The sequence below is a fragment of the Pseudomonas sp. HR96 genome, from assembly GCF_034059295.1.
Lineage (GTDB): Bacteria > Pseudomonadota > Gammaproteobacteria > Pseudomonadales > Pseudomonadaceae > Aquipseudomonas.
The window spans coordinates 3,799,989-3,854,853 of record NZ_CP139141.1; the positions used below are offsets into that span (position 1 = coordinate 3,799,989).

Consider the following 54,865-nt stretch of genomic DNA (forward strand, 5'->3'; position numbering starts at 1 on the left):
GCTACACCCAGGCGGCCGATGTCGAGCGCGCGCTGGAGGTCATAGGCGCCGCGCTCAGCGCGCCGCCGCCGCTCTGGTAACCGGTGCGCGCCCCTTGAGGGCCCGCTCAGTCATTGCAATAGCGCGCGTTTTCCGCGCTGTTGCACGCCTTGTAGGCAGGCCTCGGACGGTTTTCCAGCTTGGGCGGGGGTGGCGGCTCGGTGGTGACGATCCGCTCGACCTTGTAGTTGTATTTGACGTTATAACCGGACTGCAGAATCTTGATCGCCTTCTCGTTGACCTTCTGCGGCGTGTCGTCTTCGGGGGTCAGGCTGTACAGCCGGGTTCGCGCCGTACTTGCGGCCCAACTGGCCTGCCCCTTTTCAGGGGGGCAAGGGACCTGGGCGAAGGTGATATGCCCTTGCGGGTCGACGCATTTGAACGCGTCGGCACTGGCCATGACGCTGGGGCCCAATACCAGGGCCAGTGAAGCGAGAATCTTGAACATCTGGCACATCCCTGTTGTTTAACGCCTGGCCATTATATCGACACCACCCAGTACCGACCAAGTCCCCGAAAGCCGCTGAATGTCCCACCGGGCGCACTGACTGACGAACGGGCCGCAAAGCCGTTACTCAAGCGGTCAGTGGGGGCTATAGTGGTTTTGCTACGGCGCAAGGAGTGTGCCGAATCAAGCCGTTCACTGAAATCTCAGCTGCATACATGGCGATATGCCATACCCCAGAACAAGTAACGAGTTGGTACTGCTGTACTAACCGGGGCACTCGCCAAATCCGGGTAAAATTGCTTATGCGCGAAATAAATCCATGTGTTTCAATGAGTTACAGGATATGGCGTGATGGACTTGGCAAACTGCCAAGATGCCGTGCCAATAACTTTACAAAGAATCCTTTGAAAAGTATTCTCCATGACTCAGGTTTTGTAGCAAATGTTCCGTAGCGAAGGTCGGACAGGTTTCAACGCAGCATGACCGAGTTGCGATGCGTTTTGTACCCAACCTAGGATGTTCCTCGCCGCTGGTTTCCTGTATGTCGTCTGGAAGGCACTGGATCCGCACCTTCCGTACCGGACCCGAATAAGGATTTCGCCCATGCGACAGAATTTTCTTGACCCGAAGAAAAAAGATCTAGGGATAGATACGATACGTGGCCTGGCCTTGTTTCTCATGGTCGCCGGTCACGTGATTGGCGACTCGATGAACACGGGTATGCGGGTCGCCGACGATTCCACGTTGCGTTACCTCTATGAGTCGCTGATTTATGTGCGGATGCCGCTGTTCACGGCGATTTCCGGCTTTGTCTACGCAATGCGCCCGGTGGGCACGACAAGTTCCTTGTCGGTGTTCTTCCAGGGCAAGTTCCGCCGCATTGCCGTACCGATGCTGGTGGTCTCGACGCTGTTCTTCATCTCCCAAGCCTTGGTGCCCAACACCAATAACCCGCCGCGCTGGGCCGATATGTACCATATCTACCTGTTCGGCTACGCCCACTTCTGGTTCCTGCAGTCGATTCTCTGCATCTTTGCATTGATTGCCGTACTGGAAAAAGCCGGGCTTTTGCGCTCATTGGGCCAATTCCTGGTGGTGAGCGCAGTGGCACTCGTGGCCTCATACAACTACGACGAGTTCCCCGAGTTGTTCAGCCTGGATCGCGCAGCGCATCTGTTGCCCTTCTTCCTGCTCGGGCTGGGCGTGTTCCGCTTTCGTGAAGTGTTCGTCACCACGGTGGGGCAATGGCTGGTGGGCGGTGTGCTGCTGGCCATGGTCACCCTCGACCAGGGCTACCTGCTTGGCCGCCTGAGCTTCAGCGACCCGGAGTTGCAGGTAATGGGCCTGATCATGGGCCTGACGGCCATCTACACGCTGATCACCCAGCGGCGCTACTTCGCCCCCCTTGCCTGGCTGGGCGGACACTCCTTCGAGATCTACCTGTTCCACGTGTTCGGCACGGCCGGTGGGCGCATGCTGCTCAACAAGCTGAACATCCACTCGACCGGGCTGACCTTCCTGGTCAGTATGACCTTCGGCCTGGTGCTGCCGGTGCTGCTGAAGAAAGCGGTCGGGCGCATGAGCCTGCTCAACCTTGCCCTGTTCGGCACCGAGGTGCAGAAATCGCGCCCGCTCAAGGTTGCCGTGACCTGAGTGCCTCGTTGCCTTCGAGCCAGACCAGGGTCTGCTCGAAGGCGACCGGCCTGGAAAACAGGAAGCCCTGCACCCAGGTGCAGCCCAGGCTGCGCAACGCCTCCATCTCCGCCGCGGTTTCGACCCCTTCCACCACACAGTCCAGGGCCATGTCCTGGCTCAGTGCTACCAGCGATTTGACGATCTTGTAGCTGGCCGGCTTGCAGTGAATGTCGGTGACGAAGCTGCGGTCGATCTTCAACTTGGTCAGGGCGAGCGCGTGCAGCTGGCTCAGGCTCGAGTAGCCGGTGCCGAAATCGTCCAGGGAGATCCCGCACCCCAGGTCGCGAAACCGGGCGATGGCGCGCTGCACTTGCACAATGTCGTGCATGATCGCCGTCTCGGTGATTTCCAGGTCCAGGCGCGACGGATCGAACCCGCTGCCATCGATCACTTCGATGATCGACTGCACGCTGGCGCTGGAGGCGCAATCGTGGGCCGAAAGGTTGAACGCCAGGCGCACCTGCCCAGGCCACTGCCGCGCCGCCTGCAGCGCCTTGGTGAGCAAGGGCAAGGTCAGCTGGGTGATCATGCCGATGTGTTCGGCCACTGGAATGAAGCGCGCCGGCGACACCGGCCCCAGGTCCGGGCTGGTCCAGCGCGCCAGCGCTTCGAACGCCACGGTCTGGCCAGTCACGCAGTTGAGGATCGGCTGGAACAGCACATGGAACTCGGCATACAGATCGGCCTTGCGCAGGGCCTGCTCGGTCATCGCATCCCGGTGCAGCTGGGCGTGCTGCTCGGTGGAAAACAGGCACATGCCACCTTTGCTGTGGCGCTTGCTCTGGTACAAGGCGTAGTCGGCGAACTCATAGACCTCGGCGGCGCCCTTGGCCATGTCCGGGTAGGTGGCGATACCCAGGGAGGCGCCGATGCGAATCGGCACCTCCACCAGCATGAAGGCCTCCTGCAGCGCCAGGCAGACCGCCTCGCCGGTGCGGCGCAGGGCGTCATCGGGGCGGCCGTCGGTGATGATCAGGGCGAACTCGTCACCCCCCAGGCGGGCAATGTGGGTGTGCTCGTCGGCCAGGCGCAGCAGGCGCTGGCCCACCTGCACCAGCAGGCGGTCGCCGACGCTGTGGCCGTAGACATCGTTGACCGGCTTGAACCCGTCCAGGTCGAGAATCCCTACCGCCAGGCGTTGCTCCTGCCCCCGCGCACGTAGCAGGCAGGCGTCCAGGGTGCCGAAGAACTGTCGCCGATTGGGTAGCCCGGTGAGGCTGTCCTCGTTGGCCAGGCGCATGTTTTCATTGCTCAACCGCTCGGTGCGAGCCTGCATGTTGACCAAGGCGGTGAAGTCGCGGTAGTGGATCTGCAACACCACCAGCATGGCCCCCGAGACCAGCACGATATTGATCGCGGTGGCGATGAACACCGGATTGTGGGTCGAAGCGAAAAAGAGCACGAACGCGGTGTTGACCACCGCCGTGGTGATCAGCGCGGCGGTGCGCATGTGCATCAGGCAGAAGATGCAGACAATCACCGTGATGGCCATGAAAAACGCCACATGTCCCTGAGCGTAGCTGTTGCCATAGGGATACAGCGCCAGCGACCAGCCGGCGAAGCCTGCGGCGAACAACGGCGACAAGCGATTGGTGCGGGTCAAGGTGTGCAGAATCTGCGGCACCTCGGGCAGCACATGGCGGGTCCGCCACCACAGGTGCGCACGAGGCAGGCAGACCAGCGTGAGCAGCGCCGGAATGCCCACCGCCAGCCAGCCCGGCGCGGTGTCCAGGTGGGTCACCGCCAGCACCCAGGTGTTCACCAGCAGGATCAGGTACATCATCGGCAGCTGCCCGGCCAGGGCCCGGTACTGCGCCCTGAGCAACTCAGGGTTGTCGCCGGAAGGCGCCGTGAGCCGGCGAAATAGCTTGATCGGTCCTGCCATCATCTCGAGCGCCCCAGGCCGGCGAATCGTCCGCCGGTAGTCGCCGCCCGCAGCTGGCGTGCACGAGTGCGTACGCCGGCCACGAGCGAGCTTTGAATTCAATACGCTGTCTGTCGGCCATGCCCGGTATTTCTGAAGCCCGGGCAGGCGGATGGGCGACCTGCGGCGTTGCAGCTATAGCAAATAGCCATCACCTAAGTTAACCTCGCGTCGAGGCCACGGCACTTTTGTGAAAAAACGCTGTCGTGCGGGCGATTTGATTAAAGTTTGCACTGCCCGGGTCGATCAGATGGGAGCCGTACAAATCGCCATCATCCCCCGCCGGGCCATCCAGGGACCGCCACCATGCACGTGACCGTCAAAGAGTTAATGGCCAGCCCGCGGGCGTGGTTGAAGTTGTGCAGTCGCCGCACCGACCGCTACCCCTGGCTGTTCAGCATCCTGCGCGGCGGCGTGCTGCTGTGCGTGGCGGCCCTGCTGCAAGCCTGGTATTTCCAGCTGAGCATGCCGAGCCTGGACAGCATGGAGTCGACTCGCGCCCACACCCGCCTGGTGCGCACCTTGAACCCGCGCATCTACACCCTGGAGGTCATGGTCGGCGCGCACCGGGTGCCGCTCGGTGGCGCCTGCAGCGGCTTTCAACGCAGCGAATCGAACTTCACCGGCGACGAAGACGTACGGATGTGGCAGCACAATGGCAAAGTCTGGCAACTGACCAACCTGGCCGGCGAGGTCTACCGCCCCGCCACCGACGCCATGCCCTGCTCATTGACCAACACCCTGGAATGGGCCGATCGGCGCCCGGAGCTGGCCGGCTGGCTGGCGTTGCTGGGCGTGCTGGTGGCCCTCGGCGCCTGGTGGCGGATCAGCGCGCTGTATGGCCGCGAGCTCGCGGGCGCCAGCGGCGCCGGCAGCCAAGCCTGAGCGATGCTTACAGGCAGGTGGCGACGGCCGCCAGGCGGGTGTCGGTGACCGGGCTCGGCTGCGCCGGGCCGTAGAAGTCCAACGCTGCGCCAGTCCCCTGGGCACGTACATCGACGAAGTAGGCCGCTTCACGGGTATAGACGGTGAACACGCCGTCCTTGCCAGCGTGCAGATAGGCGTTGGCATCGATGCCGAACATCGGCTCACTCTGCCAGGAATATTCCACACACTCGGCCACCCGCTGCGCCGGTTTCTGGCTGGCCAGCACCTTGCTCGGGCCGGCGCTGCGCGCCGAGGTCATTGCCGAGCCGACACAACCGCCCAGCCCCAGGGAGCAGAACAGCAATGCCAGCGTGAGTTTGCAGGCGCAACGTGTAGACATGAGGGAAGTACCGTCGGGCAAAGCGCGAACTCTACCATTACTCACGGCCCGCTGCTGGACCGCCTGCCATCGCGGTTGGCGCGCATTTCGATACGCAGTTCGGCGATCAGATTGGACACCGCGCGGACATTGACCAGCGGTGCGGTGTTGATCCCGGTGGCCAGCAGATAGACCCGTTCGGTCTGTGCCCCAGCCACCTTGACGGTCATGAAGCCGTCCGCGCCGATCGTGCATTGGCATTGCAGTGGCACGAACGCGGATTCGATGATCTGACGCAATTGCAGATGTGAAATCATGTTGGCCCGGGACTGTTATCGTTATTCGCGAGTGTCGTCCGACGACTGCTCCACGCCGGTCCCAATAAATGAATGACCGACCTGGTGACTGGCGGTTCAAAAAACTGGCCGACGCTGCTGGGGCACATGAAGATTAGTGGCCATTGGGCGAGCACGCCTGTTCGAACCCGTACTTTTCCCCTATATTCGCGCCGCCACCGCCCCGGCATACGTAGAGGTCACGCGCTTTCATGTCCGAGCAGTTCGAAGTCCCCAGCCCCCATGAACATCATGTAGAACATGCACATGCCAGCGGCGACGGCTTCGCCAGCAAGATCGCCGTGATGACCGCGATCATGGCGACCCTGGGCGCCATGCTCAGCTACCAGGCCGGCTCCACGGAAAACGAAGCGGCCATGGACAAGAACAACGCGGCCATCGTCAAGACCGAAGCGTCGAACCAATGGAACTACTATCAGGCCAAGTCGAGTCGGCAGAACCTGGCCGAACTGGCGGTGCATATTCCAGGCGTCGATGCCGCGCACTATCAGGCCGAAGTCGAGCGCTACCGCAACGACAAGGAAGCGGCCCGCAAGAAAGCCGAGGACCTGGAGGCGCAGGCCCACGAATGGGACGAGAAGTCCGAACACATCCTGCATTCGCATCACCGCTGGGCCCAGGCAATGATGGCGATCCAGGTGGCCATCTCGCTGGCCGCCATTACCCTGCTGACCCGCAAGCAATGGCTGGAAAAAGTCGCCTACGGCGCGGCCGGCCTGAGCCTGGTGCTGGGTGCCATGGCCTGGCTCCAGGCGTGAGGCACGTCTGATGGCGGCAGCCTCGCGCATCGCCGCGTTTGCCGCCCAGAGCCGGCGTGCCCTGGGCCTGGTGTGGAGCACTTCGCGCAGCCTGTCCATCGGCCTGGTGCTGGCCACGCTGCTGGCCGGCGTGCTGCCCGCCCTCGCTGCCTGGCTCGGCCAGCGCATTGTCGACGCCGTGCTCGCCGCCATGCAGCTGCACGCCGCCCAGGGCAGTGCGCCGCTGTGGCCGGTGCTGCGCTGGGTGCTGGCAGAGGCCGTGGTGCTGGCGTTACTGGCTGGCTGCCAGCGAGCGCTGTCGGTGCAGCAGGCGCTGCTGCGCGTGCAACTGGGGCAGAAGGTCAACCTGCTGATCCTGGAAAAGGCCCAGCAACTGTCCTTGCTGCAATTCGAGAACTCGGAGTTCTACGACCGCCTGGTGCGCGTGCGCCGCGAGGCCTCGACCCGACCCCTGGGCCTGGTGACCAAGAGCCTGGGGCTGGTGCAAAACCTGATTTCGCTGGTCAGCTTCGGCGTGCTGCTGGTGCACTTCTCGCCGTGGGCGCTGGCCATCCTGGTGGCCGGTGCGCTGCCGGTGTTCTTCGCCGAGGCGCATTTCTCCGGCGACGCCTTTCGCCTGTTCTCCCGGCGCGCCCCGGAGACTCGCCGGCAGACGTACATCGAGACCTTGCTATCCCATGAGGCCAACATCAAGGAGGTCAAGTTGTTCGGCTTCGCCGACCTGCTGCTGCGCCGTTACCGCGAGACCTTCGCACGGCTGTACGTCGAGGACCGCCGGCTGACCTTGCGCCGCGACAGCTGGGGGTTCGTCCTCGGCCTGCTGGGCACCTCGGCCTTCTACCTGGCCTACGCCTGGGTGGTACTGGATACCGTCAACGGACGCACCAGCCTGGGCCAGATGACCATGTACCTGGTGCTGTTCAAACAGGGCCAGGCCGCCATCAGCGCGAGCCTGTCGGCCATCGGCGGGCTGTACGAAGATGGCCTGTACCTGTCCGACCTGTACGAGTACCTGGGGCAACCGGTGGAGGCCAGCCAGGGCCACCTGACCGAGGGCCGTGTGCCCGGCGACGGCCTGCGCTGCGAAGGGGTCGGCTTCAGCTACCCGGGTGTCGGCCGCGCGGCGCTGGCCGACATCGACTTGCACCTGCGCCCCGGTGCCAGCCTGGCGCTGGTTGGCGAAAACGGTTCCGGCAAGACCACCCTGATCAAGCTCCTGACCCGCCTGTACCGGCCGGACCAGGGGCGCATCCTGCTCGATGGCAGCGACCTGCAGGAGTGGCGCGAGGATGCCCTGCGCGAACGGATCGGGGTGATTTTCCAGGACTTCCTGCGCTATCAATTCGCCGTCGGCGAAAACCTCGGCGTCGGCGACGTGCGCGCCTTCGACGACCAGGCCCGCTGGCGGGAAGCGGCGCGCCTGGGCACCGCCGCCGAGTTCATCGATGACCTCGAACAGGGCTACGCCACTCAGCTGGGTCGCTGGTTCGCCGGTGGCCAGGAGCTGTCGGGCGGGCAATGGCAGAAGATCGCCTTGTCGCGGGCCTACATGCGCCGCGACGCCGACCTGCTGATTCTCGACGAACCCACGGCCGCTCTCGATGCCAGTGCCGAAGCGGCGGTGTTCGAACACTTCCGCGCCCACGCCCAAGGGCGCATGACGCTGCTGATCTCTCATCGTTTCTCCAGCGTCCGCAGCGCCGAGCACATCATCGTGCTCGACCACGGACGCATACTCGAGCGCGGCGACCATGCCAGCCTGATGGCCGATGGCGGGCGCTATGCGCAGCTGTTCGACCTGCAGGCGCGGGGATATCGGTAGCGCGGGAAATGGATTGAGCGACCTGCCCGCTCTCGAATAAACCGCCGAAGCGGCTGGCAGGTCAGTGAAAATTGCCTATCGTTGGGGTATCCCGCCGAAGTCAAGGATTCACCATGGATATCGAAAAGCTCTTTGCCGATCTGCACAGCCTGCCCAGCATACCCAAGGTCGCCCAGGATCTGATCCAGCAATTCGACAACCCTTCATCCAGCCTGGAAAGCGTGGCGCGCAACATCGAGAAAGACCCGGTGATCGCCGCGAAGATTCTTCGGCTGGCCAACTCGGCTCGCTTTCGTGGCTCGCGCGAGTCGCTGAGCATCGAAGACGCGGCCATGCGCCTGGGTTTCAATACCTTGCGCACCCTGGTGCTGGCCTCCGCCGTCACCGGCGCATTCAAGACCGACCCCTCCTTCGACCTCAAGGGTTTCTGGTTGAAAAGTTTCCAGGTCGCCGGCATCGCCCGAGCCATCGCCAGGCAGACCGGGCTGGACGCGGAAATCGCGTTCACCTGCGGGGTGATGCACAACATTGGCGAACTGTTGATCCAGACCGCCGCGCCGCATCTGGCCGGGCAGCTCAATTCGGCGAGCGGGAGTCAGTCGGCCGGTGGCCACGCCGCCCATGAAACCCTGCAGCTGGGCTTTGGCTATCCCGAAGTAGGCGCCGAACTGGCGCGCCGCTGGAACCTGCCAGCGCTGATCCAGCATGCCATCGCCTTTCAGAACAACCCCATGCAGGCGCCCAATGCGGCACCGTTGCCGCGGGTCCTGGCGCAGTCGATCACCGTCTCCGAAGCACTGCAGGCCCATGGCGGTGCCACGCCCGAGGCGCGCCAGGCGATCAGCGGGCCGCTGTACGACGGGGTGGACCTGGACCTGCTGTTCCAGGCGCTGCCCGCCATACTGGAGGCAGACAAGGCGTTCGCCGAGCAACTGACCTGATGCCAACCTGAACACGCGCAGGGGGCCTGCGGGCCCCCTCCCCGACTCCGCTAGCCTTGCGTCCAGTCTTGCACCTGCACCCCCGGCACCCTGCCGAACGCCTGGTCGTTGCTGACCAGCACCTTGTCGGTGGCCGCCGCGTGCGCAGCGATCATCAGGTCCAGGTTACCCAGGCATTGGCCGGAGCGCTCCAGCGTGGCGCGCATGGCGCCATAGTGGCTGGCGGCGCGGCGATCCCAGGGATCGACGTCGACCCGGAGCAGGAACTGCTTGACCAGGTGATGCAGCTTCACCGCCTCCGGGCGCTTGGCCAGGCCGAACAGTAGCTCACCCTCGGTGACCGCCGAAATACTCAGCTGCGCCATGGGCACCGCCAGCAGGCGTTGTCGCACGGCTGCTGAAGTGCCTTTGAGAATATGGCTGACGGTGTTGGTGTCGAGCATGTAACGCATGGCTGATTCCTTTCATGGGCGCTGACGCTTCAGAGCGGGTCGCGCTCCTGGGGCAGCACGTCGCCCCGGTCACGGAGGAAATCGTCCGGGACTTCCACGTCCTTGAGTAAAGCAAAGAAATCGTCCCAGCCCGCCGGCTTGCGCGACAGGATGACGTCGCCGTTCTCGGGATCCTGGCGCACGAACACCTCGTCGCCGTCGAAACGCAGCGACGCCGGCAGGCGCACCGCTTGACTGCGACCATTGGAAAACAGCTTGGCAACCATCGGCACAGGCGTAGGCATGGGAGGCTCCGGCGATGAAGAGAAATTTAAAACCGCGAATCGATGCTCTGACGATACCCGTTTGGGGCGGTATATATCAAGGTCTATTACAGTCATACCTGGATGCAAAAGAGGCTGCGGAATATCGTTAGCCTGCTTACGAAAGCCCCGTACTACAAGGGTTGTGGCGATCTCATATCATTCCGGGTGATAGTTATCTTCGGGTTGTTCGATTCGTTGTTGGAAGGTCGCGCGCAGAGAATCCGTCCATTCTCGATAACTGGTGGACGAGCCCATGGAACAGTCAATTAAATCTTTTCGTTTTCCGCTGGCGGTGCTCGCTGTGGTGGTGATGAGTGCGTGCGGCAAGGCCGCACCGGTCGCCAGCGCCCCGCCAGCACCCAAGGTCAGCGTGGCCAAGGTGCTGGAGCAGCCCGTTACCGAATGGGATGAGGTCACCGGCCGCCTCGAGGCGCCGGAAACGGTGCAGGTGCGCCCGCGGGTGTCGGGGCAGATCGACCGGGTGGCCTTCCTCGATGGCGCCATGGTGAAGAAAGGCGACCTGCTGTTCCAGATCGACCCCCGCCCGTTCGAAGCCGAAGTGCATCGCCTCGAAGCGCAGCTGCAGCAGGTCAAGGCCACGGTGATCCGCGCCGAAAGCGAAGCCCAGCGCGGCGAACGCCTGCGCAGCGCCAATGCGATCTCCGCCGAGCTTGCCGAAACTCGCACCACCACCGCCCAGGAAGCCCGCGCCGGGGTCGCCGCGATCCAGGCCCAGCTGGACCTGGCGCGCTTGAACCTGAGCTTCACCCACGTCACCGCGCCGATCTCCGGCCGCGTCAGCCGTGCCGAGATCACCGCTGGCAACCTGGTCACGGCCGATACCACGACGCTGACCTCGGTGGTCTCCACCGACAAGGTCTACGCCTACTTCGACGCCGACGAGCGCGTGTTCCTCAAGTACAACCAGCTCGCCCGCGACGGCCAGCGCAGCCAGAACACCCCGGTGTACATGGGCCTGTCCAACGAGGACGACAACAAGCACCTGGGCCAGATGAACTTCGTCGACAACCAGGTCAACCCCAATACCGGCACCATCCGCGGCCGCGCGGTGTTCGACAACAGCGACGGGCGCTACACGCCCGGCCTGTACGCGCGCCTCAAGCTGGTCGGCAGCGGCACCTACCAGGCCATGCTGATCAAGGACGAAGCGGTGGGTACCGACCTGGGCAAGAAGTTCGTGCTGGTGATGGACAAGGACAACAAGGCCGTTTACCGCAACGTCGAGCTGGGCCCCAAGCTGGAGGGGCTGCGCATCGTGCGCAGCGGCCTGAGCAAGGACGACACCATCGTCGTCAATGGCCTGCAGCGCGTGCGTCCAGGCTCGCAGGTCGACCCGCAGAGCACCGACATGGCCAGCCCTGCGACCCTCGCCGCCCTGGCCGAACAACGCCAGGCGCTGCAAGCCAGCAACCTGATTCCCGCCAAGCCAGCCCCGGCCGCCAAACTGGCCAGCGTTGCGACCGCACACGATTAAGGTACTCAAGCGATGAACTTCTCTCAATTCTTCATCAAGCGGCCGATCTTCGCCGCCGTGCTGTCGCTGCTGATCCTGATCGCCGGCGCCATTTCGCTGTTCCAGCTGCCGATCAGCGAATACCCCGAAGTGGTACCGCCGACCGTGGTGGTGCGCGCCAACTTCCCCGGCGCCAACCCCAAGGTCATCGGCGAGACCGTGGCCGCGCCGCTGGAGCAGGCCATCACCGGGGTCGAGAACATGCTGTACATGTCCTCCCAGTCCACTGCCGACGGCAAGCTGACCCTGACCATTACCTTCGCCCTGGGCACCGACCTGGACAACGCCCAGGTCCAGGTGCAGAACCGCGTGACGCGCACCGAGCCCAAGCTGCCTGAAGAGGTGACGCGCATCGGCATCACCGTGGACAAGGCTTCGCCCGACCTGACCATGGTGGTCCACCTGACCTCGCCGGACAAACGCTACGACATGCTCTACCTGTCCAACTACGCCATCCTCAACATCAAGGATGAACTGGCGCGCCTGGGCGGCGTCGGCGACGTGCAGCTGTTCGGCATGGGCGACTATTCGCTGCGGGTCTGGCTGGACCCCAACAAGACCGCTTCGCGCAACCTGACCGCCACCGACGTGGTCACCGCCATTCGCGAGCAGAACCGCCAGGTCGCTGCCGGCCAGCTCGGCGCGCCACCCGCGCCCAATGCCACCAGCTTCCAGATGTCGATCAACACCCAGGGCCGCCTGGTCAGTGAAGAAGAGTTCCAGAACATCATTGTGCGCAGCGGTCCGGACGGCGAAATCACGCGTCTTAAAGACATCGCCCGCATCGAACTGGGCTCCAACCAATACGCCCTGCGTTCGCTGCTCAACAACCAGCCGGCGGTGGCCATCCCGATCTTCCAGCGCCCTGGCTCGAACGCCATCGAAATCTCCAACGAAGTGCGGGCGAAGATGGCCGAGCTCAAGCAGAGCTTCCCCGAAGGCATGGACTACAGTGTGGTCTACGACCCGACCATCTTCGTGCGTGGCTCCATCGAGGCCGTGGTGCACACCCTGTTCGAAGCCCTGGTGCTGGTGGTGCTGGTGGTGATCCTGTTCCTGCAGACCTGGCGCGCTTCGATCATTCCGCTGGTGGCGGTGCCGGTATCGCTGATCGGCACCTTCGCCGTGATGCACCTGTTCGGCTTCTCGCTCAACGCGCTGTCGCTGTTCGGCCTGGTGCTGGCCATCGGCATCGTGGTCGACGACGCCATCGTCGTGGTGGAGAACGTCGAACGCAACATCGAGCTGGGCCTGGCGCCGGTGCCCGCCACCGAGCGGGCCATGCGCGAAGTGACCGGGCCGATCATCGCCACGGCCCTGGTGCTGTGCGCAGTGTTCGTGCCGGCGGCCTTCATCTCCGGCCTGACCGGGCAGTTCTACAAGCAGTTTGCCCTGACCATCGCCATCTCCACGGTCATCTCGGCGTTCAATTCGCTGACCCTGTCGCCCGCCCTGGCTGCGGTGTTGCTGCTGCCCCACGGCGCGCCCAAGGACCGCTTCTCGCGCGTGCTCGACAAGCTGCTCGGCGGCTGGCTGTTCCGCCCCTTCAACCGCTTCTTCGTGCGGGCCAGCAATGGCTACGTGCGCACCGTGGCGCGGGTCATCCGCGGCAGCGGGATTGCCCTGGTACTGTACGCAGGCTTCATGGTGCTGACCTACTTCGGCTTCGCCACCACGCCGACCGGTTTCGTGCCGGCGCAAGACAAGCAGTACCTGGTGGCGTTCGCCCAGTTGCCCGACGCTTCGAGCCTGGACCGCACCGAGGATGTGATCAAACGCATGTCCGACTATGCGCTCAAGCAGCCTGGCGTGGAAAGCGCCGTGGCCTTCCCGGGCCTGTCGATCAACGGCTTTACCAACAGCCCGAACAACGGCGTGGTGTTCGTCACCTTGAAGCCATTCGACGAGCGTCGCGACCCAAGCCTGTCGGCGGGCGCCATCGCCGGTGCCCTGAACGGCCAGTTCGCCAATATTCAGGACGCCTACATGGCGATCTTCCCGCCGCCGCCGGTACAGGGGCTGGGGACCATCGGCGGCTTCCGCCTGCAGGTCGAGGACCGTGGCAACCTGGGTTATGACGAGCTGTACAAGCAGACCCAGAACATCATCGCCAAGAGCCGCAGCGTGCCTGAGCTGGCCGGGCTGTTCACCAGCTACACGGTCAACGTGCCGCAGGTCGATGCCAGCATCGACCGGGAAAAGGCCAAGACCCTGGGCGTGCCGATCAGCGACATCTTCGACACCCTGCAGGTCTACCTCGGTTCGCTGTACGCCAACGACTTCAACCGCTTTGGCCGTACCTACCAGGTCAACGTGCAGGCCGAGCAGCAGTTCCGCCTGGAGCCGGACCAGATCGGCCAGCTGAAGGTGCGCAACAATCAGGGCGAGATGATTCCGCTGGCTACCTTGATCAAGGTCACGCCCACGGCGGGCCCTGACCGCGTGATGCACTACAACGGCTTCGTCACCGCCGAGATCAACGGCGCCGCCGCGCCCGGCTACAGCTCCGGCCAGGCTCAGGCCGCCGTGGAAAAACTGCTCAAGGACGAACTGCCCAACGGCATGACCTACGAATGGACCGAGATCACCTACCAGCAGATTCTCTCGGGCAACACCGCGCTGCTGGTGTTCCCGCTCTGCGTGCTGCTCGCCTTCCTCGTGCTCGCTGCCCAGTACGAGAGCTGGAGCCTGCCGCTGGCGGTGATCCTGATCGTGCCGATGACTCTGCTTTCGGCGATCAGCGGGGTGATCCTGTCGGGCAGCGACAATAACATCTTCACCCAGATCGGCCTGATCGTGCTGGTGGGCCTGGCGTGCAAGAACGCGATCCTGATCGTCGAGTTCGCCAAGGACAAGCAGATGGAAGGCCTCGACCCGCTGGCTGCCGTACTCGAAGCCTGCCGCCTGCGCCTGCGGCCGATCCTGATGACCTCGTTCGCCTTCATCATGGGGGTCATCCCGCTGGTGACTTCCACCGGCGCCGGCGCAGAAATGCGCCACGCCATGGGCGTCGCGGTGTTCTCCGGGATGCTCGGGGTGACCTTCTTCGGCCTGCTGCTGACGCCGGTGTTCTTTGTCCTGATCCGCCGTTACGTCGAGCGCAGCGAGGCGCGCAAGGCCGCCCGAGCGCTGCACCACACCACTGTCGCCGGGGAGGCACACTGATGAACCGCGTCAAACTTTTCCTGCCCAGCCTGCTGGTCCTGGCCCTCGCCGCCTGCGCGGTTGGGCCCGACTACAAGACCCCGCAGACCGCTGCGGCCACCCTCGACGCGGTCAACGACAGCCAGTCGCCGGGGCACTACGACCGCACGCAGTTCGACGCGGTCTGGTGGCAGCAATTCGACGACCCGACGCTCAACCAGCTGGTGACCAGCGCATTGCAGGGCAACCGTGACCTGCGCGTGGCCTTCGCCCGCCTCAAGGCGGCGCGAGCGATCGTCGACGACGTGGCCAACGACAACCTGCCCGTGGTCACCAGCCGCGCCAGCAGCCAGAACGGCCGCTCGCAGCAACCGGGCGAGACCGACAGCCGGGTGCGCGTGGAGCGCTACGACCTGGGCCTGGACATGGCCTGGGAGATCGACCTGTTCGGCCGCATCCAGCGTGAACTGGAGGCGAGCAAGGCGCAGCAGGACGCGACCCTGGAAGACCTGCGCCAGTTGCAGGTGAGCATGATCGCCGAGCTGGTGGACGCCTATGGCCAGTTGCGCGGGGCGCAGCTGCGTGAGCGGATCGCCCGCGACAACCTGAAGAACCAGCAGGATTCGCGCGGCATTACCGTGAGCCTGCGCGACAACGGCGTAGGCAACGAGCTCGACGTGGTGCGCGCCGACGCCCGCCTGGCCGCCGTGGAAGCCACCGTGCCGCAGCTGCAGGCCGAACAGGTGCGCGAGCGCAACCGCATCGCCACCCTGCTCGGCCAGCGACCGGAGCAGTTGACGGTGGACCTGAGCCCGAAACAGTTGCCGGCGATTTCCAAGGCCTTGCCAATCGGCGATCCCGGCGAGCTGCTGCGCCGCCGTCCGGACGTGCGCAGCGCCGAACGGCAACTGGCAGCGGCCACGGCCAACGTCGGCGTGGCCACGGCCGACCTGTTCCCGCGGGTCAGCCTTAGCGGCTTTCTTGGTTTTACCGCCGCACGCGGTTCGCAGATCGGCTCGGGCGCAGCCGCCGCCTGGGGCCTGGGCCCGAGCATCACCTGGCCCGCGTTCGATCTGGGCAGCGTGCGTGCGCGCCTGCGCGGCGCCAACGCCCAGGCCGAAGGCGCCCTGGCCACCTACGAGCAGCAGGTGCTGCTGGCGCTGGAAGAGTCGGAGAATGCGTTCAGCGACTACGGCAAGCGCCAGCAACGCCTGGTGTCGCTGATCAAGCAGAGCGAGTCCAGCCGAGCGGCGGCCAACCTGGCGTCGATCCAGTACCGCGAGGGCACCACCGACTACCTGGTGCTGCTGGACGCCGAACGCGAACGCCTGAGCGCCGAAGACGCCCAGGCCCAAGGCGAAACAGACCTGTACCGCGGCATCGTGGCGATCTACAAGGCGCTCGGCGGTGGCTGGCAGGTGGGCGGCCCGGTGAATCCGCCGGTGGTGGCGATGAAGTAACGGCCGGTCGCGCAGGAGCCGGCGAAGCTGGCGAGCAAAGCAACCCCGAACGCCAGGTTTGATGGGCCATGGGGCGGGCGAAGACCGCGAGGTGTGGGTCCCGATCCCACACCCACATCCAGCAATGCCGTTTGACTCCACCCCCCCACCTGTCCCAAGCTGAGCGGCCCGGCAAACCCTCGCGCTATGGATGATGCATGCCCAGACGCTTTCGCTATGCCGCCATCGCCCTGCTGGTGTCGTTGCTTGCAGGGTTGGCCTGGCACCTTGGCAGACCCTTGCCAGTACCGGCCTCGGTCACCGTGCAACACAGCTACAGCATCGCCCTTGAAGCGGCCCACGACGGCAAGCCGGGGGCGGCGCGGCTGCTCTATCAGCAAATGGCCCGCACCGACCTCAGCGACATCCGCCGCGCCGGGCTGCTCGCCGAGCTGCCCAACTACCCCAGCCCCCAGGCCCTGAAGCTGGCCAAGGCAGACCTCGCTGGCGATCAGCCGCTGGTACGCCACGCCGCGATCGACTGCCTGGTGCAGCTGGTGTCCCGTGCCCAACGCAGCCTGCTGCTGGGCCCGCTGTTGAGCGACCCTGACCTGGAGATTCGCTTCCACGCCGCCCGCGCCCTGCTGGACCTGTCGCCTGACGACCTGGGCCTGTACTTCGGCGAGCTGGAGAAGGTGCTCGATCAATACATCGGCGCACTGCAACAGCAGCCCGACGATGCCGCCGCGCAGTTGCAACTGGCCCGGGTGCAGCTGCACAACGACGCCTATGCCCAAGCCGACGCGGCCTTGCAACGGGCGCGCACGCTGCAACCGGAAAACCTCGATACGGTGCCGGTCGCAGTCAGCGTGCTGGAGGGCCAGCACCAGCCGGACAAGGCCCGCGAGGTCCTCGCCGACCAGCTGCAGCGCCACCCGCAATCGGCGTTCCTGCAGTATCAGCTGGGCCAATGGCTGCTGCGCAACGGCGCCCCGGAATTCGCCCTGCTGGCGCTGACCCGGGCGGTGGAACTGGAACCGGACAACCAGGACTACCGCTACGATCTGGCGCTGGCATTGCACGGCCTGGAGCAGGTCGAAGCCGCCCAGCGCCAGCTCGACGAAATGCTGCGCAGGCAACCCGCCAACCGCAAGGCGCGAGTACTGTTGATCGGGTATTGGAAGGAAACCGGGCAATTGCAGAACGTGCAGATACTGCTCGCCGAACTGGAGCAGCAGAACCCCGACGACCCGGCCTTGCAACTGGCGCAGTGAGCAGCCGCGCCTGCAAGCTCCGGTGCCGGAGCGGTCGGTTCAGGACAGCAGTTTTTCGACGATTTCCTGCAGATCCTGCAGCGGGAACGGCTTGGCCAGAATCGGCGCCTTCAGCGCGATCGGGCTGTTTGACTCGAGAATCTCCGCCGGGTAGCCACTGATGAAGATCACCTTGAGCTCCGGGCGCAGCTTGACCGCCGGCTCGGCGATCGCCACTCCGGACACGCCGTTGGGCAGACGAAAATCGGTGATCATCAGGTCCAGATGCGGCTTGGTCGCCAGGATCTCGAACGCCTCGACACTGTCTTTGGCCTGCAATACGCGGTAGCCCTCACCCGAGAGATAGTCGGCAAGTACCATCAGGATCGCGGGCTCGTCCTCGACGATCAGGACTACGTCTTGTGCATCTTCGCTCATGAAAAACCTATGCTCATGAAAAACCTGTGTTGGGGAACTGTCGATCGCTGCCAATACGACCGTGGCGCACTGCAGAGGTTGCGCCGCCGGTCGCTAAATAGTCGGTACGTTTACAAGGGCAGGCTGACACGGAACAACGAGCCTTCGCCCAACGCACTTTCCACCGTGATGCTGCCGCCGTGGGCGGCGACGATCTGCTCGGAAATGAACAGCCCCAGGCCCAGTCCGGCGACCACGTGCTTGGCCGACACGCGTTCGAACTGCTGGAAGATGCGCCCCTGGTTTTCCTTGCTGATGCCGATACCGTGATCGCGCACCTCCAGCCGGGCAAAGCCTTGATGGGCGTACACGGTGACCTCGATCGGCCCCTTGCCGCCATAGCGCAGGGCGTTGGAAACCAGGTTGGAGGCCACCTGTTCGATGCGGAACTCATCCCAGGTGCCGAACACCGGTTCGTCCGCCTGCAGGGCGACCGTGCAATCGGCAGCAGCCACCTGGGGGGCGAAGTTGTCCAGCAGGTTGGCGGTCAGCTGCACGAGGTCGAAACGGCTGGGGCGAATCGACAACTTGCCGGTGCGGATGCGCGAAACGTCGAGCATGTCCTCGATCAGGCGAATCAGGCTCTGGATCTGCCGCTCGTCGCGCTCGACCATGCCGCGCATCTTCTCCAGGGAAAAAGCGTCGGCGTTGTCCCGGGCCAGGTGCAGCTTGCGCAGCTGGGTTTCCAGGATAAGGCCGTTGAGCGGCGTACGCACTTCGTGGGAAACGATGGACATGAAGTCGTCGCGCATGCGCACCGCATGCTCCAGCTCGTTCTGCGTGACCTGCAGCTCCTTGAGCAGAATTTCCTGCTCCTGGCGGCTGCGCTCCAACTCGTCGAGCTGCTCCTTGAGGGTCTTGCGCTGGCGGTACAGGTCGACGAAGACGTTGACCTTGCTCTTGACCGCATGGATATCCAGCGGCTTGTGCAGAAAGTCCACCGCGCCGCTTTCGTAACCCTTGAAGGCGTAGTTCATCTCGCGCCCGGCGGCGCTGACGAAAATGATCGGAATGTTCTTGGTCTTCTCGGTGCTGCGCATCAGTTCGGCCAGCTCGAAGCCGTTCATGCCCGGCATCTGCACGTCGAGAATGGCCATGGCGAATTCATGTTGCAGCAGCAGCGACAGCGCTTCGTCGGCCGAAAGCGCCTTGTGCACCTCCCGGTCGGGCTGCTTGATCAGCGCATCGAGCGCCAGCAGGTTCTCTGGCAGATCATCGACGATCAGCAGTTTGGCAGTTATTGGAGTTGTCATTGGGCCTGTTCCAGCCCGGCAAGCAGAGTGCCGATGCCGTGCAAAGGGAGAATATGATCAGGGATCAGCAGCTTCAGAGCAGCCAGCGGCATGACCGCCACCCGCGCTTCGGCGGGGTCCTGGACGACAGTCAGACCACCTTGTGCGCCAACAGTTGCCAGGCCCCGTGCGCCGTCTTCGTTGGCGCCCGTGAGCAGCACGGCCGCCAAGGCCGGGCCATAGGCATCGGCTGCCGACTGGAACAGCAGGTCGATGGCCGGACGGGAATAATGCACTCGCTCCTCCTGACTCAGGGAAAAACTCAAATCACGCTCCACCGACAGGTGATAGCTGGGGCCGGCGAAATAGATGACCCCGGGCTCGATCGGAGCCTTGTCCACGGCCTGACGTACGGGGCGCATCAGGCGGCGCTCGAAGACCTCGGCCAATTGGCTGTGACGGTCGTCGGGCAGGTGCAGCACGGTGATCACCGGCAGGGCGAAGTCGCGCGGCAACGCGGCATAGACCGTCAGCAGGGCCTCGACGCCGCCGGCCGAAGCCCCCACCACTACTGCCTGGATTCTGCCCATGAACTGCTGTCCGTCAATGCTGCCGGTCGAAAAGAGGCACCGGGCGCCATCAAAGCTTGCGATAGATGCGTTCCGGTCGCGCCAGGGTCTCGAAGCGCGAACTGTACGCGGAAAAATCCAGGGTTTCCTTGCTGCCGAGCACCAGGAAGCCACGGTGACAAAGGGAATCGTGAAACAGCCCGAAGGCGCGATCCTGCAACTTTTTATTGAAATAAATCAATACGTTACGGCATGAAATCAGCTGAGTCTCGGAAAATACGCTGTCGGTGGCCAGACTGTGGTCGGCGAAGGTCACGTTTTCGCGCAGGCTGCTGTCGAAGATCGCATTGCCGTAGGCGGCGGTGTAATAGTTGGAGAACGCGTTCTGCCCACCGGCCTTCTGGTAATTCTCGGTGTAGGCGCGCACGTTTTCCATGGAATAGATGCCGACCTTGGCCTTCTCCAGCGACGTCGGGTTGATGTCGGTGGCGTAGATGATGGTGCGGTCGAGCAGGCCTTCCTCGCGCAGCAAAATCGCCATCGAGTACACCTCCTCACCGGTGCTGCAGCCGGCGATCCAGATCTTCAGCGAGGGGTAGGTGCGCAGCAGCGGCACCACCTCGCGGCGGATCATCAGGAAATGCTCGGGGTCGCGAAACATCGAGCTGACCGGGATGGTGAGGTATTGCAGCAGCTGCATGAACGCCGTGGCGTCATGCAGTACCCGCTCCTGCAGCGCGGAAATGGTCGCGCATTCCAGCTGGGTCAAGGCATGCAGGATGCGCCGCTTGACCGAAGCCCCCGAGTAGTCACGAAAATCGTAGCTGTACTTGAGGTAGATCGCCTCGATCAGCAGGCGGATCTCGATATCCATATCGCTGGTGCGCGGCGCCGCCACTGGGGCCGCGCCGCCTGCACGGGGTTCGCTCACTAGATGCGCTCCAACTGGGGCAGCCACACGCGAATCAGCGAAAACAGGCGGTCGAGGTCGATAGGCTTGGCCAGGTAGTCGTTGGACCCTGCCTGCAGGCAGCGCTCCTGGTCGTCCTTCATGGCCTTGGCGGTGACGGCGATGATCGGCAGCTTGCGCCAGCGCGGATCCTTGCGGATCTCGCGGGTCGCTTCGTAGCCGTCCATTTCCGGCATCATCACGTCCATCAACACCAGGTCTATGTCCTCTACCGCATTGAGTCGCTCGATCGCTTCGCGGCCATTGCGCCCGATTTCAACGATGGCACCCTTGTGTTCCAGGGCGCTGGTCAGGGCAAAGATGTTGCGCACATCGTCGTCGACCACGAGGATCTTGCGGCCCTCGAAGACCTTGTCGCGGCTGCGTGCGGTTTTCAGCATTCTTTGCCGTTCGGTTGACAGCTGCGATTCGACTTTGTGCAGAAAAAGTGTCACCTCATCGAGGAGGCGCTCGGGTGAACGCGCGCCCTTGATGATGATCGAGCGCGAGTACTTGAGCAGCTCGGTTTCTTCCTCGCGGGTGAGGTTGCGGCCGGTGTAGACGATCACCGGCGGGAACGAGCGAATCTCCTCCGTGGACATGCGCTTGAGCAGGTCGTTGCCAAGCATGTCCGGCAGCTTGAGGTCGATGATCATGCAGTCGTAGATGTTTTCGCGCAGCAGGTCGAGGGCCTCCTGGGCAAAGCCCACGGCCGTGATCTCGATGTCGTCGTCGCCAATCAGGCGGGCGATGCTGTCGCGTTGCAGGTCGTCGTCCTCCACCAGCAGGATGCGTTTGAGCTTCTGCGTGAGCTTGGCTTCCAGGCGAGCGAACACCTGCTTGAGCTCGTCGCGGGTGGTCGGCTTGACCGCGTAGCCGACGGCGCCCATGTGCAGCGCGGCCTCGACCCGGTCCTCCACGGAAATCACGTGCACCGGGATGTGCCGGGTGCTGGCCTGCTCCTTCAAGCGCTGCAGCACGGTCAGGCCGGAGTGGTCGGGCAGGCGCATGTCGAGCAGCACGGCGTCGGGCACAAAGCGCTCGGCCAGGTCGAAGCCCTCGTCGGCGCCGTGAGCCACCAGGCAGTGATAATCCAGCTCGTGGGCCAGGTCATAAAGGATGCGGGCAAAGTTCGGCTCGTCTTCGATCACCAGGATGCAGCGTTTGTCGAACGGCCCCTTGTCGCGGTCGTCGGGGAACTTGGCGATGACGATATCCGGGGCGCTCGGTACGGCGGGCGGCGGCGCGGGCACCGGCGCACGGGCCGGGATGATCGGCGGCGGCAGGTGGTCTCGCGCCGGCGCCACGGTGGCGCTGGCCAGGGCCTGCTCCTCGTACTGTTCGGGCAGCACCAGGGTGAAGATGCTGCCTTGGCCCAGCTCGCTGGTGACGCTGATGTAGCCGCCCATCAGCGCGGCCAGGTCGCGGGAAATCGACAGGCCCAGGCCGGTGCCGCCGTAGCGGCGGTTGGTGGTGCCGTCGGCCTGGCGGAAGGCTTCGAAAATGCTCTGCTGCTGGTCCTGGGCGATACCAATGCCCGAATCGCGAATATTGAAGGCGATACCACCGTTGGGCTGGCGCGACACGGTCAGGCCGACGCCGCCCTGCTCGGTGAACTTGAAGGCGTTGGACAGCAGGTTCTTGAGGATCTGCTCGACGCGCTGGCGGTCGGTGAACAACGACTGCGGCGCGCCCTCCTGCACATCCACGGTGAACTGCAGCTGCTTCTCGTGGGCCAGGGGCTCGAACATCGAGCGCAGGCCATCGACCAGGCGCGGCACGCTGAGGTTTTCCGGGCGCACTTCCAGCTTGCCGGCCTCGACCTTGGAAATGTCGAGGATATCGTTGATCAGGTGCAGCAGGTCGTTGCCTGCCGAGTAGATCGAGTCGGCGAACTTGACCTGCTCGCCGGTCAGGTTGCCCTGGGGGTTTTCCGACAGCAGCTTGGCCAGGATCAGCGAGCTGTTGAGTGGCGTGCGCAACTCGTGGCTCATGTTGGCGAGGAATTCGGACTTGTACTTGCTCGAACGCTGCAGCTCTTCGGCGCGCTCCTCGAGCTGCACCTGAGCGCGGTTGAGTTCGGCGTTCTTGCGGTCCAGGGCGTCGCGCTGATCGGCCAGGGCGTCGGTGCGCTCGGCCAACTGCTCGTTGGTCTGCTCCAGTTCGGCCTGCTGGGTTTCCAGGTGCGCCTGGGATTCCTTGAGCACACGCGACTGCTCTTCGAGCTCTTCGTTGGCGGTTTTCAGTTCTTCCTGCTGCACTTGCAGCTCTTCGTTGAGCTGCTGGGTCTCGGCCAGCACTTCCTGCAGACGCTGGCGATAGCGCGCCGCCTCGATGGAGGTGCCGATGTTGCCGGCCAGCAGGTGCATCAGCTCGATGTCGCGCGGTTCGACGGCACGCAGAAAACCCAGTTCGATCACGCCATTGATGTCGTCGTCATTGCTGGTGGGCATCACCAGAACGCTGCGCGGCGAGCCGTCACCCAGGCCCGAGCTGACCTTGAAATAGTCCTGCGGCACGTCGTCCAGGCGCACCAGGCGATTCTGCTGTACGGCTTGGCCGACGATGCCCTCGCCATTGATGATGGTCTGTTGCTGGCCTTCCTGCTCGCGGGAGAAACCGTAGGTGGCGACCCGGCGCAGGCTGCCGTGCTCCTCACGGACATAGACGGCGGCGACCACACTGCCCACATAGCTGGCAAAGAATCGCAGCACGTTGCGCCCAAGCATCTGCAGGGTCAGCTGCCCCAGCACCTGCTCGGCCAGTTGCGTCTGCCCGGTGCGCAGCCAGGCCTGCTCCTGCAGGCGCTCGCTGGAGGCGATCTGGGCGTCGAGGTTATCGCCATAGGAATTGGACAAGGCGAGAATATCGCGGCGGCCGAACCAGGCGACCAGGCCGCTGATCAGCAGCACGAACAACACATAAAGGCTGATCGAGGCGGTGATGGTATGGGTCACGTCTTCGGCGCGAGTGACCCGCAGGCTCTGCTCCATGGCGATGAAGTCTTCGAACTCCTTGCGCACCTCGTCGGTCAGGCGCTTGCCCTGGCCAGCCTGCACGGCGGTGGAGAAGTCGGCGTTCTGGCGGCGCGCCTCGACCATGGACTGCGCGTAGGCGATCCATTCCTTCTGCATGGCCATGATGCGGGTCAGGCGATCGACCTGACGAGGGTTGTCCGACACCAACTGCTGCAGCGCTGGCAGCTCTGCCGCCAACCGCGGCTTGGCCAGTTCGAACGGGTCCAGGTAGCTGTTGTTACCGGTCAGCAGGAAGCCGCGCATGCCGGTTTCCATGTCGATCGACAGCTTGACCGCCTCGTTGGCGTTGTTGATCACTCGGTCGGTGTGCTCGACCCAGTCGATCACCGACATCAGGTAAACGATGATGCCGACGAACACCACGCCGCTCAGCAGCCCCACACCCAGGGGCAAACCGACGTTGCGACTCAGGAGTTTACGAAAGCTTTGCTCGTCGATCGTTGACGATTTAGTCATATCCATTGGCCTGGGTGGGAACTCAAGCCGAGGATTTTGCCGTAATTCCGAGTAAAAGTTCTATTTTTCCTACAGGCTTTTTCGAAAATAGGTCAGACTTTTCCTACAACCGTCAGCCATCGGCGAACGCCGGACTGACCAAGCGCTATTCTGGTCGGCGGCCAATGCCGTTATGCTGTGCAGTCAAAACTCATTGGCAAAATGCCGCTACACTCGGGAACTCCCCCTGCACCACTGGTTCTTACACTGCGGCTGAATCTTTGCCGACGCGCGCCATCGTCCAATCGCTTCATTACCGAATTCAGGATCGCCAAGATGTCCAAATCTCACCGCACCCTTCTGGTCGTCGAAGACGACGATATCGTGCGCATGCTGATCGTCGACGTGCTCGAAGAGCTCGACTACAAGGTTCTGGAGGCCGCAGACGGCGACCAGGCCTCGGCCATCTTCAGCGACCTGGGGCAGCAGATCGACCTGATGATGACCGACGTCGGGCTGCCGGACATCAACGGCCGCGACCTGGCGCTCAAAGCGCGAAAGGTACGCCCGGACCTGCCCATCCTGTTCGCCAGTGGCTACGCCGACAATGTCGACGTGCCGGCCGGCATGCAGTCCATAGGCAAGCCCTTCTCCATCGACCAACTCAGGGACAAGGTCAAGTCGATGTTGTGATCCAGACTCGATTGCCCCCCTGCCCGCCACGGCCGCCCGGCCGTGGCAGCCGATAACCGCCCTGTTGAACCTCGACATATACCCCACCCTCCCTGTAGGCCCTCCCCATGCCCCACTCCCCCCTGCGCGTCCTGGTGATCGGCTATGTCTGGCCCGAGCCGCGTTCGTCGGCCGCCGGCGGGCACATGATGCAGCTGCTCGAAAGTTTCCTCGGCGCCGGCTGGCAGGTCACCTTCGCCAGCCCTGCGGCACTGGGCGAGCACAAGGCCGATCTGGTGGCGCTGGGCATCGCCGAGCGCAACATTCTGCTCAACCACAGCAGCTTCGACGAGTTCGTCGTCGAGCTGGCGCCCGACGTGGTGCTGTTCGATCGCTTCATGATGGAGGAGCAATTCGGCTGGCGCGTGGCCAGGCACTGCCCGCAGGCCCTGCGCGTGCTGGAGACCTGCGACCTGCACGGTCTGCGGGACGCCCGTCAGCAACTGCTCAAGGCGCGCCTCAAGCGAAGCGATGCTGGCGAGGACTTCAGCGACCTGTTCGAGGACGCCCTGCACGGCGTGTACCGGCACATGGCTGGCGCCGACGTGACCTTGCGCGAGGTCGCCGCGATCTATCGCAGCGACCTTAGCCTGATGATCTCGGACGTGGAGCAGCAGCTGCTCATCGAGCAGTTTCGCCTGCCTGCGGCCCTGCTGCACTGGTGCCCGTTGATGCTCGACCCGCCGCGCCAGGCCCTGCCAACCTTCAGCGAGCGCGAACATTTCCTGAGCATCGGCAATTTCCGCCATGAACCCAATTGGGACGCCGTGCTCTGGCTCAAGCACGCCATCTGGCCGCTCATCCGCGCACAGCTGCCGCAGGCCCAGCTGCACATTTACGGCGCCTATACTCCGCCCAAAGCCAGCGCCCTGCACAACCCAAGGCAGGGCTTTCATATCATGAACTGGGCCGAAGACGCCCTTCAGGTGATGTCCGCTGCGCGGGTCAACCTGGCGCCGCTGCGTTTCGGTGCCGGAATCAAGGGCAAGCTGGCCGACGCCATGCTGTGCCAGACTCCCAGCGTGACGACGCCGATCGGCGCTGAAGCCATGCATGGCCAATGGCCCTGGCCGGGCGCGGTGGCCAGCACCGCCCAGGCGTTCGCCGATGCGGCAGTGGCCCTGCACCAGGATCCCGTGCTTTGGCAGCAGAGCCAGCTCCAGGCACAACGGTTGCTGGCTGAACGTTATGATCGGGGCCGCCACGGCGCGGCGTTGATCGCACGTATCGAGGCGCTGCTGGCCGATACCGCTGCGCACCGGCTGGCCAATTTCACCGGCGCCATGCTTCAGCATCACCAGCACAAAAGCACTCAGTACATGGCGCAATGGATCGAGGCCAAGAACGCCGGTAAGTAGAAGGACATTGGCAAAAAAACTGTCAGATTTGTCACTATCGAACTTATCTTGATTGAGGTACGGTATTTCAGCAGTCGGATCCAAAGAATGATTCCAGCACATTCGTTAACCGGCCTGCGCCTTGGCCAGACCGCACCGAGGGTTGCGTCATGCTGCTAATACAAGAGAGTTCCGTTTACGATTCGCGCTTGATGGTGCAGTTGGCCAAGATGTCCCGAACCACGCGACCGGCGCTACGCAAGGTGTGCGACTTCATCCTGCGCCACCCGCTCAGCTCGGCGACCCTGACGATCGATATCCTCGCCATGCGCGCCGAGTCCTCTACGGCCGCGGTCAACCGCCTGGCCAACGCCATGGGCATGAATGGCTATACCGGTCTGCACAACGCTCTGGTGGACAACCTGCTACGCCTGGTCGCCCCGGACGAACAAGTGCACGGCGAAGTCAACCGCCGGCGGCGCAGCGGTTTCTCACTTGAACAGCAGATTCGCCTGGCCAAGGGCAACCTCGACGGCGTGCTGCTGGGCAATAGCAGCGAGCGCTTCGACGCGGTGGTCAAGGCCTTGCAGAACGCCAAGCGGACCTACATCGTGGGTTTCGGCGCAAGCTATTACCTGGCCGGACTGGCCGCCGCCAGCCTGATGCCGGTGTGCAGCGGCGTCAGTACGGTCAGCGTGGAAGGCGGTGCGGAAATGGCAGCCTATCGCCTGGCCACCATCGCCAGCGGCGACGTGCTGCTGGCGATTGCCATGCCCCCCTACCATGACGAAGTGGTGCGTCTGGCCCAGTTCGCCCAGGCCCGCGGCGCGACCCTGCTGGCGCTCACCGACTCGCCCGCCTCGCCCTTGAGCGCGCTGACCGACCTGGCACTGTACGCACCCCAGGCCCACGCGGTGCTGACCAATTCCAAAGTGGCGCTGCTGGGGGTGATAGAAGCCCTAGTCGCGGCCATCTGCCTGGCCAGCCAGGACTCGGAAAACCTCAGCATGCGCCTGGCCACCGATGCCTTGAATTATCTCCAGGAAGGCCCGCGCGAGCTGACTTGCCTGCCTGGTTTGGCCGACGAACCTGCGGTCGAACTCCAGCAGGCCGGACCGGGCCTGCGCTAGGCGCGGCGCCCGCTTGGACAGGCGCCGGCCTGTGCCGTTATGCTGCGTGCTGCATTGGCGATAATAATAACGGCCAGGACAATGAGCAGAACTTCGAAGATCACCGATCCTTCCTATGAGCTGATGGACGACCACGACGGCCTGTCGATCATCTATCGGCAACATGGCTTCCCCTGCCCGCTGGTGCGCTGGCACTTTCATAAGGAATACGAGCTGCACTTGATAGTCGCCAGTTCCGGCAAGGTGTTCGTCGGCGACTACATCGGCAACTTCAACCCGCGCAGCCTGTTTCTTACCGGCCCCAATCTGCCGCACAACTGGATCAGCCAGGTGGCCGACGACGAGGTGGTGGAAAAACGCGACATGCTGGTCAACTTCAGCGACGAACTGTTCGACGGTGGCCATCAGGTGTTCGCCGAGCTCAAGACCCTTGCGCCGCTGCTCGAGCGGGCCCGCCAAGGGGTGGAGTTTCGCTGCCAGCAGACCCTTGAGCAGGCCGAACACCTGATGCAGCGCATTGCCGAGAGCCGCGGCATCGGCCGGTTGGGACACTTCCTGATACTCATGGAATTGCTCGCCGGCTGCGAAGACTATCAACTGCTCAGCGACATCACCGCACCTCAACTGGCCGACGAGCACAATATCGACCGCACCAACCGGGCAGTCGATTACATTTTCAGCCATTACGGCCGCGAGCTGACCCTGGAAGAGGTGGCCGAACACCTGGGCATGAAGGCCACCTACTTTTCCCGGGTGTTCAAACAGTCCACCGGGCGCACCTTCGTCGAGTTCGTCAACCGCCTGCGTATCAGCAAGTCCTGCGAACTGCTGGCCGATGGCGACAAGCCGGTGACCGACGTGTGCTTCGAGTCGGGCTTCAACAACATCTCCAATTTCAACCGGCGCTTCCAGCAACTCAAAGGCATGACCCCGTCCCACTACCGGCGCCTCGCGGTGCAGCGCCTCACCGAGCAGAACCACCTGCCTGCCTGAGAATCATTGCAAGAGGCCGAAGGCGTCCACCAGCAGCTTGCCGTTGAGCACCAGGATCAGCCCGGCCACCGCCCAGGCGATGACGGTCAATGGCCGACCGGTGACGAACACGCCCATCAACTGGCGGTCGGACACGAAACGCACCAGCGGGATTACCGCGAACGGCAGCTGCATCGACAGGATCACCTGGCTGAACACCAGCAGGCGCGCCGTGCCGGATTCGCCGTACAAGGCCGTTACCAGCACCACCGGAATCACCGCCAGCCCGCGCGTCAGCAGGCGTCGTGCCCAGTCGGGAATGCGCAGTTGCAGGAAACCCTCCATGATGATCTGCCCGGCCAGGGTCGCGGTCACCGTCGAGTTGACCCCGGACGCGAGCAGCGCCACGGCGAACAGCACCGAGGCGATGCCGATCCCGAGCATCGGCGAGAGCAGTTGGTAGGCCTGTTCGATTTCCACCACATCGGTGCGCCCGGCACTGTGGAACACGGCTGCGGCAGTGATCAGGATGGCGGCGTTGACGAACAGCGCCAGCATCAATGCCACGGTGCTGTCGGTGACGGCCCAGCGCAGGCCCATGCGCCGCCCCGCCTCGCTGCGCTCGTAGGCGCGGGTCTGTACGATGGATGAATGCAGGTAAAGGTTATGGGGCATTACCGTGGCGCCAATGATGCCGATGGCGATGTACAGCGCAGCCGGGTTGGTCACCACTTCTGCCTGGGGTACGAAACCGGCCAGCACATCGGCCAGAACCGGTTGTGCCATGACCATCTGCGCAGCGAAGCAGGCGAAAATCACAGTCAGCAAGGCGATGACGAAAGCTTCCAGTGAGCGGAACCCGCGCTTCATCAACAGCAGGATGAGGAACACATCCAGCGCGCTGAGCACTGCCCCCCAGACCAGCGGTAGACCGAACAGCAGCTTGAGGGCAATGGCGGTGCCGATCACTTCAGCCAGGTCGCAGGCGACGATGGCCGCTTCGCAGGCCAGCCACAGCAGCACCCGCACTGGCGGCGAATAATGTGCCCGACAGGCCTGCGCCAGGTCCAGGCCAGTGGCAATGCCCAGGCGTGCAGCCAGAGCCTGCAGGAGAATGGCCATGAGGTTGGACAGCAGTATGACGGACAGCAGGGTATAACCGAACTGCGAGCCCCCGGCCAGGTCGGTGGCCCAATTGCCCGGGTCCATGTAGCCGACCGCGACCATGTAGCCGGGCCCTGCGAAGGCCAGCAGCCGGCGCAGCCAGCCGCCGCCTTGCGGCACCGCCACACTGGCGTTGAGCTCGCCCATGCTTGGCCGCTCACCGGTGCCAAAGCGGCCCAGCAGCGCCGGCTCGCCGTCGCTGGCGCGGAAGTTCAGAAGCTGTTTGTTCCTGGCCAAAGCAGTCTACCCCTTGCACAGCGTGAACCCGATGCATACTCGACTGCTCAGCCGCAGGAAAAATGCCCGGGGCATGACGGACGGCGGCGACACTCGTCGCTTGAGTCTAGCTGGCAAGCGAAATAACTATAATTGATTCTCATTTCTGATATCAACCGCCGAGCGATTCATGGATTTCTCCTATTCCCGCGCGTCAACCGCGCATCCCGGTCGGCGGCATTTGCCCCCGCCGCTGCCTTAGTGCTTAATGGCCGCATTTTTCAGCCTTGGTCTGTCATGAGCGCCTTAGTCATCGTCCGCTTCATCCATTTCGCTGCCTTGATGCTGGTATTCGGTGCAAGCATGTTCCGCGGGCTGATGCTCGACCACCCGGCGCAGCAATCGCGCATCCGCAACCTCCTCGACCCCCTGCTGTGCCTGCTCGCCGGCGTGGCGCTGGTCAGCGCGGCGCTGTGGCTGGTGCTGTTGGCGGCCGACATGCATGGGGTAGCGGTCACCGCGTTGGACTTTGCGGCGGTTAAGAAGGTGCTCGGTGAAACCTTCTTCGGCAAGGTCTGGAGCCTGCACCTGCTGCTGTGCGCCGCGTTGCTGCTGGTGTTGCGCATCCCGACTGCGCGCGGTGCGGTGATCGCCCGCCCGCTCAGCGCCCTGGCGCTGGCCACCCTGGCGCCGGTGGGGCACGCGGTGATGCTCGATGGCTTGGACGGCACCTTGCTGGTGATCAACCAGCTGGTGCATCTGTTCTGCGTCGGCGCCTGGATGGGCGCACTGATGCTGCTGACCTTCCTGCTGGCCAAGCCCAAGGGCCAGGACATGGGCGAGCTGTTGCTGCGCTTCAGCTCCATCGGCCTGGTACTGGTGATAGGCGTGCTGGTCACCGGCCTGATCAACGTGCGGGTGTTGACCGGTTCATTCTGGCCAGTACCAGGGCAGTCGCCGTTCGCCACGGTGCTGGCGGTCAAGGCGGCGATGGTGCTGTGCATGCTGGCCCTGGCTGCCTGGCACCGCCGGCGCCTGCATCGCCCTCCTGTCAGTCAGCAGCAGCTGCGCTGGACCGTGGGCATCGAGTGGGCGCTGGGCTTCGGCGCGCTGGCGGCGGTGTCGTTATTGGGGACACTGGCGCCGGTGCCGGTCAACTGAGTTGCGCGCCAGGCCGGCTAAGTCCACCTGGGCTCAGTCCACATGAATGTCCAAGCGCTTGAGCCGTGACGCCAGGGTCGTCGGCTTGACCCCCAGCAGCTGCGCGGCACCGTCCTTGCCAAACAACCGACCGCCGCTCAGCTGCAGGGCCTTGAGCATGTTGTCGCGCTCGAGTCGGCGCATCTGCTGCTCGGTCAGCAGCGCTGCCTGCAAGGGCGCTGCCGGCGCACGCTGTTCGTCCGGCAGGTCGAAGTTCAGGTCGCTGCCCTGGGCGGTGATCAGCGCGCGCTCCACCACGTTCTGCAACTCGCGAATGTTGCCCGGCCAGGTATAGCGCTGCAGCCGTTCGATGTCGCCGTTGCGCAGGCGCCGGCCCGGCATGTTCAGGCGCTGGCCGATCTGGCGCAGGAAATGCGCGGCCAGCGGAGCGATGTCCATGGGCCGCTCGCGCAGCGCCGGTGACTGGATGGGAAAGACGTTGAGGCGGAAATACAGGTCTTCGCGAAAGCGCCGTGCCGCCACCTCCTGGCGCAGGTCACGGTTGGTCGCGGCGACGATGCGCACGTCGACCTGGCGGGTGCGCTCCTCGCCCACGCGCTCGAACTGACCCTCCTGCAACACGCGCAACAGCTTGCCTTGCAGCTCCAGCGGGATCTCGCCGATTTCATCGAGAAACAGTGTGCCCCCGTCAGCCAGCTCGAAGCGACCGACCCGGTCACGGATCGCGCCGGTAAAGGCCCCGCGGATGTGGCCGAAGAATTCGCTCTCGAACAGCTCCGCCGGGATCGCCGCGCAATTGACCCGGATCAGCGGTTGGCTGCTGCGCCGGCTGGCCTGGTGGATCGCTCGGGCAATCAGCTCCTTGCCGGTGCCCGACTCGCCGTTGATCAACACGCTGGCGTCGGTGGGTGCGACCACGTCGATCTGCTTGACGATCTTCAGAATCGCTTCGCTTTGCCCGACGATCTCGCGAAAGTTGTGCTCGATGTGCATTTCTTCCTGCAGGTAGGCGTTTTGTTCTTCCAGGCGGCGTTTAAGCAGCTGCAACTCGTGCAAGGCGGTCTGCAGCTGGATTTCCGTGGTGCGCCGCTCGGTGATGTCGCGAAACACCACCACGGCGCCGGCGATGCGGCCATCGTCGATCACCGGGGTGCTGGTGAATTCCACCGGGAAGCTGCTGCCATCGCGGCGCCAGAAGGTTTCCTGGCGGCCCTCGTGGATCACGCCGTCGTGCACCGCCTTGTAGATGGGGCAGTCCTCCACCGGGTAGTGGCTGCCGTCGGCATGGCTGTGATGGTGGATGCGGTGGATGTTCTTGCCGATCATGTCGGCCGGCTGCCAGCCAAGCATACGTGCCCCGGCCGGGTTGACGAAGGTCGCCAGGCCTGCGCTGTCGATGCTGTATATCCCGTCGCCGACGGCGCTGAGTAGCAGCTGGTTGTCGCGCTCGCTTTCCTGGAACAGGCTGAGGATGTTGCGCCACTCCATCAGCCCGCCGCGCAGGGTCCGCTCGGTGTGCGCCTGGTCGCGCTGGTAGCGCTCGCTGCTTTGCTCGCGCAGCACCAGGATCATCTGCTGGCGACCCTTGATGCCCAGGGGCGTGGCCGATATCTCCAGTTGCAGCCGCTCGCCGCCCTTGCAGTTGCAGCTGAGCTCGTCGCTCCAGCGCCGGCCTTTTTCCATCACCGCCTGGGTGAACACGATGAGGTCGGCCAGTTGGTGGCCGAACAGGCGGCTGACGGCAATTTCCAGCAATTCCTGGCGTGGATAGCCGAGCAGCTTGCAGGCCGCCACGTTGAGGTCGCCGAAACGATCGGCATAGGGGTCGAGCAAGGCAATCGCCTCGCTGCAATGCTCGAACGCCATGTGGCGCGAGGAATACGCCAGGTCGGCCCAGCCGTTCATCAAGTCGGTATCGCCCATGGCTACGCAATCTCGTGAGTTGGCATTACGAATATTCGTATTTCTACGGGAAAGCGTAGCCCACGGACAGGCTCAGATAACTCCTGAAAAACCAGCTCAGAACGGGTTCCTCAAGCATTTCAGACAGTTGCGCCATGAAGCTGGCCGGACGTTATTTCTGGCACGCGGTTCGCTCTGACCTAGGCAAAGGGACAAGCCGCCAGCGGCTTCCCCGGCGCCATCCAACACCCCAGCCAACGGAGCACCCACTGATGCCTACAGTCGACATTGCCCACTATCAAGACGGCGATTTTCTGGTCAATTACGAAGAAAAGGTCTTCGAGGACGTCAAGGCCGAGCCCGGCGAAAAAGCCCTGCTGACCTTCCACACCATTGCCTTCGAGGGTTCCATCGGCCTGGTCAACCTGCTGCAGGCCAAGCGCCTGCTGCGCAAGGGTTTCGAGACCAAGGTGCTGCTGTACGGCCCGGGCGTGCAGCTGGGCGTGCAACGCGGCTTCCCGACCCTGGGCGCCGAGGCCTTTCCCGGTCACCTGGCAGTGAACAACCAACTCAAGGCGTTCATGGCCGAGGGCGGCGAGGTGTATGCCTGCCGCTTTGCCTTGCAGGCCCTGTACGGGCAGACGGAAAAGGCCTTGATCGAAGGCATCCGCCCGATCAACCCGCTGGACGTGATGGACCTGCGCCTGCTGATGCGGCGCGAGGGGGCGATGATCATCGATACCTGGACGGCTTGAGTCGCGGCTTGAGTTCCCGAGTGCCAGTCAACCTGCCGGCCCCAGCAAGCTCGGGCCGGCAGGGCGCAGGCTACCGCATCTTTTAGAGGATCCACTCGATGCCCACCATCCGCGCCGCCGCCGTGCAGTTCAGCCCCGTGTTGTACTCGCGCCAGGCCACCGTCGACAAGCTCGTGCGCACCTTGCTGGCGCTTGGCCGCGAGGGTGTGCAGTTCGCGGTCTTCCCCGAGACCGTGGTGCCGTACTACCCCTATTTCTCCTTTGTCCAGGCGCCGTACGCGATGGGCAAGGAACACCTGCAGCTGCTTGAAGAGTCGGTGCAGGTGCCGTCCGACATCACCCGTCAGCTGGCCGAAGCCTGCCGCGAGGCTGCAATCGTCGCCTGCATCGGCGTCAATGAGCGCGACGGCGGCACGCTGTACAACGCCCAGTTGCTGTTCGACGCCGACGGCACGCTGATCCAGCATCGACGCAAGATCACCCCCACCTACCACGAGCGCATGGTCTGGGGCCAGGGGGACGGCTCCGGGCTGTGCGCCACCGCCAGCCAGGTCGGGCGCATCGGCGCGCTGGCCTGCTGGGAGCATTACAACCCGCTGGCGCGCTACGCGCTGATGGCCGACGGCGAGCAGATCCACGCGGCAATGTTTCCCGGCTCCCTGGTCGGCCAGGTGTTCGCCGAGCAGATCGAAGTCACCATTCGCCACCATGCCCTGGAGAGCGGCTGCTTCGTGGTCAACGCCACCGCCTGGCTGGACGCCGGGCAGCAAGCGCAGATCATGCAGGACACCGGCTGCAGGCTCGAACCGATCTCGGGCGGCTGTTTCACCGCCATCGTCTCACCGGAGGGCAAGCTGCTCGGCGAGCCGCTGCGCGAGGGCGAAGGCTGGGTGATCGCCGACCTTAACTTCGCCTTGATCGACAAGCGCAAGCGCATGATGGATTCGGTCGGCCATTACAGCCGTCCCGAGCTGCTCAGCCTGCTGATCGACCGCCGCCCCGCGCTGCATGTCCACCAGCGCGATGAGGTGCACGCGCATGAATGAAACCTTGATCATGCCCGCCAGCAGCCCTGACCTGCTCGCCGAGCTGCAATGCCACGGCGTGCGCTGGCAAGGCGCCGACGGCCTGGTGCGCAAGGGCGGCGCCGGGCCCTCCGACCACAAGGCGCTGTCCTTGGGTGAGCACACCGCCATGGTGCCGATGCTGAACCGCGCCTCGCTCGACTCGCCCTTCACTGCCGTGCCCGACAGCACCGGCGGCCAGGCGCTGATCTTTCGCGAAGGCCTGCAGGTGGGCCAGGTGCAGTTGCCCGGGGTGCCGAATTTCTACGCCCTGAGCACCGCCGACGGCATCCCCTACTGGAAGATCGCCACCCTGCACAGCAAGGATGTGCTGGCCACCACCGTGCTGCAGCACTGCATCCGCATGAACGACGCGGCCAGTGCCTGCCAGTTCTGCGCCATCGACCAGTCGCTGGCGGCCGGCAAGACCATCGCCCGCAAACGCCCGGCGCAGCTGGCCGAAGTGGCAGCTGCGGCGGTGCGCCTGGACGGCGTGCGGCACATGGTGATGACCACCGGCACGCCCCAGACCCGCGACCGAGGTGCGGCCATTCTCTGCGAGTCGGCCGCCGCCGTGACCCGCGCGGTCAGCCTGCCGATCCAGGCCCAGTGCGAGCCGCCGGACCACGACGACTGGTTCCTGCGCCTGCGCGACAGCGGCGTGACCGCGCTGGGCATGCACCTGGAGGCGGTCACCGACGCCGTTCGCCAGCGCATCATGCCAGGCAAGGCGCAGGTGCCGCTGAGCCGTTACTTCAGCGCTTTCGAGGCGGCGGTCAAGGTGTTCGGCCACGGCCAGGTCAGTACCTACATTCTCGCCGGGCTGGGCGACAGCGAAGCCGCCATCGCCGCCATGAGCGAGCGTCTGGCGAGCCTGGGCGTGTACCCCTTCGTGGTGCCCTTCGTTCCCATCGACGGCACCCCGCTGGCTGGCCACGCCAAGCCCGACAGCGCCTTCATGCAACGCCTGTACCCGCGCATCGGCGCCAGTCTGCGTCGTCACGGCCTGCACTCGGACAACATCACCGCTGGCTGCGCCAAGTGCGGCGCCTGTTCGGCGCTCAAACATCACGAATGAGGTTCGCGCCATGGCCGAGCACGCCTATGCCATCGTCAACAGCACCTTCGCCGACTTTCTCGCCGGCGACCTGCTGGTCAAGCCCGCCGATCAGGCCTGGGAAAAGGCCGACTACTACGCCCTGCGCCGCGCGGTGTTCTCCCGCGAGCAGCAGCTGTTCAGCCAGGACAAGGACGACAGGGACTTCGGCGCCATCGCCATCGTTGCCATCGCCCATCATTGCGGCATGCCCGACCAGGTGATCGGCGCGGTGCGTATCTACCAGCCCGCGCCGCTGGCCGAGCCAGGCCTGTGGTACGGCGGCCGCCTGTGTGTGGCCCAGGCTTACCGGCGCCACGCGATGATCGGCACGGCACTGGTCAACGAGGCAGTGTCACGGGCCATCGACCTGGGCTGCCAGCGCTTTCTGGCGACCGTGCAGGCGGCCAACGAGGGCTATTTCCAGCGCCTGCACTGGCACAGCCTCGATAGCCTCGACCTGCTCGGCCAGCCCCACGTACTCATGCAGGCGCAGCTGCCGGCCTACCCCCTGCAGCCCCGCCAGGTGGCGTTGCCCGCTCGCCAGGATGGCCGCCATGCAAGCTGATCTCGACGCGCTGTTGCAGCGGCTGCGCGCTACCGAGGCCATGGCGGCCAAGCTGGCGATCCAGCAGCCGGCCCGCTTCGCTTCGCTGCCCGGCGGCTCGACCGCCGACCAGCGCTACGCCCTGCCCGGCGATGACACGGCGGCGATCCGTTGTGGCGAGCAGTATCAACTGCTGGCGATCGAGGGCATGTTGCCGGCGTTCGTCGAGCAGGCGCCATGGTTCGCCGGCTGGTCGGCGGTGATGGCCAACGTCAGTGACATCACTGCCATGGGCGGCCGCGCCACGGCCGTGGTCAACGCCTACTGGCACCATCAGGACGAGCCGGCCGAACAGCTGTTGGCCGGCATCCGTGCCGCCTGCGACGCCTACGGCCTGCTGCTTGCCGGCGGCCATACCAGCCTGGCTGCGGGCAACCCCGCCGCGCTGGCCGTGGCCATCATCGGCTGGGCACGCAGCCTGCTCTCGACCTGGCATGTGCAACCGGGGCAGATGCTCGCCACCGCCGTCGACCTCGACGGCCAGTGGCACGGCAACGCAGCCTACTGGAAAGCCTTCGAGCACTGCCCGCCGGAGCGCCTGCGGGCCAAGCTGGAGGTCATCCCGCGGCTGGCCGAAGCCGGCCTGCTGCGCGCCGCCAAGGACATCAGCAACGCCGGCCTGCTCGGTACCCTGCTGATGCTGCTGGAAACCACCGGCTGCGGCGCGAGCATCCGCCTGGACGAGCTGCCGCGCCCCGCCGACGGCGACCTGGAGCGCTGGCTACAGGCGTTCCCCAGCTACGGCTTCGTGTTCACCCTGGCCCCTGAAGATTTCCCGGTGGTGCAGGCCGCGTTCGCCTACGAGGGCCTGCAGTGCAGCGCCCTTGGCGAAGTCAGCGCCAGTGCCCGCCTGGACGTGCAGCTGGGCAGCGCCCATGCCACCTTCTGGGACCTGGCCGCCGCCCCCTTCACCGGCATGACGCCTACCGCCCATCCCCATTCATCAAGGGAGCACTGACATGCCCGCCGTCACCGTTCACCTGCGCTGGCCCGATGGTCAGCACAGCAGCGCCTACTCGCCCTCCACGGCGATTCTCGACCACCTGCAGGCGGGCCACAGCTACCCGTTGGGCGATTTCATGAGCCGTGCCGAACGCGGCCTCAACGCCGCCAGCGAGCGGGTCAAGGTGGTCAAGGGCTTCTATTGCAGTTCGGCCATGGACAGCCTGGCCGGCTTGCGCATGCAGGCCCGCAGCTTGCCTGAGGACGCCCGGGTCGAGGTGCTGGAGTTGCTCATCCAGGGTGCCGGAAAAGTCCACGCCAGCGGTTACGGCGATATCTAGCCTTCCATAGCCAATGCGGAGCCACCCATGTCCCATTACAGCGTCATCATCGTCGGCGGCGGCCAGGCCGGCCTGTCAGCCAGCCACTACCTGCAAGCGCACAACATCGACCACCTGGTGTTGGAGAAGCACAGCCTGACCCACACCTGGCGCCAGCAGCGCTGGGATGCCTTCAGCCTGGTTACGCCCAACTGGCAGTGCGCCCTGCCCGGCCACGCCTACGCCGGCGACGACCCGCACGGGTTCATGGTGCGCGAACAGATCATCGCCTATCTCGACGCCTTCATCGCCAAGGTCGCCGCCCCGGTGCGCGAGGGCGTCAGCGTGCAACGCCTGGTGCCCCGCGTGGCGGGCGGCTATACCATGAGCACCTCGGCCGGAGAGTTCAGCGCCGATCAGGTGATCGTCGCCAGCGGTGGCTACCATACGCCGATCATTCCGCGTCTGGCCGAGCGGCTGCCGGCGGCCATCACCCAGCTGCACTCCGGGCAGTATCGCAACCCCCAGGCGCTGCCCGACGGTGCGGTGCTGGTGGTGGGCAGCGGCCAGTCGGGGGCGCAGATCGCCGAAGACCTGCACCTGGCCGGGCGTCAGGTGTACCTGGCGGTGGGTGACGCGCCGCGCTGCGCGCGCTTCTATCGCGGCAAGGACGTGGTCGACTGGCTGGCCGAGATGGGCTACTACGACATCGGCGTCGATCAGCACCCGCTACGCGAGGGCGTGCGCGACAACACCAACCATTATGTCACCGGGCGCGACGGCGGCCGCGACATCGACCTGCGCCAGTTCGCCGTGCAAGGCATGCAGTTGTTCGGCCGACTGCAAGGCCTGGACGGTGAGGTGCTGCAGTTTGCCGACAATCTGGGCACCAGCCTCGACACCGCCGATGCGGTGTACGACCGGATCAACGCCAGCATCGACAAATACATCGACGAACATGCCATCCAGGCGCCGCCCGGAGCCCGCTACCAGCCGGTGTGGCAACCCGACGGGGAGCGCCGCGAGCTCGATCTGGCCGGCGCCGGTATCACCAGCGTGATCTGGTGTATCGGCTTCACCCCGGATTTCAGCTGGGTCGATGCACCGGTGTTCAACGGCCGCGGCTACCCCGCCCACCAGCGCGGCGTCAGCGGCCAGCCGGGCCTGTACTTCCTTGGCCTGCCCTGGCTGCACACCTGGGGCTCGGGGCGTTTTAGCGGCGTGGCACGGGACGCCGAATACCTGGTGCAACAGCTGGTCGAGCAGCAGGCTCAGCGCCGCGCCGACAGCGCCGGACGCGCCAGCGAGGCCGCGCCACGCCAGCTGCACAGCGCGTAGTAGACCACCCCGCCGAGGGCCGAGCCGGTGAACCAGCCGTAGTCGTAGAACCAGCTGAAGGCGCTGCTGCCCAGCGACAGCAGGGTCAGCAGCACCGGCACGGCCAGGGCGATGAAGCCCAACCAGTTCCACGCCGGGTAGACGTCGTCGCGGTACAGGCCGGCAAGGTCGAGGGTCTGGCGCTTGATCACGAAATAGTCGACCACCATGATTCCGGCAATCGGCCCGAGCAGGCTGGAGTAGCCCAGCAGCCAATTGGAGTACACCGTCTCCAGGCTCACTTCGGAGTGCAGCCAACCCAGTTTTTTCAGCAGTTCGTGGCCCATCAGCAGCAAGCCGACCAGGCCGGTCAGCAGCACCGCGCGGGTTCGCCCGATGAGCTTGGGGGCGATGTTCTGGAAGTCGTTGGTGGGCGACACGATATTGGCCGCCGTGTTGGTCGACAAGGTGGCGACGATGATCAGCGCCATGGCCACCGCCACCCAGAGCGGGTTGTCGATATGGCCGATCAGGCTGACCGGGTCGGACACCCGCTCACCGACCAGCGCCACCGAGGCGGCAGTCATCACCACGCCCAGCGAGGCGAACAGGAACATGGTCAGCGGCAGCCCGAGAATCTGCCCGACGATCTGCGCCTTCTGGCTTTTGGCATAACGGCTGAAGTCCGGAATGTTCAGCGACAGCGTGGCCCAGAAGCCGACCATGGCAGTCAGCCCCGCGCAGAAATAGCCGGCGACGCTGGCGCCTTCCGGACGCTTGGCCGGCTGGGCCAGCAATTCGGTCAGGGAGATGTGCGGCATCGCCCAGCTCAGCAGGCCGGCGCCCACCAGCAACAGCAAAGGCGCCGACAGCGTTTCCAGCCACTTGATCGATTCGGCGCCGCGGATCACCACCCACAGGTTCAACGCCCAGAACAGCATGAAGCCGATCACCTCGCCGGTGCCCTCCAGGCTCTTCCAGGCCGGAAAGATCGACCCCAGGAACAGCGAGATGGCCAGGCCGCCGAACAGGGTCTGGATACCGAACCAGCCGCAGGCCACCAGCGCGCGGACCAGGCAGGGCACGTTGGAGCCGATGACGCCGAACGAGGAGCGCAGCAGCACCGGGAACGGGATGCCGTACTTGGTGCCGGCGAAGGCATTCAAGGTCAGCGGGATCAGCACGATGATATTGGCCAGCAGGATCGCCAGCAGTGCCTCGCCCACCGACAGGCCGAAGTAGGACGTCAGCACACCGCCCAGGGTGTAGGTCGGCACGCAGATGGACATGCCGACCCACAGGGCAGTGATATGCCAGGTGTTCCAGGTCCGCTGCTGCAACCGGGTCGGGGCGATGTCGGGGTTGTAGCGCGGGCTGTCGAGCACGTCGCTGCCCGCTTCCAGTTCGTAGAGTCCGTTGCGCTCGCTGACGCGCGAAGTGTGCTGCATGGCCGCTGCCCTTTGTGGTTGGGAGGATGGGTAGGCCAGCACACACAAGAAACATGCCGAATTGATTGGACCAGGTTTGCTCAGGCTCGGAAATATCGCGCAGCTAATTGATAACCTTGCAATTTAAAAAACGGTCCGATCCAGACCAGACGGTCTGGCCGACGACCGCTGCGCCGCCCCGTGCCTGGGACGGTTCATCCCGGTGCACCGCGCGCCCGGCGTGGCTTAAACCAGTTCGCGGCCGAGCACCCGCTCGAGTACCTTGACGGGCGCGCGTTGCACGTCGCGCATGTACTGCACCGGCAGCAGAAAAGTCTGTTCCAGGGCATAGCGCCCGCTCATCGCGGCATGGGGCACCTGGTCGGTGAACACCAGCCAGGTGGTGCCCGGGGCGAACTCATGAGTCAGCTGCGCGCCGCTCTGGTAGGCCGGGTCGGCCTTCAGGCTGTCGTGCAGGCGCAGCATGTGGTGGTCGTAGGGGGTGCGCCGCGACTTGGTGATATGCAGCCAGTCGAGCAACTGGCTGGAGCCCCACAGCGGGCCGGGCAGCTCGTAGCGGCTGGCGACCTCGTCGAAGGAGCCCCCGACCCGCCACACCCGTGGCTCACCGTACGGGTTGACGTTGCTGAACACTCGCAGGATGCGCCGCCCCTGCACCGGCGACGACGGGAAGCTGTCGACATGCAGGCGCGTGTCGTCCTTGCGCCACGAGGTCAGCCGGCCCTTGATCTCCTGCGGACGAAAGCTGGTGCGAGCGACCTGCAGGCCGTCGCTGTAGGGGGCCAGTACCGTGCGCACCAGCGCCTGGCTGGACGCGGCAAAGCGCGCCAGCATGGCCGCGAGCACCTGCAATTGGGCGGGGCCGGCGTCGCAGCCCTTGAGCTGGCCGGTGCTGCTGGCGTAGCTGATGTTCTTGCTCGAGCCCAGCAGGCTGGACTGCGTCAAGGCGCGCTCCGGCTCGCTCAGCGCAAACGGCAAGCGGTCGAACGCCACCACATTGCCGGCTTCCAGCGCCTGCAGCACCTGGTCACCTTCCTGCTCGGTGGCGCCAGCGTGCCAATCTTCACGGCCAAAGACCATTACTTGGGTCATTTCCATTTCACCTATGCGCATCACAGTGCCCGGCCCCCGCTCAAGGCACTGTGGGGTCGAGGTAAATGTAACAAAATGAGACAGATTGGAAATCTGCAACGAAAAATTTCATCGTAATCGCTGATGGCTGTCGCTTGGCTGAAGACCGAGCCGTGGCGATGGTCGGTACGGCGTAGGCAAGCGCGCGAGGCGCGGCTATAGTCCTGGGCCATGAATCTTTCGACCTTGCCTGTGCGCCCACCCTGCCCGCCCGGCGCTTGCATCTGCGAGCGCGAGCAGCTGCTGGATGCACCGGGGGCCGACCTGCGCATCCTGCGCCTGACCCGCCTGGAAGAAAGACGTCTGCTCGAACGCCTGGAGAGCCTGCAAAGCCTGGTCGACCTGGCCCGGCTGCAGCAGCGCATGTTCGAGCAGCTGGGTCTGCGCGTGCAGGTCCAGCCCGGTGCGACCGAGGTACGCAGCATGCGCGGCATCCGCATCGAGATCGAGCCCTTGCCCGGGCTCTGCCGCAAGACCCGCCAGGCCATCCCGGCGGCGATCCGCCGGGCACTGGAGCGCCATCCGGCGATGGCCTTCGAACTGCTCAATTCCCACGATTTGTTGCGTGATGCCTAAGGTGCATGCGGGCAAATTTTCCCGCGGTGGGCCCGTAAGCATCGTTACCAGCCCATCTTCAACTCGACCCCCAGGTAATTGCTGTCGTGCCCGCCCGCCTGGCGCAGGCTTTGTCCGACGTCGTAGTGCACCGCTTCGATGGCCCCGGTCAGGTTGGGTGTGAAGGCGTAGTCGGTGCGCAGTTGCCCATAGGCACCGGTCCAGCGCTGGCCGGCACCGGCTGTGCCGGCCACGGCGATGTTGGGCTGGGTGTAGACGGCATCCTCGGTGGTCTGGCGCCACAGCAGGCCGATGGCAGTCTGCACGCTGAGCCCGGCCAGCGGCTTGACGGTGATCGACGGTTTGAAGTGGATCAGGTTGCTGTAGCCGGTGTAACCGGCCAGGGAAAAGTAATAGCCGTTGGGAAACAGCGGATTGAACGTGCCCACCGTGCCATCGCCGGCGTGCCGGTCGCCGGAGGCGATGTCGGCCTGCAGGCCCAGGCGCGGCGTCCACGGCAGATCGGCGAAGGTATAGCCCAGGCGGCTGCCGCCGGCCCAGGCGCGGATGTCCTTGTTGCCCACCGATCCACTCTGCGCCATGCCTTCGATGTCCCAGTCGTAGCCCAGGGCGGCGCCACCCAGGCGCGCGTCGAAGACATGCCGGGTTTCGTCCCCGGCCGCGTCCAGATAACGGCCGTCACTGCGCTGATAACGCGCGTAATACGCCGACAATTCATTGTTGCCGGCCACCAGCCGTTCGACCCGCAGCATATTGAAGCGCAGGTCGCTGTTGGACGTGTCGTCGAACGCGTGGTCGTCGTAGTACTGCACCGGATGGCTGGCGAGGCCAATGAACCGCCAGTTCGCCGTCTCCCAGTCGGCCCACAGCGCATCGAACGACTGGCGCACGTTGGGCCCGTCCCGCGAGGAGATGAAGCGCTGCAGGTCGAAGGCGAAGTCCTGGCGGCCTGCCCGGGCCTTTACCGTGCCCGCGCTCAGGGTCCGGCTGTATTCCAGAAACGCCAGGCGCAGGTCGGCCCGGTCCTGGTCGGCCCCGCCCAGCGTGGTCTTGTCGAAGGCGCGGTCGTCTTCCAGCTGGGTGAACAGCCGCCAGTTCTGGTTCAGGTGCAGATCGGCGTGCACCTGAAAACGCTGGATCAGGTAGGCATCGCGGGCCACGCCCTTGATGCCGAAGCCGGGTGCATCGTTCATCTCGAAACGTTCGCGCAAGGTCGCGCCCAGCGACAGGTAGGTGTAGGGGTTGGCCTCAGACAGCGACAAGTACTTGAGGCTGTCCAGCGGCGCCGTGCGCAGGGCCGGGTCCTGCAGCACCGACCAGTCTTCCTGCCAGCGGTTGGCCTTGATGGCCGGTCGTGACGGCGGCTCGTCGGCCTGCGCCACGCTGCCCAGCAGCAGCGCCAGGCCGCAGCCCGAGCACTGCAAGGATGCCCGAAGCCACCCCGCGCCTGTCATTGGCCAGCCAGCAGCTGGTGGATCTCCGCCACGTAGCCGCCGGGAAACTGCACCAGTGCGGCACTGCGCCCGCCGCTGCTGAACGGCGCCACCAGTACCGTCGCGCCCGAGCCGGTGGCCTTGGCCAGGGTCGTGCTCAGGTCAGGGACTTCATAGCCCGTGGTGTCGATGCCGAACGGGTATGGCAGGTGCCCGTCGGTGACCAGCACGGCCATGCGGCCGAACGGCGACTCGATGCTGACGTGCCGATAACGCCCCCCCGGCTGACCGATCTCAAGCCCTGCGGCCTGCTTGTCGTCGGCCAGTATCCGACCGTGGGAGAAGCCGAGAAAGCCTTTGATGAAGGCCTCGGCGCGGTCCTGCGAAACGTAGACGCGATTCTCGGGAATGCTCTGGAAGGCCGCATATTTGGGCGTCGCGGTATGCCAGTACAGCTGCAGGTTGACCCCGCCCGGCCACTGCACCACCACGTCGCGGCCGATCGGGTCGGGGAAGTCGTGGACGATCACGTCGGCGCCGTTGGCCCGCGCGGCCTTTATCGCAGCATCCAGGTCCGTGACCAGATAGCCGTTGCGCTCGGCGCCGAACGGGCGCGGCACCGGCGTGCGGAAACCGAACAGCGACACCGTGCCATAGGGCGTCTGCAGCAGTTGCGAGCTGGTGCTGCTGGGCACCGGCAGCACGTTGACCACCACCTGTGGGGTGCTCTGCCCGCCAAATGTCGCGAGGAAGCTCTGCACGAACCGGTCGACATCGGCCGGCGCCACGTACACATGGCTGGTGTCGTACTGGGGGGCCACGGCGACCACTGGGCTGGCCTGGACCGCGCCGCCCAGCGCCACTTCCAGGGCCAGAGTGAGTGCGACCGATAACCGGGTGAACCTGTTGCGCATACCTGCCTCCGCAATGCCTGGAACGATCAAAGAGGCAGGCAGGATAGGCGGCGCAGAGCGGCCGGGGATTGAACGGGTGTGCTATTAGGGCAAGCTGGCCTGGCGGCCTCTCGGGGCTTCGCCCTTCCCCCATCGAGCGCACCGGCCGCCAGAAAACCTAGAAACACGTCTCCATTACTTCCACCACCCGCAGTTCGTCATCCACCAGCAATCCCACCCGCCACTTGTCGAACACCAGGCACGGGTGCGAAGTGCCGAAGGCGATGATGTCGCCGACCCGCAGCTGCACGCCGGCGCCGACGGTCATGAAGGCATGCTGGTCCATTACCGCAGTCACCGTGCAGGCGCTGACGTCGTCGCCCTCGGCAGGCAGCACGCCGGGCCGATAGCGGCGCAGCGCCAGCGGCAGGCCGGCGTCATAGGCGACGTCGCGCTTGCCCAGGGCGACCACGGCCAGGCCCGGCTCGGGCAGCGACTGCACGTGGGCCCAGACTTCCAATGCCGGGCGCAGGCCTTCGTGCAGGTCGTGGCGGCGTGCGAGCACGCCGCATTGCGCCTGCTGGTAGATGCCGTGGTCGTGGGCAATGTAGCTGCCGGGCCGGAGCACCCCGAGAAACCGCCCCTGGGCGTTATGGGCGGCGAAGGATTCGGCGATCAGGTCGTACCAGGCCGAGCCCGAGGCGGTGATGATCGGCTGGGCCTGTGCGAACGCGCCGGCGTCCTGCAACTGCACAGCCAGGCGTACCAGCGAGTCTGCGAAGGCGCGGATGCCGGCCTCGGCGTGCTCGCCGTGGATCACCCCTTCGTAGCCTTCGATGCCACTGAGGGCCAGCGCCGGTTGCGCCGCGATGGCGGCGGCCAGCGCCAGCACCTGGGATTCGCTGCGGCAACCGCAGCGGCCGCCAACCACGCCGTATTCGATCATCACGTTCAGGCGCAGACCGCGCGCGGCGAAGTAGGCACCAAGATCCGCGACGTTGTCCGGGTGGTCGACCATGCAATGGAACTCGAACGCCGGGTCGCCCAGCAGCTCGGCGATCAGCGCCATGTTCGGCTGACCCACCAGCTGGTTGGCCATCAGCACCCGGCGCACGCCGTGGGCATAGGCAGCGCGGGTCTGGGTGGCGCTTGCCAGGGTAATGCCCCAGGCGCCCGCTGCCAGCTGGCGGTCGAACAGGGCCGGGGTCATGCTGGTCTTGCCGTGGGGCGCCAGTTGCGCGCCGCTGGCGCTGACGAAGTCCTGCATCCAGCGGATGTTGTGTTCCAGCGCCGCGCGGTGCAGCACCAGGGCTGGCAGGCTGACGTCGCTGACCAGCGCGGCACCCATGGCGGCGCTGCCTTTGTCGATCAGGGGATGGTCGTGGGACATGCTCGCTCCTAGTCGTTGATGCGCCGGGCCAGCCCGTTGGCGCTGTCGATCAGCACCCGGCGATAGTCGTTGTAGTGGGTCCGCGCATCGGCGCGCGGGGCGACGATGCACAGCGTGGCGATGGCCACGCCCGAGGGGTCCTTGACCGGTGCGGCGAAGCAGTGGGTGAAGGTGTCGGCGACGCTGTCGAAGGAAAAGAAGCCGTCGATGGCCGCCTGGCGAATCTCGCCGAGGAACACGTCGAGCGCCAGGCGCTGGCCGTTGGGCAGGATGAAGTCATCGGGGTCGATCAGGTCGATGATCGCCTGGTCGCTCAGATGCGCCAGCAACAGCCGTCCGGACGCGGTCCAGGGGATCGGCGCGTTCTCGCCGATGTCCGAGGAAATGCGAAAGTGCCGCTCGCCCTCGCGCATCAGCGCCACCGTGTATTTGCGCCCGTTGAGCAGACACATCTGCGCGGTCTCGTGGGTCTGGCTGACGATGTCCTGCAGGGCATGGTCGGCCTCGCGGGTCAGGTCGAAATGGCGCAGGTGCGCCTGGCCGAGAAAATACAGCTGGCGGCCGAGGTAGACGTGGCCGTCCCTGCCGACGCTTTCCAGGATGCGCCGCTCCAGCAGCGAGGCGACCAGTTCGTAGACGGTCGACTTGGGGCTGCCGATGCCGCTGGCGATCTCGTTGGGGCGCAGTGGCTGGCCGACCTCCTTGAGGTGGTCGAGGATGTCGAACGCCCGGTCCAGCCCGCGGGCGCGGCGCTTGATGCTGTCTTCGGTCATGTCAGGTGTCTGTCCCAGGCGGCGGTGGAAAGTGCGTGCAAACGCCAACGCCGAGCAATCTATCAGGCCTTCCTGCGGTAGGCGATGCAGTCGATCTCGACCTTGCAGTCGACCATCATGCTGGCCTGCACGCAGGCGCGGGCCGGTGCGTGCTCGGGGCTGAAGTATTCGGCGAAGACCTTGTTGAAACTCCAGAAGTCGCGCGGGTCGTCCAGCCAGACGCCGGTACGCACCACATCCTGCAGGTCATAGCCGGCTTCGTGAAGGATGGCGATGAGGTTTCTCATGGCTTGATGGGTCTGTTCGACGATGCCGCCGGCGATGATTTCACCGTCCACCGCCGGTACCTGGCCGGACACATGCAACCAGCCGTCGGCCTCCACCGCGCGGGCAAAAGGTCGGGCCTGGCCACCGCCTGCAGTGCTGCCGGTGCCGTAACGAGTAATGCTCATGGGTCATGCTCCCTGTTGTTGCGCAAAAAATTCAAAAGCGAGTGTTTTTCAGAAATTCAGCCAGGCGTAGCGACTGCGGCCGCTCGAACAGTGCCTTCGGTGGCCCCTGCTCCTCGATACGTCCCTGGTTCATGAAGACAATCTGGTCGGACACCTCGAAGGCGAAGCGCATCTCATGGGTCACCAGCAGCATGGTCATGCCGTCCTCGGCCAGGCCCTTGATGACGCTGAGCACCTCGCCAACCAGCTCCGGGTCGAGCGCCGAGGTCACCTCGTCGAACAGCATCAGGCTGGGGTTCATCGCGATGGCCCTGGCGATCGCCACCCGCTGCTGCTGGCCTCCGGAAAGTTGCCCGGGAAAATGATTGCGCCGCTCCAGCAGGCCAACCCTTTGCAGCCATTTCTCGGCCAGCGCCACCGCTTCGTCCCTGCCGAGCCTTTTCACCTTGAGCAAGCCGAGGGTGACGTTCTGCAAGGCAGTGAGGTGCGGGAACAGGTTGAACTGCTGGAAGGCCATGCCGGTCATGGCGCGCTGCCGGGCGATGGTCTTCTCGGCGTGGCGCACGCGCTTGCCGGCCACCTCGTGGTAGCCGATGGCCTGGCCGTCGAGCAGGATCTGCCCGCCCTGGAACTCTTCCAGCATATTCACGCAGCGCAGCAAGGTGGTCTTGCCCGAGCCGCTGGAGCCGATCAAGGTCACCACGTTGCCGCGCTGCAGGGTCAGGTCCACGCCCTTGAGCACTTCCAGCTTGCCGTATTGCTTGTGCAGGCCGCGGATGTCGAGCAAGGCCTGCGATGAGCCTTGAGTCGTGAATGAAGTGTGCGTCATGGCAGGGCCACCCGTTTTTCAATGTGCCGGCCGAGAAGTTCGATGGCGTAGTTGATGACGAAGAACAGCAGACCGGCGAACAGATAGAACTGCAGCGTCATGAAGTTGCGGGCAATCACCTGTTGGGTGCTGAGCAGCAGTTCGGCCACCCCGATCACCGAAAGCAGGGTCGAGGCCTTGACGATTTCGGTCGAGGAGTTGACCCAGGTCGGCAGGATCTGCCGCAGGGCCTGGGGCAGCAGCACGTAGGCCAGGGCTTGGCGGAAGGTCAGGCCGATCGCCTGGCTCGCTTCCATCTGCCCGCGTGGCAATGCCTGCAAGGCGCCCCGGACGATCTCGGCGACGTGCGAGCCGCAGAACAGGGTCAGGCCCAGGGCGCCGGCCTGGAACGCGCTGATCGGCCAGCCCAGCACCGGGGCCATGTAGAAGCAGGCCAGCACCAGCACGAACACCGGGGTGCCGCGAATCAGGTCGACGTACAGGCGAAACGGCGCGCGCAGCCAGAAACGCCCGTAGGTCAGCGCCAGGCCGGCGACGATGCCAAGCGCGGTGCCGAACAGAATCGCCAGCGCCGAGCACTGCACGCTGGTGAGGAAGCCAGACCACAGCGCCTCGCGGGCGATCCACAACTCATGCAGCCAACTGGGGGGTTGATACATGGCAAATTCCTTGAAGAACCGCTATCGACGAAGAGCCAGACGTTGCTCGAGCATGCGCAGCAGCACGGCGATGAGGTAACAGGTTGCGACGTACAGCGCCGTGGTCACCAGCCAAGTCTCGATCACCCGGTAGCTCTCGACATTGATCTTGCGCGCGTAGTAGGTCAGCTCCGGCACGGCGATGGCCGCTGCCAGCGAGGTGTCCTTGAACAGCGAGATGAAGTTGTTGGACAGTGCCGGCAACACGTTGCGCAGCATCACCGGTACCGTCACATAGGCCTTGACCTGCCACTCGCCCAGGCCGATGGCCAGGCCCGCCTCGCGCAGACCCTTGGGAATGCTCAGCAGCCCGCCGCGAAAGACTTCGGTCAGGTAGGCTCCGGCGTACAGCGCCAGGGTGACGATAAATGACGGGACCTTGTCAGGGCGGATACCCAGGCTCGGCAAGGCGAAGTAGATCAACAGGATGAGCACCAGGATCGGCGTGTTGCGGATCAGCGTCACGTACACCGACGCCAACAGACGCAGCAGCCGGTTTTTGGACAGCAGCGCGAAGGCCATCAACAGGCCGATCACGCAGCCAATGGCGATCGACACCAGCGCCAGTTCCAAACCCAGGCCGAGACCCTTGAGCAAGGTCGGGAAATCGCGCCATACCGCGGCAAAATTCAACTGATAGTTCATGGTCGGCACCGCAGGGCGGCCCTTGCGCAGCCGCCCAGGTCAGGTTGTGTTACTTGAATTCGACAGGGAAACCAATGGCCGGGGTGGGCAGGTCGACGCCGAACCACTGCTTGAACGAAGCCGCGTAGGTAGGGAACTCCACGCCGGTCATGGCTTCGTGCAAGGTGGTGTTGACGAAGTTCAGCCAGTCCTGGTCGCCGCGCTTGACCGCGCAGGCGTAGGTCTGCGGGCTCCAGGCGTAGGCCGGGCTGCGATAGCGGCCGGGGTTCTGCACCATCAGGTATTTAACCGAGGACTGGTCGGTGGCCGCCGCGTCGGCGCGGCCGGAGTTCACTGCCTGGTACATCAGGTCGACGCTGTCGTACTGGTCAACCTTGGCCTTGGGCAGCGCCTGGTGCACCAGTTCCTCGGCATAGACGTTCTGCAGCACGGCCACGGTCAGGCCATCGCCGGCAGCCTTGAGGTCGTCGATTTCCTTGTACTTGCTGTTTTCCGGCAGCAACAGGCCAACCCCTTCGCGGTAGTACGGCAGAGTGAATGCGACCTGCTGGGCGCGGCTCGCAGTGACGGTGATGAACTGGCAGGTCATGTCGACCTTGTCGGTCAGCAGATTGGGGATGCGCGCGTCGGACGACTGAACCACGAACTCGACCTTGCTTGGGTCGTTGAACAGCCCCTTGGCGACGATCTTGCCGATGTCGATATCGAACCCCTGCAGCTTTCCGTCGGCGCCCTGAAAATGCCACGGCGCATTGGTGCTGCCGGTGCCGACGATCAATTTGCCGCGTGCCAGCACGGCGTCCAGCTTGCCTTCGGCCTGGGCGTTGAAGCCCGCTGCGGTGGCGACCAGCGCCAGCGATAGACAGGCACAGGTTTTGAACCAGGTATGGCGCAGGGAAGGTTCGCGATGCATGGCAAGCACTCCGGGTCAGATTATTCCGCTATAGCGGACCAGTGTATGTAACAACGGAATAGGCAGCAGAAAGCATGCCAGAGCTGTAGTGCTCCAGCGGATGCATCGAGAAATCAAGAAGATAGCGCCACACACCAGGCGCAGTGCCGGCATGACAGAGACCGGGGTGGGTGAGAAGGCCCCAGAAACGTGCGTTACCGACCTGCAGTGCGCGCGCCCCGGGCGAGGCCGCTGGGCAGCCGGCTCAGGCGAAGGTCTTGCACAGCAGGTAGGCCGCCACCAGCAGGCACAGGCCGGCAAAGCCGTTCTGCAGGGCACGCGGCGGCACATGGGGTGCGGCAATGCGGCCGGCCAGCATGCCCAGAACGCTGGCCACGATGAACACGCCGCCGGCCGGCGGTATCACCACCCCGGCGCGCACGGCACCGACGATGGCCATCAGCGAAACCAGGGCAATCACCATCAGCGAGGTGGCGACGATACCGTGCAGGCGGATGTCGGTGAGTTGGCGGAAAGCTGGCACCAGCAGGAAGCCGCCGCCCACGCCCAGCAACCCGGTGAGCAGGCCGCAGCACGAGCCCACGGCGGCCAGGGTCAGGCCGCAGCGCAGGGTCCAGCGCAGGCGACCGGTACTGGCGTCGAGCATGCAGTTCTTTTGTTGCCAGCCGTGTTCGGCGGCCACTCCCTGAGCACCGCGCGCCTGGCGGTGCATGCGCATGGCGACCAGTACCAACACCAGACTGAACAGGCCCATGAGCAGGTCTTCAGGCAGGCGATGAGCGAAATACAGGCCGAGTGGGGTGAATGCGCCGCCGAGCAGCGCCATCAACAGTGCCGCACGGTAGCGCACCAGGCCCTGGCGCAAGCCATCGACGGCGCCCAGGGCCGCCGACGCACCCACTGCCATCAGCGCCACCGGCGCCGCCTGGGTCATGGGCCAACCCAGGCCCAGCACCAGTGCCGGGACCGCCAGTATGCCGCCGCCGGCGCCGGTGAGGCCGAGGATGAGGCCGATGGCCAGGCCGAAGAAGGATGCAAGCAGCACGGAGCGCGCCTTGTGGGATGAGGTGCGCAGTTTAACGGCAGGCAGGTTGCCTGCCAATCCAGGCAAATGCAGCCGCCAGCCCAGCTGGATCGGCTAGGCGCTACCGACAGTCACTCCGGCTGCTGCGAGCCATCCTCCCCGGCGATGTCCGGGTCGTCGGGCTCGGCTTCGTCCAGCGGAACGGTGGCGTCGTCCATCAGCGAGCCAGGGTCTTCGTTGCCCGGATCGTTGAGTCGGCCTGGGTCATTGACGAACGGCAGGCCATTGGGGCCCTTCTCTTCCTTGCCTTCGGTTTCGGGGGTCATGAGCGTCTCCAGTATGAGCGCCGCCTGAGGGCGGCACTGCATTCGAAGCGAGCCGCGCGGGAACGTTCCCGTGCGCGCCGCAATCAGCCCTCGGCGATCAGCTGCTCGATGCGGCTGGCCAGCTCGTCCATGGCGAACGGCTTGGTCAGCAGGTGCATGCCCGGCTCCAGGTTGCCGTCCCCGACCACGGCGTTCTCGGCATAGCCGGTAATGAACAGGATCTTCAACTGCGGGCGCAGTGACCGGCCGGCATCGGCGACTTGACGGCCATTGATGCCACCCGGCAGGCCGACGTCGGTGATCAGCAGGTCGATGTGCACGCTCGACTGCAGGATCTCCAGGCCACCGGCGCCATCCACAGCCTCCAGCGCCCGATAGCCGAGGTCCTCGAGCACTTCGCGCACCAGCATGCGCACGGTCGGCTCGTCGTCGATCAGCAGCACCGTCTCCCCGGCCTGTGCGCGCGCCAGGGTCGGCGGCTCGCCGTGCTCGGCGGCGATCAGGCCGACGCCATGGTGCCGTGGCAGATACAGGCTCAAGGTGCTGCCGATGCCGACCTGCGACTGGATATCCACCTGCCCGCCGGACTGGCGCACGAAGCCGTAGATCATCGACAGGCCCAGGCCGGTACCGGCGCCCAGGGGCTTGGTGGTGAAGAAAGGATCGAACGCGTGGGCGATCACGTCGGCGCTCATGCCCATGCCGTCGTCGGTCACACTCAGTACCAGGTATTGCCCGGCGGGCAATTCCAGCGCCGCCGCAGCGGCCTTGTCCAGCTCGCGGTTGGCGGTGGCGATGACCATGCTGCCGCCGTTGGCCATGGCGTCGCGGGCATTGATGCACAGGTTGAGCAGCGCGTTTTCCAGCTGGTTGGGGTCGACCTGGGTGATCCACAGCTGTGGATCGACCTCGACGCGCAAGTCGATCGACGGCCCGATGGTCCGGCGCACCAGCTCCTCCATCCCGACGATCAGGCGATTGACTTCGGTCGGGCTGGGGTCCAGCGGCTGGCGCCGGGAAAACGCCAGCAGGCGGTGAGTCAGCGCCGCCGCCCGCCGCGCCGCACCGTAGGCCGCATCCAGGTACCGCTCCAGCTCGCCGACCCGGCCCTGGGAGACGCGCAGCTTGAGCATTTCCAGGCTGCCGCTGATGCCCGCCAGCAGGTTGTTGAAGTCATGCGCCAGGCCGCCGGTCAGTTGTCCCACTGCTTCCATCTTCTGGCTCTGGCGCAGCTGCTGTTCCAGCAGACGCTGGCGGGTCATGTCGACGCCAACCCCGGTACGCCGCACCGGGCGCCCGTCGGCATCGAAGTAGGTGTGCCCTCGCGACAGCACCCAGCGCACCGAGCCGTCGGGGTGGCGAATGCGATATTCGAGTTCCAGGTCACCGCTGTTGACCAGGCCGCCCGCCATGGTGCTGCGCAGGGCCGCGAGGTCATCGGGGTGCACGTTGGCGAGGAAGTCCAGGCGCTTGATACCCACCGCCGCCTGCCCCGGATCGATGCCGTAGACGTCGGCGATGGCCGCATCGCAGTAGAAGCAGTCTTCATGCACTTCATACGTCCACACCCCGACCCCACGCACCGCCGAGAGCGCCAGGCGGGCAAAGTCCATGGAGTCGTGCAGGGCCATCTCCCGCGCCCGCTCCTCGGTGATGTCGCGGGCCACGCAGTAGCGACGCGCGTCGGCGGGCACAATGGTCCAGCTGAGCAGGCGGTAGCTGCCCTGCGCGGTGAGCATGCGCGTCTCCATGCCCTGTATCGTCGCCCCGCTGGCCAGCCGTTCGAGCCGCTCGGTGGTGGCATCGCGATCGACCGGGTGCACCAGCCAGTACGACGAACGCCCCTGGATCTGCTCCACCGGCCAGCCCAGCACTCGTTGCCAGGAAGGATTGACGCTCAGCCAGATGCCTTGGTCGTCGGCCACGCCCAGCAGGTCGTGGCTGAGCTCCCAGACCCGGTCGCGCTCGCGGGTGCGCTCTTCGACCTGCTGTTCGAGCGACGCCGCCAGCACGCGCAAGCCCTCGTCCACCACCGGCGCGCGCGCACCGAGCAGCTGCAGGCTGGCCTGCAAGGCTTCAGTAGCGTTGGCGTAGCGACCACGGGCGACCTGAGCGTCGAGCAACTGCGAGAGTGCGCGATCCAGCTCGGGGTCGTGTGGGGCGCGATCAGGCATGCGCGGAACTCATGAAGAAAAGGGAAAGCGAAGATATGACGATGGGACCGGTCAGGCCGGGCGCCGGCATTATGCCATCACCCGCCCGAACGGTCCCACGCATGACAGCCCTGGGCGTTGACTCAGACCTTGACGATCCAGCCTGCCGGCGCTTCGACGTCGCCCGACTGCACGCCGGTCAGCTCGTTGTAGAGCTTGCGGGTCACCGGACCGACTTCGGTCTCGCTGTGGAAGACGTGCAGCTTGCCCTGGTATTCGATGCCGCCGATCGGCGTGATCACCGCTGCGGTACCGCAGGCGCCGGCCTCGAGGAAGCGGTCCAGCTGGTCGATGTGTACGTCGCCTTCGACCACCTTGAGGCCCAGGCGGCTTTGCGCCAGTTCGATCAGCGACAGGCGGGTGATGCCTGGCAGCACCGATGGCGACCTGGGCGTGACGAACTCGCCGTCAGCGGTGATGGCGAAGAAATTGGCCGAGCCGACCTCTTCGATCTTGCTGTGGGTCTGCGGGTCCAGGTAGATGCAGTCGGCAAAGCTGCGCTTCTTGGCTTCGGCACCCGGCATCAGGCTGGCGGCGTAGTTGCCGCCGACCTTGGCCGCACCGGTGCCGTTGGGCGCGGCGCGGTCATAATCGGAGATGACGAAATTGTTGGGCTTCATGCCACCCTTGAAGTAGGCACCGACCGGGATGCAGAACACCGAGAAGATGAACTCGGGAGCAGTACGCACGCCGATGTTGTCACCCACGCCAATGACGAAGGGGCGCAGGTACAGCGCGCCGCCGGTGCCGTAAGGCGGGATGAAATGTTCGTTGGCGCGGACCACCTGCTTGCAGGCCTCGATGAACATCTCGGTCGGCACCGGCGGCATCAGCAGGCGGCCGCAGCTGCGGGCCATGCGCTGGGCGTTCTGGTCGGGGCGGAACAGGTTGATCGAGCCGTCCTTGCAGCGATAGGCCTTGAGGCCTTCGAAACATTGCTGGCCGTAGTGCAGAGCGGTCGAGCCTTCGCTGATGTGCAACTGGTTGTCGGACGTCAAGGTGCCTTCCTGCCAGGCGCCGTCGCGCCAATGGGCCAGGTAGCGCTTGTCGGTCTTGATGTAATCGAAACCCAACGTCTCCCAGTTGATGCTGTGCTGACTCATGAAACTCTCCAATACTGATATTGCCAGACGCTTGCAGGCCGACGGCGTTGAAACGGTACGGGCAGGACTTGGTAAGGTGCCTATCATTCCGGATCGCGCAGCAACTTGCAAAGGTAAACGACAGCGCGGCGGGCATTTGTCGCAGGCATGAAAAAACCCACGGGCCGGGCAACCGGCCAGTGGGTTTGGGCGAGCCGCCTCAGAGGCTGTCGTTGGCTCGACGCGCCTGTACCTGATGGCTGTTCTT

The 54,865-nt window shown here is 64.9% G+C and carries 52 protein-coding genes and 1 pseudogene (2 of these 53 only partly in view); 24 read left to right on the top strand and 29 right to left on the bottom strand.

All coding sequences use genetic code 11. The features are described 5' to 3' along the window. Positions 1 to 80: the 3' portion of a cysteine desulfurase family protein gene (locus tag SFA35_RS16920; protein ID WP_320571690.1), read on the top strand. Its footprint begins 1,075 nt before the window's first position; the window shows 80 of its 1,155 coding nt (coding positions 1,076-1,155); its start codon lies beyond the left edge, outside the window; it ends in the stop codon at positions 78 to 80. A gap of 26 nt (positions 81 to 106) precedes the next feature. Here the strand turns inward: SFA35_RS16920 and SFA35_RS16925 are convergent, their stop codons facing one another. Next, a complete protein-coding gene (locus SFA35_RS16925; protein ID WP_320571691.1) occupies positions 107 to 487 on the bottom strand; it encodes a DUF4124 domain-containing protein in 381 nt (126 codons plus the stop codon). 603 nt (positions 488 to 1,090) lie between these two features. Here SFA35_RS16925 and SFA35_RS16930 point away from each other — a divergent pair. Further along, complete coding sequence (locus SFA35_RS16930; protein ID WP_320571692.1) at positions 1,091 to 2,140, top strand: acyltransferase; 1,050 nt, start codon at positions 1,091 to 1,093, stop codon at positions 2,138 to 2,140. Here the strand turns inward: SFA35_RS16930 and SFA35_RS16935 are convergent. Continuing rightward, positions 2,121 to 4,070: a putative bifunctional diguanylate cyclase/phosphodiesterase gene (locus tag SFA35_RS16935; RefSeq protein ID WP_320571693.1), complete on the bottom strand. Its 1,950-nt coding sequence runs from the start codon at positions 4,068 to 4,070 to the stop codon at positions 2,121 to 2,123. The genes SFA35_RS16930 and SFA35_RS16935 overlap by 20 nt on opposite strands. A gap of 342 nt (positions 4,071 to 4,412) precedes the next feature. On the opposite strand from SFA35_RS16935, the gene SFA35_RS16940 reads away from it, so the two are divergent. Then, positions 4,413 to 4,991 carry a hypothetical protein gene (locus SFA35_RS16940; RefSeq protein ID WP_320571694.1) on the top strand — a complete coding sequence of 193 codons (579 nt, stop codon included), beginning with the start codon at positions 4,413 to 4,415 and terminating at the stop codon, positions 4,989 to 4,991. A gap of 7 nt (positions 4,992 to 4,998) precedes the next feature. Here the strand turns inward: SFA35_RS16940 and SFA35_RS16945 are convergent, their stop codons facing one another. Further along, positions 4,999 to 5,373, bottom strand: a complete 375-nt coding sequence (locus SFA35_RS16945) for a hypothetical protein (RefSeq protein WP_320571695.1) — start codon at positions 5,371 to 5,373, stop codon at positions 4,999 to 5,001. Between the two features lie 41 nt (positions 5,374 to 5,414). After that, positions 5,415 to 5,669, bottom strand: a complete 255-nt coding sequence (locus SFA35_RS16950) for a DUF1652 domain-containing protein (RefSeq protein ID WP_320571696.1) — start codon at positions 5,667 to 5,669, stop codon at positions 5,415 to 5,417. 230 nt (positions 5,670 to 5,899) lie between these two features. On the opposite strand from SFA35_RS16950, the gene SFA35_RS16955 reads away from it, so the two are divergent. The 3 genes from SFA35_RS16955 (at position 5,900) to SFA35_RS16965 (ending at position 9,229) form a co-directional block, all read left to right on the top strand. After that, positions 5,900 to 6,466: a DUF4337 domain-containing protein gene (locus tag SFA35_RS16955; RefSeq protein WP_320571697.1), complete on the top strand. Its 567-nt coding sequence runs from the start codon at positions 5,900 to 5,902 to the stop codon at positions 6,464 to 6,466. 10 nt (positions 6,467 to 6,476) lie between these two features. After that, positions 6,477 to 8,288 carry an ABC transporter ATP-binding protein gene (locus tag SFA35_RS16960; protein WP_320571698.1) on the top strand — a complete coding sequence of 604 codons (1,812 nt, stop codon included), beginning with the start codon at positions 6,477 to 6,479 and terminating at the stop codon, positions 8,286 to 8,288. A gap of 113 nt (positions 8,289 to 8,401) precedes the next feature. Further along, entirely contained in the window at positions 8,402 to 9,229 is an 828-nt protein-coding gene (locus SFA35_RS16965) for an HDOD domain-containing protein (RefSeq protein ID WP_320571699.1), read from the top strand. 50 nt (positions 9,230 to 9,279) lie between these two features. Here SFA35_RS16965 and SFA35_RS16970 read toward each other — a convergent pair whose 3' ends face one another. Together SFA35_RS16970 and SFA35_RS16975 are read right to left on the bottom strand one after the other, a co-directional pair. Then, a complete protein-coding gene (locus SFA35_RS16970; protein WP_320571700.1) occupies positions 9,280 to 9,681 on the bottom strand; it encodes a type II toxin-antitoxin system VapC family toxin in 402 nt (133 codons plus the stop codon). A 29-nt stretch (positions 9,682 to 9,710) separates the two neighbouring features. Then, positions 9,711 to 9,965: a type II toxin-antitoxin system VapB family antitoxin gene (locus tag SFA35_RS16975; RefSeq protein ID WP_320571701.1), complete on the bottom strand. Its 255-nt coding sequence runs from the start codon at positions 9,963 to 9,965 to the stop codon at positions 9,711 to 9,713. 274 nt (positions 9,966 to 10,239) lie between these two features. Between SFA35_RS16975 and mexE the strand changes: the two genes are divergently transcribed. From mexE to SFA35_RS16995, 4 genes are all read left to right on the top strand, one after another. Further along, positions 10,240 to 11,481, top strand: a complete 1,242-nt coding sequence (gene mexE / locus SFA35_RS16980) for a multidrug efflux RND transporter periplasmic adaptor subunit MexE (protein WP_320571702.1) — start codon at positions 10,240 to 10,242, stop codon at positions 11,479 to 11,481. Between the two features lie 12 nt (positions 11,482 to 11,493). Beyond that, positions 11,494 to 14,685, top strand: coding sequence for an efflux RND transporter permease subunit (locus SFA35_RS16985; RefSeq protein ID WP_320571703.1), 3,192 nt, complete (start codon positions 11,494 to 11,496; stop codon positions 14,683 to 14,685). Beyond that, positions 14,685 to 16,124 (top strand): TolC family protein, encoded by a 1,440-nt coding sequence (locus tag SFA35_RS16990; protein WP_320571704.1) that lies wholly within the window; start codon positions 14,685 to 14,687, stop codon positions 16,122 to 16,124. The genes SFA35_RS16985 and SFA35_RS16990 overlap by 1 nt, the downstream gene beginning before the upstream one ends. Before the next feature lie 197 nt (positions 16,125 to 16,321). After that, entirely contained in the window at positions 16,322 to 17,377 is a 1,056-nt protein-coding gene (locus SFA35_RS16995) for a hypothetical protein (protein ID WP_320571705.1), read from the top strand. A gap of 39 nt (positions 17,378 to 17,416) precedes the next feature. On the opposite strand, the gene SFA35_RS17000 is transcribed toward SFA35_RS16995, so the two are convergent. From SFA35_RS17000 to SFA35_RS17020, 5 genes are all read right to left on the bottom strand, one after another. Further along, positions 17,417 to 17,794, bottom strand: coding sequence for a response regulator (locus SFA35_RS17000; protein ID WP_320571706.1), 378 nt, complete (start codon positions 17,792 to 17,794; stop codon positions 17,417 to 17,419). A 110-nt stretch (positions 17,795 to 17,904) separates the two neighbouring features. Further along, a complete protein-coding gene (locus SFA35_RS17005; RefSeq protein ID WP_320571707.1) occupies positions 17,905 to 19,086 on the bottom strand; it encodes a hybrid sensor histidine kinase/response regulator in 1,182 nt (393 codons plus the stop codon). Continuing rightward, entirely contained in the window at positions 19,083 to 19,655 is a 573-nt protein-coding gene (locus SFA35_RS17010; RefSeq protein WP_320571708.1) for a chemotaxis protein CheB, read from the bottom strand. The genes SFA35_RS17005 and SFA35_RS17010 overlap by 4 nt, the downstream gene beginning before the upstream one ends. Positions 19,656 to 19,704: 49 nt before the next feature. Further along, entirely contained in the window at positions 19,705 to 20,508 is an 804-nt protein-coding gene (locus SFA35_RS17015) for a protein-glutamate O-methyltransferase CheR (protein WP_320579079.1), read from the bottom strand. A 56-nt stretch (positions 20,509 to 20,564) separates the two neighbouring features. Then, positions 20,565 to 24,077: a response regulator gene (locus tag SFA35_RS17020; protein WP_320571709.1), complete on the bottom strand. Its 3,513-nt coding sequence runs from the start codon at positions 24,075 to 24,077 to the stop codon at positions 20,565 to 20,567. 315 nt (positions 24,078 to 24,392) lie between these two features. Here SFA35_RS17020 and SFA35_RS17025 point away from each other — a divergent pair, with 315 nt between their 5' ends. The 4 genes from SFA35_RS17025 (at position 24,393) to SFA35_RS17040 (ending at position 28,248) form a co-directional block, all read left to right on the top strand. Continuing rightward, entirely contained in the window at positions 24,393 to 24,749 is a 357-nt protein-coding gene (locus SFA35_RS17025; RefSeq protein ID WP_320571710.1) for a response regulator, read from the top strand. Positions 24,750 to 24,856: 107 nt separating this feature from the next. After that, on the top strand, positions 24,857 to 26,146 hold the full coding sequence (locus tag SFA35_RS17030) for a glycosyltransferase (RefSeq protein WP_320571711.1): 1,290 nt from the start codon (positions 24,857 to 24,859) through the stop codon (positions 26,144 to 26,146). 149 nt (positions 26,147 to 26,295) lie between these two features. After that, complete coding sequence (locus SFA35_RS17035) at positions 26,296 to 27,255, top strand: MurR/RpiR family transcriptional regulator (protein WP_320571712.1); 960 nt, start codon at positions 26,296 to 26,298, stop codon at positions 27,253 to 27,255. A gap of 81 nt (positions 27,256 to 27,336) precedes the next feature. Then, positions 27,337 to 28,248, top strand: coding sequence for an AraC family transcriptional regulator (locus SFA35_RS17040; protein WP_320571713.1), 912 nt, complete (start codon positions 27,337 to 27,339; stop codon positions 28,246 to 28,248). A gap of 3 nt (positions 28,249 to 28,251) precedes the next feature. On the opposite strand, the gene SFA35_RS17045 is transcribed toward SFA35_RS17040, so the two are convergent. Further along, complete coding sequence (locus tag SFA35_RS17045; RefSeq protein ID WP_320579081.1) at positions 28,252 to 29,538, bottom strand: Nramp family divalent metal transporter; 1,287 nt, start codon at positions 29,536 to 29,538, stop codon at positions 28,252 to 28,254. Positions 29,539 to 29,904: 366 nt separating this feature from the next. Here SFA35_RS17045 and copD point away from each other — a divergent pair, with 366 nt between their 5' ends. Beyond that, complete coding sequence (gene copD / locus SFA35_RS17050) at positions 29,905 to 30,768, top strand: copper homeostasis membrane protein CopD (RefSeq protein ID WP_320571714.1); 864 nt, start codon at positions 29,905 to 29,907, stop codon at positions 30,766 to 30,768. 33 nt (positions 30,769 to 30,801) lie between these two features. Here copD and SFA35_RS17055 read toward each other — a convergent pair whose 3' ends face one another. Next, entirely contained in the window at positions 30,802 to 32,691 is a 1,890-nt protein-coding gene (locus tag SFA35_RS17055; RefSeq protein ID WP_320571715.1) for a sigma 54-interacting transcriptional regulator, read from the bottom strand. 251 nt (positions 32,692 to 32,942) lie between these two features. Between SFA35_RS17055 and SFA35_RS17060 the strand changes: the two genes are divergently transcribed. The 7 genes from SFA35_RS17060 (at position 32,943) to SFA35_RS17090 (ending at position 38,792) form a co-directional block, all read left to right on the top strand. Then, on the top strand, positions 32,943 to 33,425 hold the full coding sequence (locus SFA35_RS17060) for an MSMEG_0572/Sll0783 family nitrogen starvation response protein (RefSeq protein ID WP_320571716.1): 483 nt from the start codon (positions 32,943 to 32,945) through the stop codon (positions 33,423 to 33,425). Positions 33,426 to 33,523: 98 nt separating this feature from the next. Then, complete coding sequence (locus SFA35_RS17065; protein WP_320571717.1) at positions 33,524 to 34,471, top strand: Nit6803 family nitrilase; 948 nt, start codon at positions 33,524 to 33,526, stop codon at positions 34,469 to 34,471. Continuing rightward, positions 34,464 to 35,567 (top strand): MSMEG_0568 family radical SAM protein, encoded by a 1,104-nt coding sequence (locus SFA35_RS17070; RefSeq protein ID WP_414058416.1) that lies wholly within the window; start codon positions 34,464 to 34,466, stop codon positions 35,565 to 35,567. Before SFA35_RS17065 ends, SFA35_RS17070 begins: the two co-directional genes overlap by 8 nt. Positions 35,568 to 35,577: 10 nt before the next feature. After that, positions 35,578 to 36,153 carry an MSMEG_0567/Sll0786 family nitrogen starvation N-acetyltransferase gene (locus SFA35_RS17075; RefSeq protein WP_320571718.1) on the top strand — a complete coding sequence of 192 codons (576 nt, stop codon included), beginning with the start codon at positions 35,578 to 35,580 and terminating at the stop codon, positions 36,151 to 36,153. Further along, complete coding sequence (locus tag SFA35_RS17080; RefSeq protein ID WP_320571719.1) at positions 36,143 to 37,150, top strand: sll0787 family AIR synthase-like protein; 1,008 nt, start codon at positions 36,143 to 36,145, stop codon at positions 37,148 to 37,150. The genes SFA35_RS17075 and SFA35_RS17080 overlap by 11 nt, the downstream gene beginning before the upstream one ends. Before the next feature lies 1 nt (position 37,151). Then, complete coding sequence (locus SFA35_RS17085; protein ID WP_320571720.1) at positions 37,152 to 37,475, top strand: MSMEG_0570 family nitrogen starvation response protein; 324 nt, start codon at positions 37,152 to 37,154, stop codon at positions 37,473 to 37,475. A 27-nt stretch (positions 37,476 to 37,502) separates the two neighbouring features. Further along, the gene (locus SFA35_RS17090) at positions 37,503 to 38,792 is read left to right on the top strand and encodes an MSMEG_0569 family flavin-dependent oxidoreductase (protein WP_320571721.1); all 1,290 of its coding nucleotides are present in this window, start codon (positions 37,503 to 37,505) and stop codon (positions 38,790 to 38,792) included. Here the strand turns inward: SFA35_RS17090 and SFA35_RS17095 are convergent. Further along, entirely contained in the window at positions 38,726 to 40,219 is a 1,494-nt protein-coding gene (locus tag SFA35_RS17095) for an NCS1 family nucleobase:cation symporter-1 (RefSeq protein WP_320571722.1), read from the bottom strand. The genes SFA35_RS17090 and SFA35_RS17095 overlap by 67 nt on opposite strands. 225 nt (positions 40,220 to 40,444) lie before the next feature. Next, on the bottom strand, positions 40,445 to 41,311 hold the full coding sequence (locus SFA35_RS17100) for a Kdo hydroxylase family protein (protein ID WP_320571723.1): 867 nt from the start codon (positions 41,309 to 41,311) through the stop codon (positions 40,445 to 40,447). A gap of 210 nt (positions 41,312 to 41,521) precedes the next feature. On the opposite strand from SFA35_RS17100, the gene SFA35_RS17105 reads away from it, so the two are divergent. Continuing rightward, the gene (locus SFA35_RS17105) at positions 41,522 to 41,926 is read left to right on the top strand and encodes a hypothetical protein (RefSeq protein ID WP_320571724.1); all 405 of its coding nucleotides are present in this window, start codon (positions 41,522 to 41,524) and stop codon (positions 41,924 to 41,926) included. A 44-nt stretch (positions 41,927 to 41,970) separates the two neighbouring features. On the opposite strand, the gene SFA35_RS17110 is transcribed toward SFA35_RS17105, so the two are convergent. From SFA35_RS17110 to SFA35_RS17145, 8 genes are all read right to left on the bottom strand, one after another. Next, positions 41,971 to 43,350, bottom strand: a complete 1,380-nt coding sequence (locus SFA35_RS17110) for an alginate export family protein (protein ID WP_320571725.1) — start codon at positions 43,348 to 43,350, stop codon at positions 41,971 to 41,973. 26 nt (positions 43,351 to 43,376) lie between these two features. After that, on the bottom strand, positions 43,377 to 44,273 hold the full coding sequence (locus tag SFA35_RS17115; protein ID WP_320571726.1) for a glyoxalase: 897 nt from the start codon (positions 44,271 to 44,273) through the stop codon (positions 43,377 to 43,379). A gap of 157 nt (positions 44,274 to 44,430) precedes the next feature. Beyond that, a complete protein-coding gene (locus SFA35_RS17120) occupies positions 44,431 to 45,642 on the bottom strand; it encodes an amino acid deaminase (RefSeq protein WP_320571727.1) in 1,212 nt (403 codons plus the stop codon). 8 nt (positions 45,643 to 45,650) lie between these two features. Continuing rightward, a complete protein-coding gene (locus SFA35_RS17125) occupies positions 45,651 to 46,415 on the bottom strand; it encodes an IclR family transcriptional regulator (protein WP_320571728.1) in 765 nt (254 codons plus the stop codon). Between the two features lie 62 nt (positions 46,416 to 46,477). Then, positions 46,478 to 46,867, bottom strand: coding sequence for a RidA family protein (locus SFA35_RS17130; RefSeq protein WP_320571729.1), 390 nt, complete (start codon positions 46,865 to 46,867; stop codon positions 46,478 to 46,480). 31 nt (positions 46,868 to 46,898) lie between these two features. Then, on the bottom strand, positions 46,899 to 47,696 hold the full coding sequence (locus SFA35_RS17135; RefSeq protein ID WP_320571730.1) for an amino acid ABC transporter ATP-binding protein: 798 nt from the start codon (positions 47,694 to 47,696) through the stop codon (positions 46,899 to 46,901). Further along, entirely contained in the window at positions 47,693 to 48,355 is a 663-nt protein-coding gene (locus tag SFA35_RS17140; protein ID WP_320571731.1) for an amino acid ABC transporter permease, read from the bottom strand. The genes SFA35_RS17135 and SFA35_RS17140 overlap by 4 nt, the downstream gene beginning before the upstream one ends. 21 nt (positions 48,356 to 48,376) lie before the next feature. Further along, positions 48,377 to 49,039 carry an amino acid ABC transporter permease gene (locus SFA35_RS17145; RefSeq protein ID WP_320571732.1) on the bottom strand — a complete coding sequence of 221 codons (663 nt, stop codon included), beginning with the start codon at positions 49,037 to 49,039 and terminating at the stop codon, positions 48,377 to 48,379. On the opposite strand from SFA35_RS17145, the pseudogene SFA35_RS26790 reads away from it, so the two are divergent. Continuing rightward, a pseudogene (locus SFA35_RS26790) lies at positions 48,989 to 49,096 on the top strand (hypothetical protein); the annotation flags it as partial. The gene SFA35_RS17145 and the pseudogene SFA35_RS26790 overlap by 51 nt on opposite strands. Here SFA35_RS26790 and SFA35_RS17150 read toward each other — a convergent pair. The 6 genes from SFA35_RS17150 to SFA35_RS17175 all read right to left on the bottom strand — a co-directional run. Beyond that, the gene (locus tag SFA35_RS17150; RefSeq protein WP_320571733.1) at positions 49,089 to 49,952 is read right to left on the bottom strand and encodes a transporter substrate-binding domain-containing protein; all 864 of its coding nucleotides are present in this window, start codon (positions 49,950 to 49,952) and stop codon (positions 49,089 to 49,091) included. The pseudogene SFA35_RS26790 and the gene SFA35_RS17150 sit on opposite strands and share 8 nt — an antisense overlap. A 244-nt stretch (positions 49,953 to 50,196) precedes the next feature. Beyond that, the gene (locus SFA35_RS17155; RefSeq protein ID WP_320571734.1) at positions 50,197 to 50,997 is read right to left on the bottom strand and encodes a sulfite exporter TauE/SafE family protein; all 801 of its coding nucleotides are present in this window, start codon (positions 50,995 to 50,997) and stop codon (positions 50,197 to 50,199) included. Positions 50,998 to 51,107: 110 nt separating this feature from the next. Continuing rightward, complete coding sequence (locus tag SFA35_RS17160) at positions 51,108 to 51,302, bottom strand: hypothetical protein (RefSeq protein ID WP_320571735.1); 195 nt, start codon at positions 51,300 to 51,302, stop codon at positions 51,108 to 51,110. 83 nt (positions 51,303 to 51,385) lie between these two features. Further along, positions 51,386 to 53,476 (bottom strand): PAS domain-containing sensor histidine kinase, encoded by a 2,091-nt coding sequence (locus SFA35_RS17165; RefSeq protein ID WP_320571736.1) that lies wholly within the window; start codon positions 53,474 to 53,476, stop codon positions 51,386 to 51,388. A 122-nt stretch (positions 53,477 to 53,598) separates the two neighbouring features. Further along, positions 53,599 to 54,618 (bottom strand): branched-chain amino acid aminotransferase, encoded by a 1,020-nt coding sequence (locus SFA35_RS17170; RefSeq protein WP_320571737.1) that lies wholly within the window; start codon positions 54,616 to 54,618, stop codon positions 53,599 to 53,601. A 199-nt stretch (positions 54,619 to 54,817) separates the two neighbouring features. After that, positions 54,818 to 54,865: the 3' end of a DUF1652 domain-containing protein gene (locus tag SFA35_RS17175; RefSeq protein WP_320571738.1), read on the bottom strand. 213 nt of this gene lie beyond the right edge of the window; 48 of the gene's 261 nt are visible here — the last part of the coding sequence; its start codon lies off the right edge, out of view — the gene reads right to left on this strand; it ends in the stop codon at positions 54,818 to 54,820.

What these genes read in the sequence shown, in the direction of transcription:
- SFA35_RS16950 (WP_320571696.1), bottom strand. Translation starts at nt 5,669, where the DNA reads ATGATTTCACATCTGCAATTGCGTCAGATCATCGAATCCGCGTTCGTG.
- SFA35_RS16990 (WP_320571704.1), top strand. Translation starts at nt 14,685, where the DNA reads ATGAACCGCGTCAAACTTTTCCTGCCCAGCCTGCTGGTCCTGGCCCTC.
- SFA35_RS17145 (WP_320571732.1), bottom strand. Translation starts at nt 49,039, where the DNA reads ATGAACTATCAGTTGAATTTTGCCGCGGTATGGCGCGATTTCCCGACC.
- mexE (WP_320571702.1), top strand. Translation starts at nt 10,240, where the DNA reads ATGGAACAGTCAATTAAATCTTTTCGTTTTCCGCTGGCGGTGCTCGCT.
- SFA35_RS16960 (WP_320571698.1), top strand. Translation starts at nt 6,477, where the DNA reads ATGGCGGCAGCCTCGCGCATCGCCGCGTTTGCCGCCCAGAGCCGGCGT.
- SFA35_RS16955 (WP_320571697.1), top strand. Translation starts at nt 5,900, where the DNA reads ATGTCCGAGCAGTTCGAAGTCCCCAGCCCCCATGAACATCATGTAGAA.
- SFA35_RS16975 (WP_320571701.1), bottom strand. Translation starts at nt 9,965, where the DNA reads ATGCCTACGCCTGTGCCGATGGTTGCCAAGCTGTTTTCCAATGGTCGC.
- SFA35_RS17060 (WP_320571716.1), top strand. Translation starts at nt 32,943, where the DNA reads ATGCCTACAGTCGACATTGCCCACTATCAAGACGGCGATTTTCTGGTC.
- SFA35_RS17160 (WP_320571735.1), bottom strand. Translation starts at nt 51,302, where the DNA reads ATGACCCCCGAAACCGAAGGCAAGGAAGAGAAGGGCCCCAATGGCCTG.
- SFA35_RS17100 (WP_320571723.1), bottom strand. Translation starts at nt 41,311, where the DNA reads ATGACCCAAGTAATGGTCTTTGGCCGTGAAGATTGGCACGCTGGCGCC.
- SFA35_RS17140 (WP_320571731.1), bottom strand. Translation starts at nt 48,355, where the DNA reads ATGTATCAACCCCCCAGTTGGCTGCATGAGTTGTGGATCGCCCGCGAG.
- SFA35_RS16970 (WP_320571700.1), bottom strand. Translation starts at nt 9,681, where the DNA reads ATGCGTTACATGCTCGACACCAACACCGTCAGCCATATTCTCAAAGGC.
- SFA35_RS17080 (WP_320571719.1), top strand. Translation starts at nt 36,143, where the DNA reads ATGCAAGCTGATCTCGACGCGCTGTTGCAGCGGCTGCGCGCTACCGAG.
- SFA35_RS17035 (WP_320571712.1), top strand. Translation starts at nt 26,296, where the DNA reads ATGCTGCTAATACAAGAGAGTTCCGTTTACGATTCGCGCTTGATGGTG.
- SFA35_RS17170 (WP_320571737.1), bottom strand. Translation starts at nt 54,618, where the DNA reads ATGAGTCAGCACAGCATCAACTGGGAGACGTTGGGTTTCGATTACATC.
- SFA35_RS17135 (WP_320571730.1), bottom strand. Translation starts at nt 47,696, where the DNA reads ATGACGCACACTTCATTCACGACTCAAGGCTCATCGCAGGCCTTGCTC.
- SFA35_RS16945 (WP_320571695.1), bottom strand. Translation starts at nt 5,373, where the DNA reads ATGTCTACACGTTGCGCCTGCAAACTCACGCTGGCATTGCTGTTCTGC.
- SFA35_RS17150 (WP_320571733.1), bottom strand. Translation starts at nt 49,952, where the DNA reads ATGCATCGCGAACCTTCCCTGCGCCATACCTGGTTCAAAACCTGTGCC.
- SFA35_RS17090 (WP_320571721.1), top strand. Translation starts at nt 37,503, where the DNA reads ATGTCCCATTACAGCGTCATCATCGTCGGCGGCGGCCAGGCCGGCCTG.
- SFA35_RS17165 (WP_320571736.1), bottom strand. Translation starts at nt 53,476, where the DNA reads ATGCCTGATCGCGCCCCACACGACCCCGAGCTGGATCGCGCACTCTCG.
- SFA35_RS16985 (WP_320571703.1), top strand. Translation starts at nt 11,494, where the DNA reads ATGAACTTCTCTCAATTCTTCATCAAGCGGCCGATCTTCGCCGCCGTG.
- copD (WP_320571714.1), top strand. Translation starts at nt 29,905, where the DNA reads ATGAGCGCCTTAGTCATCGTCCGCTTCATCCATTTCGCTGCCTTGATG.
- SFA35_RS17115 (WP_320571726.1), bottom strand. Translation starts at nt 44,273, where the DNA reads ATGCGCAACAGGTTCACCCGGTTATCGGTCGCACTCACTCTGGCCCTG.
- SFA35_RS17015 (WP_320579079.1), bottom strand. Translation starts at nt 20,508, where the DNA reads ATGGATATCGAGATCCGCCTGCTGATCGAGGCGATCTACCTCAAGTAC.
- SFA35_RS17020 (WP_320571709.1), bottom strand. Translation starts at nt 24,077, where the DNA reads ATGACTAAATCGTCAACGATCGACGAGCAAAGCTTTCGTAAACTCCTG.
- SFA35_RS17125 (WP_320571728.1), bottom strand. Translation starts at nt 46,415, where the DNA reads ATGACCGAAGACAGCATCAAGCGCCGCGCCCGCGGGCTGGACCGGGCG.
- SFA35_RS17055 (WP_320571715.1), bottom strand. Translation starts at nt 32,691, where the DNA reads ATGGGCGATACCGACTTGATGAACGGCTGGGCCGACCTGGCGTATTCC.
- SFA35_RS16925 (WP_320571691.1), bottom strand. Translation starts at nt 487, where the DNA reads ATGTTCAAGATTCTCGCTTCACTGGCCCTGGTATTGGGCCCCAGCGTC.
- SFA35_RS17010 (WP_320571708.1), bottom strand. Translation starts at nt 19,655, where the DNA reads ATGGGCAGAATCCAGGCAGTAGTGGTGGGGGCTTCGGCCGGCGGCGTC.
- SFA35_RS16965 (WP_320571699.1), top strand. Translation starts at nt 8,402, where the DNA reads ATGGATATCGAAAAGCTCTTTGCCGATCTGCACAGCCTGCCCAGCATA.
- SFA35_RS16930 (WP_320571692.1), top strand. Translation starts at nt 1,091, where the DNA reads ATGCGACAGAATTTTCTTGACCCGAAGAAAAAAGATCTAGGGATAGAT.
- SFA35_RS16995 (WP_320571705.1), top strand. Translation starts at nt 16,322, where the DNA reads ATGCCCAGACGCTTTCGCTATGCCGCCATCGCCCTGCTGGTGTCGTTG.
- SFA35_RS17040 (WP_320571713.1), top strand. Translation starts at nt 27,337, where the DNA reads ATGAGCAGAACTTCGAAGATCACCGATCCTTCCTATGAGCTGATGGAC.
- SFA35_RS17025 (WP_320571710.1), top strand. Translation starts at nt 24,393, where the DNA reads ATGTCCAAATCTCACCGCACCCTTCTGGTCGTCGAAGACGACGATATC.
- SFA35_RS17065 (WP_320571717.1), top strand. Translation starts at nt 33,524, where the DNA reads ATGCCCACCATCCGCGCCGCCGCCGTGCAGTTCAGCCCCGTGTTGTAC.
- SFA35_RS16935 (WP_320571693.1), bottom strand. Translation starts at nt 4,070, where the DNA reads ATGATGGCAGGACCGATCAAGCTATTTCGCCGGCTCACGGCGCCTTCC.
- SFA35_RS17000 (WP_320571706.1), bottom strand. Translation starts at nt 17,794, where the DNA reads ATGAGCGAAGATGCACAAGACGTAGTCCTGATCGTCGAGGACGAGCCC.
- SFA35_RS17045 (WP_320579081.1), bottom strand. Translation starts at nt 29,538, where the DNA reads ATGGGCGAGCTCAACGCCAGTGTGGCGGTGCCGCAAGGCGGCGGCTGG.
- SFA35_RS17070 (WP_414058416.1), top strand. Translation starts at nt 34,464, where the DNA reads ATGAATGAAACCTTGATCATGCCCGCCAGCAGCCCTGACCTGCTCGCC.
- SFA35_RS17030 (WP_320571711.1), top strand. Translation starts at nt 24,857, where the DNA reads ATGCCCCACTCCCCCCTGCGCGTCCTGGTGATCGGCTATGTCTGGCCC.
- SFA35_RS17120 (WP_320571727.1), bottom strand. Translation starts at nt 45,642, where the DNA reads ATGTCCCACGACCATCCCCTGATCGACAAAGGCAGCGCCGCCATGGGT.
- SFA35_RS16940 (WP_320571694.1), top strand. Translation starts at nt 4,413, where the DNA reads ATGCACGTGACCGTCAAAGAGTTAATGGCCAGCCCGCGGGCGTGGTTG.
- SFA35_RS17075 (WP_320571718.1), top strand. Translation starts at nt 35,578, where the DNA reads ATGGCCGAGCACGCCTATGCCATCGTCAACAGCACCTTCGCCGACTTT.
- SFA35_RS17105 (WP_320571724.1), top strand. Translation starts at nt 41,522, where the DNA reads ATGAATCTTTCGACCTTGCCTGTGCGCCCACCCTGCCCGCCCGGCGCT.
- SFA35_RS17095 (WP_320571722.1), bottom strand. Translation starts at nt 40,219, where the DNA reads ATGCAGCACACTTCGCGCGTCAGCGAGCGCAACGGACTCTACGAACTG.
- SFA35_RS17130 (WP_320571729.1), bottom strand. Translation starts at nt 46,867, where the DNA reads ATGAGCATTACTCGTTACGGCACCGGCAGCACTGCAGGCGGTGGCCAG.
- SFA35_RS17005 (WP_320571707.1), bottom strand. Translation starts at nt 19,086, where the DNA reads ATGACAACTCCAATAACTGCCAAACTGCTGATCGTCGATGATCTGCCA.
- SFA35_RS17085 (WP_320571720.1), top strand. Translation starts at nt 37,152, where the DNA reads ATGCCCGCCGTCACCGTTCACCTGCGCTGGCCCGATGGTCAGCACAGC.